The 56023-nt window shown below is 67.4% G+C and carries 56 protein-coding genes and 4 tRNA genes (1 of these 60 cut by a window edge); 18 read left to right on the top strand and 42 right to left on the bottom strand.

What is annotated here, in order from left to right; translation table 11 throughout:
* Window positions 1–134, bottom strand: the 5' portion of a protein-coding gene (locus NYP18_RS11640; RefSeq protein ID WP_259428366.1) for an MsnO8 family LLM class oxidoreductase. It extends 826 nt beyond the left edge of the window; 134 of the gene's 960 nt are visible here — the first part of the coding sequence; the start codon lies at window positions 132–134; its stop codon lies off the left edge, out of view.
* A gap of 22 nt (window positions 135–156) precedes the next feature.
* Window positions 157–1431 (bottom strand): L,D-transpeptidase, encoded by a 1275-nt coding sequence (locus tag NYP18_RS11635; protein ID WP_439648092.1) that lies wholly within the window; start codon window positions 1429–1431, stop codon window positions 157–159.
* 128 nt (window positions 1432–1559) lie between these two features.
* On the opposite strand from NYP18_RS11635, the gene NYP18_RS11630 reads away from it, so the two are divergent.
* Window positions 1560–1632, top strand: a tRNA-Lys gene (locus NYP18_RS11630).
* A 95-nt stretch (window positions 1633–1727) separates the two neighbouring features.
* Here the strand turns inward: NYP18_RS11630 and NYP18_RS11625 are convergent.
* Window positions 1728–2363, bottom strand: a complete 636-nt coding sequence (locus NYP18_RS11625) for a hypothetical protein (protein WP_259428365.1) — start codon at window positions 2361–2363, stop codon at window positions 1728–1730.
* Window positions 2364–2416: 53 nt separating this feature from the next.
* Window positions 2417–3664: a glutaminase gene (locus NYP18_RS11620; RefSeq protein WP_259428364.1), complete on the bottom strand. Its 1248-nt coding sequence runs from the start codon at window positions 3662–3664 to the stop codon at window positions 2417–2419.
* Here NYP18_RS11620 and NYP18_RS11615 point away from each other — a divergent pair.
* Genes NYP18_RS11615 through NYP18_RS11605 form a run of 3 tightly spaced genes read left to right on the top strand, consistent with a single transcriptional unit; the run spans window position 3663 to window position 4938 of the window.
* Entirely contained in the window at window positions 3663–3791 is a 129-nt protein-coding gene (locus NYP18_RS11615; RefSeq protein ID WP_259428363.1) for a hypothetical protein, read from the top strand. The genes NYP18_RS11620 and NYP18_RS11615 overlap by 2 nt on opposite strands.
* Before the next feature lie 10 nt (window positions 3792–3801).
* The gene (locus NYP18_RS11610) at window positions 3802–4365 is read left to right on the top strand and encodes a nicotinamidase (protein WP_259428362.1); all 564 of its coding nucleotides are present in this window, start codon (window positions 3802–3804) and stop codon (window positions 4363–4365) included.
* 60 nt (window positions 4366–4425) lie between these two features.
* Window positions 4426–4938: a SixA phosphatase family protein gene (locus tag NYP18_RS11605; RefSeq protein ID WP_259428361.1), complete on the top strand. Its 513-nt coding sequence runs from the start codon at window positions 4426–4428 to the stop codon at window positions 4936–4938.
* Between the two features lie 33 nt (window positions 4939–4971).
* Here NYP18_RS11605 and NYP18_RS11600 read toward each other — a convergent pair whose 3' ends face one another.
* Window positions 4972–5250, bottom strand: coding sequence for a DUF3618 domain-containing protein (locus NYP18_RS11600; protein WP_259428360.1), 279 nt, complete (start codon window positions 5248–5250; stop codon window positions 4972–4974).
* 89 nt (window positions 5251–5339) lie between these two features.
* Here NYP18_RS11600 and bcp point away from each other — a divergent pair, with 89 nt between their 5' ends.
* The 3 genes from bcp to NYP18_RS11585 are packed head-to-tail and all read left to right on the top strand — an operon-like array spanning window position 5340 to window position 6669.
* Window positions 5340–5816 (top strand): thioredoxin-dependent thiol peroxidase, encoded by a 477-nt coding sequence (gene bcp / locus NYP18_RS11595; protein ID WP_259428359.1) that lies wholly within the window; start codon window positions 5340–5342, stop codon window positions 5814–5816.
* Window positions 5816–6472, top strand: a complete 657-nt coding sequence (locus NYP18_RS11590) for a TetR/AcrR family transcriptional regulator (protein WP_259428358.1) — start codon at window positions 5816–5818, stop codon at window positions 6470–6472. The genes bcp and NYP18_RS11590 overlap by 1 nt, the downstream gene beginning before the upstream one ends.
* Before the next feature lie 23 nt (window positions 6473–6495).
* A complete protein-coding gene (locus NYP18_RS11585) occupies window positions 6496–6669 on the top strand; it encodes a hypothetical protein (protein WP_259428357.1) in 174 nt (57 codons plus the stop codon).
* A 1-nt stretch (window position 6670) separates the two neighbouring features.
* Here the strand turns inward: NYP18_RS11585 and NYP18_RS11580 are convergent, their stop codons facing one another.
* The 9 genes from NYP18_RS11580 to NYP18_RS11540 form a co-directional block, all read right to left on the bottom strand.
* Window positions 6671–7987 (bottom strand): AI-2E family transporter, encoded by a 1317-nt coding sequence (locus NYP18_RS11580; protein WP_259428356.1) that lies wholly within the window; start codon window positions 7985–7987, stop codon window positions 6671–6673.
* Complete coding sequence (locus NYP18_RS11575; RefSeq protein WP_259428355.1) at window positions 7984–8208, bottom strand: ferredoxin; 225 nt, start codon at window positions 8206–8208, stop codon at window positions 7984–7986. The genes NYP18_RS11580 and NYP18_RS11575 overlap by 4 nt, the downstream gene beginning before the upstream one ends.
* Window positions 8209–8231: 23 nt before the next feature.
* Complete coding sequence (locus tag NYP18_RS11570) at window positions 8232–9305, bottom strand: fatty acid desaturase family protein (protein ID WP_259428354.1); 1074 nt, start codon at window positions 9303–9305, stop codon at window positions 8232–8234.
* Between the two features lie 59 nt (window positions 9306–9364).
* Complete coding sequence (acpS, locus tag NYP18_RS11565; protein ID WP_259428353.1) at window positions 9365–9775, bottom strand: holo-ACP synthase AcpS; 411 nt, start codon at window positions 9773–9775, stop codon at window positions 9365–9367.
* An 88-nt stretch (window positions 9776–9863) separates the two neighbouring features.
* Complete coding sequence (locus tag NYP18_RS11560; RefSeq protein WP_259428352.1) at window positions 9864–18971, bottom strand: type I polyketide synthase; 9108 nt, start codon at window positions 18969–18971, stop codon at window positions 9864–9866.
* A gap of 361 nt (window positions 18972–19332) precedes the next feature.
* Window positions 19333–19935: a DUF3618 domain-containing protein gene (locus NYP18_RS11555; RefSeq protein WP_259428351.1), complete on the bottom strand. Its 603-nt coding sequence runs from the start codon at window positions 19933–19935 to the stop codon at window positions 19333–19335.
* The gene (locus NYP18_RS11550; RefSeq protein WP_259428349.1) at window positions 19932–20381 is read right to left on the bottom strand and encodes a phage holin family protein; all 450 of its coding nucleotides are present in this window, start codon (window positions 20379–20381) and stop codon (window positions 19932–19934) included. The genes NYP18_RS11555 and NYP18_RS11550 overlap by 4 nt, the downstream gene beginning before the upstream one ends.
* Window positions 20378–21124, bottom strand: coding sequence for a hypothetical protein (locus NYP18_RS11545; RefSeq protein ID WP_259428348.1), 747 nt, complete (start codon window positions 21122–21124; stop codon window positions 20378–20380). The genes NYP18_RS11550 and NYP18_RS11545 overlap by 4 nt, the downstream gene beginning before the upstream one ends.
* Before the next feature lie 308 nt (window positions 21125–21432).
* Window positions 21433–21514 (bottom strand) — tRNA-Leu (locus tag NYP18_RS11540).
* Between the two features lie 87 nt (window positions 21515–21601).
* Here NYP18_RS11540 and NYP18_RS11535 point away from each other — a divergent pair.
* Window positions 21602–22036 (top strand): hypothetical protein, encoded by a 435-nt coding sequence (locus tag NYP18_RS11535; protein WP_241228370.1) that lies wholly within the window; start codon window positions 21602–21604, stop codon window positions 22034–22036.
* Window positions 22033–22395 carry a DUF3817 domain-containing protein gene (locus tag NYP18_RS11530; protein WP_259428347.1) on the top strand — a complete coding sequence of 121 codons (363 nt, stop codon included), beginning with the start codon at window positions 22033–22035 and terminating at the stop codon, window positions 22393–22395. Before NYP18_RS11535 ends, NYP18_RS11530 begins: the two co-directional genes overlap by 4 nt.
* Window positions 22396–22455: 60 nt before the next feature.
* Here NYP18_RS11530 and purU read toward each other — a convergent pair whose 3' ends face one another.
* Window positions 22456–23373 carry a formyltetrahydrofolate deformylase gene (gene purU, locus NYP18_RS11525; RefSeq protein ID WP_259428346.1) on the bottom strand — a complete coding sequence of 306 codons (918 nt, stop codon included), beginning with the start codon at window positions 23371–23373 and terminating at the stop codon, window positions 22456–22458.
* 176 nt (window positions 23374–23549) lie between these two features.
* On the opposite strand from purU, the gene NYP18_RS15555 reads away from it, so the two are divergent.
* The gene (locus tag NYP18_RS15555) at window positions 23550–25010 is read left to right on the top strand and encodes an HNH endonuclease signature motif containing protein (protein WP_259428344.1); all 1461 of its coding nucleotides are present in this window, start codon (window positions 23550–23552) and stop codon (window positions 25008–25010) included.
* Here NYP18_RS15555 and rdgB read toward each other — a convergent pair.
* The 9 genes from rdgB to clpS all read right to left on the bottom strand — a co-directional run bounded on the left by rdgB (window position 24985) and on the right by clpS (window position 31129).
* Window positions 24985–25599: an RdgB/HAM1 family non-canonical purine NTP pyrophosphatase gene (gene rdgB / locus NYP18_RS11515; RefSeq protein WP_259428343.1), complete on the bottom strand. Its 615-nt coding sequence runs from the start codon at window positions 25597–25599 to the stop codon at window positions 24985–24987. The two genes, NYP18_RS15555 and rdgB, sit on opposite strands and share 26 nt — an antisense overlap.
* Window positions 25599–26330: a ribonuclease PH gene (gene rph, locus NYP18_RS11510; RefSeq protein ID WP_259428342.1), complete on the bottom strand. Its 732-nt coding sequence runs from the start codon at window positions 26328–26330 to the stop codon at window positions 25599–25601. Before rph ends, rdgB begins: the two co-directional genes overlap by 1 nt.
* A gap of 24 nt (window positions 26331–26354) precedes the next feature.
* A complete protein-coding gene (locus NYP18_RS11505; protein WP_259428341.1) occupies window positions 26355–27119 on the bottom strand; it encodes an MBL fold metallo-hydrolase in 765 nt (254 codons plus the stop codon).
* Window positions 27120–27199: 80 nt separating this feature from the next.
* Window positions 27200–28021, bottom strand: coding sequence for a glutamate racemase (gene murI, locus NYP18_RS11500; protein ID WP_439648091.1), 822 nt, complete (start codon window positions 28019–28021; stop codon window positions 27200–27202).
* Window position 28022: 1 nt separating this feature from the next.
* Complete coding sequence (locus NYP18_RS11495; protein ID WP_259428339.1) at window positions 28023–28508, bottom strand: MarR family winged helix-turn-helix transcriptional regulator; 486 nt, start codon at window positions 28506–28508, stop codon at window positions 28023–28025.
* Between the two features lie 89 nt (window positions 28509–28597).
* The gene (locus NYP18_RS11490; RefSeq protein ID WP_259428338.1) at window positions 28598–29296 is read right to left on the bottom strand and encodes a rhomboid family intramembrane serine protease; all 699 of its coding nucleotides are present in this window, start codon (window positions 29294–29296) and stop codon (window positions 28598–28600) included.
* A gap of 24 nt (window positions 29297–29320) precedes the next feature.
* The gene (locus NYP18_RS11485) at window positions 29321–30277 is read right to left on the bottom strand and encodes a P1 family peptidase (protein ID WP_259428337.1); all 957 of its coding nucleotides are present in this window, start codon (window positions 30275–30277) and stop codon (window positions 29321–29323) included.
* A gap of 1 nt (window position 30278) precedes the next feature.
* On the bottom strand, window positions 30279–30815 hold the full coding sequence (locus tag NYP18_RS11480) for a DUF2017 domain-containing protein (RefSeq protein ID WP_259428336.1): 537 nt from the start codon (window positions 30813–30815) through the stop codon (window positions 30279–30281).
* A 14-nt stretch (window positions 30816–30829) separates the two neighbouring features.
* Entirely contained in the window at window positions 30830–31129 is a 300-nt protein-coding gene (gene clpS / locus NYP18_RS11475; protein WP_439648094.1) for an ATP-dependent Clp protease adapter ClpS, read from the bottom strand.
* A gap of 227 nt (window positions 31130–31356) precedes the next feature.
* On the opposite strand from clpS, the gene NYP18_RS11470 reads away from it, so the two are divergent.
* The 3 genes from NYP18_RS11470 to NYP18_RS11460 are packed head-to-tail and all read left to right on the top strand — an operon-like array spanning window position 31357 to window position 35240.
* Window positions 31357–31896: a CAP domain-containing protein gene (locus NYP18_RS11470; protein WP_259428334.1), complete on the top strand. Its 540-nt coding sequence runs from the start codon at window positions 31357–31359 to the stop codon at window positions 31894–31896.
* 30 nt (window positions 31897–31926) lie between these two features.
* Window positions 31927–33264: a nicotinate phosphoribosyltransferase gene (locus NYP18_RS11465; RefSeq protein ID WP_439648090.1), complete on the top strand. Its 1338-nt coding sequence runs from the start codon at window positions 31927–31929 to the stop codon at window positions 33262–33264.
* Window positions 33264–35240, top strand: a complete 1977-nt coding sequence (locus NYP18_RS11460; RefSeq protein WP_259428333.1) for an ATP-dependent DNA helicase — start codon at window positions 33264–33266, stop codon at window positions 35238–35240. Before NYP18_RS11465 ends, NYP18_RS11460 begins: the two co-directional genes overlap by 1 nt.
* 1 nt (window position 35241) lies before the next feature.
* Here NYP18_RS11460 and NYP18_RS11455 read toward each other — a convergent pair whose 3' ends face one another.
* From NYP18_RS11455 to ctaD, 3 genes are all read right to left on the bottom strand, one after another.
* A complete protein-coding gene (locus NYP18_RS11455; protein ID WP_259428332.1) occupies window positions 35242–35991 on the bottom strand; it encodes a peptidyl-tRNA hydrolase in 750 nt (249 codons plus the stop codon).
* Window positions 35988–37313: a phosphoserine phosphatase SerB gene (serB, locus tag NYP18_RS11450; RefSeq protein ID WP_259428331.1), complete on the bottom strand. Its 1326-nt coding sequence runs from the start codon at window positions 37311–37313 to the stop codon at window positions 35988–35990. Before serB ends, NYP18_RS11455 begins: the two co-directional genes overlap by 4 nt.
* Window positions 37314–37409: 96 nt before the next feature.
* Window positions 37410–39152 carry an aa3-type cytochrome oxidase subunit I gene (gene ctaD, locus NYP18_RS11445; protein ID WP_259428330.1) on the bottom strand — a complete coding sequence of 581 codons (1743 nt, stop codon included), beginning with the start codon at window positions 39150–39152 and terminating at the stop codon, window positions 37410–37412.
* Between the two features lie 505 nt (window positions 39153–39657).
* On the opposite strand from ctaD, the gene NYP18_RS11440 reads away from it, so the two are divergent.
* Window positions 39658–40377, top strand: a complete 720-nt coding sequence (locus NYP18_RS11440) for a FadR/GntR family transcriptional regulator (RefSeq protein WP_259428329.1) — start codon at window positions 39658–39660, stop codon at window positions 40375–40377.
* Between the two features lie 94 nt (window positions 40378–40471).
* Here NYP18_RS11440 and nrdE read toward each other — a convergent pair whose 3' ends face one another.
* From nrdE to ykgO, 4 genes are all read right to left on the bottom strand, one after another.
* Complete coding sequence (gene nrdE / locus NYP18_RS11435; RefSeq protein WP_439648089.1) at window positions 40472–42655, bottom strand: class 1b ribonucleoside-diphosphate reductase subunit alpha; 2184 nt, start codon at window positions 42653–42655, stop codon at window positions 40472–40474.
* Between the two features lie 44 nt (window positions 42656–42699).
* Window positions 42700–43146 carry a class Ib ribonucleoside-diphosphate reductase assembly flavoprotein NrdI gene (nrdI, locus tag NYP18_RS11430; protein ID WP_259428433.1) on the bottom strand — a complete coding sequence of 149 codons (447 nt, stop codon included), beginning with the start codon at window positions 43144–43146 and terminating at the stop codon, window positions 42700–42702.
* Window positions 43147–43286: 140 nt separating this feature from the next.
* The gene (nrdH, locus tag NYP18_RS11425; RefSeq protein ID WP_126120914.1) at window positions 43287–43520 is read right to left on the bottom strand and encodes a glutaredoxin-like protein NrdH; all 234 of its coding nucleotides are present in this window, start codon (window positions 43518–43520) and stop codon (window positions 43287–43289) included.
* A gap of 423 nt (window positions 43521–43943) precedes the next feature.
* Window positions 43944–44066 carry a type B 50S ribosomal protein L36 gene (gene ykgO / locus NYP18_RS11420; RefSeq protein WP_018341343.1) on the bottom strand — a complete coding sequence of 41 codons (123 nt, stop codon included), beginning with the start codon at window positions 44064–44066 and terminating at the stop codon, window positions 43944–43946.
* A gap of 138 nt (window positions 44067–44204) precedes the next feature.
* Here ykgO and nadE point away from each other — a divergent pair, with 138 nt between their 5' ends.
* Complete coding sequence (nadE, locus tag NYP18_RS11415) at window positions 44205–45020, top strand: NAD(+) synthase (protein WP_259428328.1); 816 nt, start codon at window positions 44205–44207, stop codon at window positions 45018–45020.
* Window positions 45021–45024: 4 nt separating this feature from the next.
* Here nadE and NYP18_RS11410 read toward each other — a convergent pair whose 3' ends face one another.
* The 7 genes from NYP18_RS11410 to pgm all read right to left on the bottom strand — a co-directional run bounded on the left by NYP18_RS11410 (window position 45025) and on the right by pgm (window position 49666).
* Window positions 45025–45789, bottom strand: a complete 765-nt coding sequence (locus tag NYP18_RS11410; RefSeq protein WP_259428327.1) for a fructosamine kinase family protein — start codon at window positions 45787–45789, stop codon at window positions 45025–45027.
* Window position 45790: 1 nt separating this feature from the next.
* Complete coding sequence (locus NYP18_RS11405) at window positions 45791–46210, bottom strand: pyridoxamine 5'-phosphate oxidase family protein (protein ID WP_259428326.1); 420 nt, start codon at window positions 46208–46210, stop codon at window positions 45791–45793.
* 135 nt (window positions 46211–46345) lie between these two features.
* A tRNA-Ala gene (locus NYP18_RS11400) sits at window positions 46346–46418 on the bottom strand.
* A gap of 23 nt (window positions 46419–46441) precedes the next feature.
* Window positions 46442–46514, bottom strand: a tRNA-Ala gene (locus tag NYP18_RS11395).
* Between the two features lie 111 nt (window positions 46515–46625).
* A complete protein-coding gene (locus NYP18_RS11390; protein ID WP_259428325.1) occupies window positions 46626–47360 on the bottom strand; it encodes a DsbA family protein in 735 nt (244 codons plus the stop codon).
* Between the two features lie 39 nt (window positions 47361–47399).
* Window positions 47400–47927, bottom strand: coding sequence for a MauE/DoxX family redox-associated membrane protein (locus NYP18_RS11385; RefSeq protein WP_259428324.1), 528 nt, complete (start codon window positions 47925–47927; stop codon window positions 47400–47402).
* Window positions 47928–48001: 74 nt separating this feature from the next.
* A complete protein-coding gene (pgm, locus tag NYP18_RS11380) occupies window positions 48002–49666 on the bottom strand; it encodes a phosphoglucomutase (alpha-D-glucose-1,6-bisphosphate-dependent) (RefSeq protein ID WP_259428323.1) in 1665 nt (554 codons plus the stop codon).
* Between the two features lie 130 nt (window positions 49667–49796).
* Between pgm and NYP18_RS11375 the strand changes: the two genes are divergently transcribed.
* Both NYP18_RS11375 and NYP18_RS11370 read left to right on the top strand, forming a co-directional pair.
* Complete coding sequence (locus tag NYP18_RS11375; RefSeq protein ID WP_259428322.1) at window positions 49797–50093, top strand: fluoride efflux transporter family protein; 297 nt, start codon at window positions 49797–49799, stop codon at window positions 50091–50093.
* Entirely contained in the window at window positions 50063–50425 is a 363-nt protein-coding gene (locus NYP18_RS11370) for a fluoride efflux transporter FluC (RefSeq protein WP_439648088.1), read from the top strand. Before NYP18_RS11375 ends, NYP18_RS11370 begins: the two co-directional genes overlap by 31 nt.
* Here the strand turns inward: NYP18_RS11370 and NYP18_RS11365 are convergent.
* The 4 genes from NYP18_RS11365 to NYP18_RS11350 all read right to left on the bottom strand — a co-directional run bounded on the left by NYP18_RS11365 (window position 50422) and on the right by NYP18_RS11350 (window position 54618).
* On the bottom strand, window positions 50422–52986 hold the full coding sequence (locus NYP18_RS11365) for an ABC transporter permease (protein ID WP_259428321.1): 2565 nt from the start codon (window positions 52984–52986) through the stop codon (window positions 50422–50424). The genes NYP18_RS11370 and NYP18_RS11365 overlap by 4 nt on opposite strands.
* Before the next feature lie 12 nt (window positions 52987–52998).
* Window positions 52999–53793 carry an ABC transporter ATP-binding protein gene (locus tag NYP18_RS11360; protein WP_259428320.1) on the bottom strand — a complete coding sequence of 265 codons (795 nt, stop codon included), beginning with the start codon at window positions 53791–53793 and terminating at the stop codon, window positions 52999–53001.
* A 101-nt stretch (window positions 53794–53894) separates the two neighbouring features.
* Window positions 53895–54317, bottom strand: coding sequence for a glycerophosphodiester phosphodiesterase (locus NYP18_RS11355; RefSeq protein ID WP_259428319.1), 423 nt, complete (start codon window positions 54315–54317; stop codon window positions 53895–53897).
* Complete coding sequence (locus tag NYP18_RS11350) at window positions 54199–54618, bottom strand: glycerophosphodiester phosphodiesterase (protein WP_259428318.1); 420 nt, start codon at window positions 54616–54618, stop codon at window positions 54199–54201. Before NYP18_RS11350 ends, NYP18_RS11355 begins: the two co-directional genes overlap by 119 nt.
* A gap of 178 nt (window positions 54619–54796) precedes the next feature.
* Between NYP18_RS11350 and NYP18_RS11345 the strand changes: the two genes are divergently transcribed.
* Window positions 54797–56023: ISL3 family transposase (locus NYP18_RS11345; protein WP_259428317.1), on the top strand; the 1227-nt coding region annotated here is incomplete at its 3' end.

Raw genomic sequence — 56023 nt, 5'->3', positions numbered from 1 at the left:
TGGTGCTCAGCAACGAAAAAACGCCGGAAACCGAGCGCTTCCGCCTGCCGGGCGTGGTCGATCACACCCAGCAGGACCTCAGATTCACTCAGGCCGGCAATCCGGTTGGCACGGTCAAGTACGGAGAAGTGCATACCCCCACCATGCCAGGACCGACTACCAGGCGGAGGTCTCGTTGACGTTGCCCTTACCCCAGGTCTCCCACGGGATGTTCCAGTCACCCAGGCCGTCATAACCGGACAGCGTCGTGCCGACGGTATTCTGCACGACCACCGGATCACCCCGCTTGACCGTGTTCTGGAACCACTGGGCCGCCTCGGTGGTGACATTGATGCAGCCGTGCGAGACATTGCGGTAGCCCTGATCCCCCACCGACCACGGGGCCGCGTGGACGTAGATCCCGGAATAGGACATCTGCGTCGCGTAATCCACCTCAGTGCGGTATCCACCCTGGTCATAACCCAGACCGAAGGTGGCGGAATCCATCAGCAGGGAAGCGTGCTCATCACCGATGATGTAGGTGCCGTTCGGGGTGGCCCACTCCGCCGTGTCCCGGCCCAGGGATACCGGGATGGAACGCAGCACCTCACCGTTGCGGTAGACGGTCATGGTCTTGGAGGCGTCGTCGACGACAGTGCGCACGTCATCACCGATGGTGAAGCTCGCCGCGTTGTCCTTCGAGCCGTAGACTCCCCCGCCCAGATCAACACCGTAGAGGTCCACGTCGACGGAGACCTCCGTGCCGGGCGTCCAGTACTCCGCCGGACGCCAGCGCAGCTCCGAGTTGTTCAGCCAGTAGAAACCACCCTCGACCTCCGGGGAGGTGGTGATGGTGATGGCGTCCTGCGCCGCATGACGGTCCTCCACCGCGGTGCCGAAACGGAAGGCGATGGTCTGCGCGACCCCCACCGTTGAACCATCCAGCGGAGACAGGGCCACACCGGTCGTCGAGGCCGGGTTCACAGTGCTGAAGCTCAGGGTCTTCGCCTGGCCTGCCCGGTCCTCGGCCTGCACCGTGTAGGTGCGGCCGTAACCCAGCACCTCAGCCGTCGACCACTGCCTGCCGTCCGAGGACAGCTCCGATTCGACGATATTGCCGTCCTCGTTGGTCATGGTGACCTGCTTCAGGCCCTCCGCGGAGGTCACGGTCACCGGCTCGGCGGGGTTGATGTCGTCGGCGGCCTGGGTCACCGAGAACTCCAGCGGGGCAGGTGCGGCGCTCTCGACGGCCTGGGCCTGGGTCTCACTCACCGACGTCCTGTCGATCGTGCAGCCGGCCAGCGTTCCCGCTGCCAGGGCCGCCACAACCACCACTGCACTGCCCCGCCTGAATAACGGGATGCTGACCTTCACGAAAAACCTCTTGATCCGACCTGCGTCGTCATATGAAAACCGCCATGAACAGCCCTCAGAGTAGTGCCCATGCAACATAGGGTCCAACGGATAGCGAAAAAACATGTCCTGACCAGCCGATTTTACTACCTGCAACTAAACCTGTTATATTTTTGTTCGTCGCCGAGACAGACCGGGGAGCACCGGGAGGAACGGTAAAGACATCAGCGCCATTAGCTCAATTGGTAGAGCATCTGACTCTTAATCAGAGGGTTCGGGGTTCGATTCCCTGATGGCGCACAATAACCCCAGGTGGGAAGAGGTTCCAGACCTCCTCCCCCTGGGGATTTTTCGTTGAATGGCACAAGGCACAATAAAATAGCTGCATCCCACAGCTACCGGTGGAGCCCGTCCTCCAGCTTGGCCACCTGGGCCGCGACGATCTGCTCCACCGCCTCCCCTGACATGCGTTGGGCGCCGGCGAGCACCCAGTGGTTGCCCACCTCCGCCTGGATGACGACTGATTCGTGGATGCGGCCCTCACCGTCGTGGATGAGCACGCGCATGCCGGGGTACTCCGCGTCGAGGGGACGGACGGAGTAGGTGACACCGTAGGTCGGGTCGTGGACCGGCCCGGCGCATCCGGTGAGGATGTCTGTGTAGATGGCCCGCACGTCGATGTCCTCCGACATGGAGAACAGTCCGAGTTCGAGATGGACCTCATCAGCGGTGTAGCCCGCGCTGGAGGAGGCGTGGGGCAGGAAGCGGGATTGCAGGCCGGTGCGCACGGCGTCTTCGCAGGGTTGCCCGAGGCCGGCGGAGGGGGGCACGGCCAGCGGGAGCTGGGTGGGCATGTCCTCGCCCTCGATCAGGGTGCGGGTGACAGGGCCGGGGATGCCGGTCTCCTCCGCCGTGAGAAGCAAGGGGGTGAGGGCGGCGGCGTCGAGAAGCCGCGGGTCCTCGGCGCAGGAGGAGAGGCCGCCGAAGGCGAGGCCCGCGATGAGGACTGCCGTTGCACGGTGTGAGAGCATTCTGTGCGCCTCCCTGAGAAACTGTCTTATTCTCTCACCATAGTGCCAGGAACCTATAACTCATTGACGGTATCGGCATAAGTGCCGTCGGCGAATTCCAGATCGCCCACCACATCCTCCGGGTCGTAGATGGCGCAGGTGAAGCCGCTCTCCCGGAGCCTGCGCAACCCCTCCTTGACCATGCGGCGGCCCATGCGGTTGAAGGAGGTGACGCGGGAGACGTCGAGAACCAGTTCCTCCCCACCCAGGGTGTGGCTGGCCAGTTCGTGGAGGATGCTCTCGGCGGCGGTGAAGTTGATGGTGCCCTGCAGGCGGATGACGGTGGAGTCACCGTCGCGGGTGATGGAACGGACACCGGGGACGGCGTGGTGGTCGGCAGCCATGAGGTGCAGCCCCATGTCCCGGGAGAGTTTCTCGAAGATGCGGACGCCACGGTAGGAGTTGCCCTGGGCGTCGAGACGCGGGGAGAAGGTGGCGATGCCCAGCTGGCCGGGCAGCGCCCCGAGCAACCCACCGGAGACCCCGGATTTGGCGGGGATTCCCACATCTGCCATCCATCGGCCCGCGCCGTCGTACATGCCCGCCGAGCTCATCACCGCCATGGTCAGCCGGCAGACCTCGGGGTGGAGGATCTTTTCACCGGTCAAGGGTTGCACCCCGCCGCTGGCGAGCGTGGCGGACATGACCGCCAGGTCGCGGGTGGTCACCAGGATGGAGCACTGCCGCGTGTAACTGAGGACGGCCGAGTGGGCATCGTCGCGGATGATGCCGTGGCTGCGCAGCAGGTGCGCGATGGCGAGGTTACGGTCAGCTCCCGCCAGCTCGGACTGGCACAGCTGCTCATCAATGTGCAGCTCGCGGCCGGCAAGGCGGGAGAAGAGGTCCCGGATCTTCTCCACACGCTCGTCCACATCGGAGTCCTCACCGTTGATGAGCTGGTTCACGACGATGGCCCCGGCGTTGATCATGGGGTTGACCGGGCGGTTGTTGTTCTCGTCGAGGGAGAGTTCGTTGAAGGCCTCACCGGAGGGTTCCACCCCCACGACGTCGGCGACGGCGTCCGGCCCAAGTTCCTGGAGGGCCAGGGCGTAGACAAAGGGTTTGGAGATGGACTGGATGGTGTACTCCTCGCCTGCGTCGCCGGCACCATAGATGTGACCGTCGGCGGTGCACAGGGCGAGGGCGAGGCGTTCCGGCGGGGCGTCGCGGAGTTCGTCGACGTTGTCGGCCATCCGGCCCCCGTCCTGATCGCGCACCTGGTCGAGGATGGTGGCGAGGTAGTCGGGGATGGGGCTTTTCATGTCGTCGAGCCTACCGAGGCCCGCCCCCCGCGGCCGTCGAGGCTCCGACGACATCGCCCACTCCCCCGGTGAGCTCGTCGGGCAGGTCTCCGACCGGCTCTACCGCGGGTCCACCGGTCCCCGCTAGGCTGGCGGGCATGAGCACCCCGAAGACCGCACTCGTCATCGTCGACGTCCAGAACGACTTCTGCCCCGGAGGCTCCCTGGCCACCGAACGCGGCCACGAGGTCGCGAAGTTGATCGGTGAGTACCAGGACAGCCACGGCGGGCGCTACGCGCACATCATCGCCACCCAGGACTGGCATGTCGACCCGGGCGGGCACTTCTCGGACACACCTGATTTCGTCGACTCCTGGCCCGTCCACTGCGTCGCCGGCACCGAGGGCGCGGACATGCACCCGCAGGTGCGCACCGGTCTCATCGACGCCTACTTCCGCAAGGGGGAGCACACCGCCGCCTACTCCGGTTTCGAGGGGGCGGCGGATGGCGTCGGTATGGCGGAGTGGCTGAAGGAACGCGATGTGGAGAAGCTCGACGTCGTCGGGATCGCCACCGACCACTGCGTGCGGGCCACCGCCCTCGACGCACTGGGGGAGGGTTTCGAGGTGCGCGTGCTCACCGACATGTGCTCCCCCGTGGACGAGGAACGCGGCGAGGCTGCGCTGCAGGAACTGGTGGGATCGGGTGCGCAGCTGAGCTGATCCCCCGGCAGTCAGCCGCATTCACCAGCAGAGGACCGGGGTGCTGGATAGGGTGGGGCCATGCCTACCCACCATCGGCTTCTTGTCATGCGGCACTCCAAATCCTCCTGGTCCACCCCCTCCCCCGACCACCGGCGTCCCCTGAACAAACGGGGCCAGCGCGACGGCCTGGCCGCCGGCGCATGGCTGGCGAAGAACATCGGAACCGTCGACCATGTCCTCTGCTCCACCGCCACCCGCACCCGACTGAGCTGGGAACGGGCCAAGGCCGGCGGGGCAACCGCCCGCGGCATCAGCTTCCACGACGAGATGTATGAATCAGAGGTGGCCGCCTTCTGGCCGCTGCTGACCCAGCTGCCGGAGTCCATCGGGACCGCACTCTTCCTCGGCCACTGGCCCGGAGTCGAGGACCTCAGCCGCCGATTGGCCGAACGTGACACCCACCCCGGCTGGGAGAGCATGGACGTGAAGTTCCCGACCAGCGCCATCGCCGTGCTGGAGATCCCCGCGGCCTGGAAAGAACTGGCACCGGGCACAGCGCTGCTGAGCGACTACGTCATCCCGCGGGGCTGAGGGGCCGGGGGCGTCGAGAAGCGCGGTGATGATCTAGGCGCGACCGGCCAGCAGCTGCTTGATCTCCTTCAGCTCGTTGCTGCGCTTGCGGTTGCGCAGGACGGCGAAGGCGATGATGCCGACCACGGCGACACCGACCCCGGCGAGCACCTTCTGCACCTGCGGGTCACGGGCCTTGGCGGTGGCCTCGCGCTTCGCGTCGTCCACCAGGTTCTTCGGCTTGGTGCGGGTGGCCAGCTCATCGAGGGTGCTGGCCAGCTGGCGACGGGTGCGCTCGATGTCTCGCTGGATATCGTTGATGTCTCGTGCCACGTGGGTCTCCCAGTTCAAGAAGTGAAGGTCTTTTCCTACTCAGAGTAGTGTAACGCGACCTGAGGGGGCAGGGCGGTATGGTGGAGGACATGACTGTTCCCTCACGTCTTGCCGAAGGCGATACCGCACCTGATTTCACCCTGTCCGACGACACCGGGCAGCCCGTGTCCCTCAAGGACTTCGCCGGCGAACGTGTACTCATCTACTTCTACCCGCGCGCGAACACCCCCGGCTGCACGAGGCAGGCCTGTGACTTCCGGGACTCCCTCGCCGAGCTCAATGACCTGGACGTGAAGGTCATCGGTATCTCCCCGGACACCCCGGAGAAGCTGGCCAAGTTCCGGGTGGACCATGACCTCAACTTCACCCTCCTGTCCGACCCGGACAAGGAGGTCATGACACAGTGGGGTGCCTTCGGGGAGAAGAAGAACTACGGGAAGATCGTCCAGGGCGTCATCCGTTCCACCCTGCTCGTCGAACCGGACGGCACGGTCGGTCTCGCCCGCTACAACGTCCGGGCGACCGGCCATGTGGCCCGTATCCTGCGTGAGCTGACCGACGCCTGATGACCACGGAAACCCCCGCGTCGGAGGTCGACGACGGTATCCTCCTCCCCCGTCGCCGGCCCGCACAGGCGCGCAGCCGCGAGCGCTTCGACCGCATCCTCGCGGCCGCCCGCAGCGTGCTTGTCGACGTCGGCTTCGAGTCCTTCACCTTCGACGAGGTCGCCCGCCGCGCGGGGGTGCCCATCGGCACGCTCTACCAGTTCTTCGCCAACAAATACGTCCTCATCTGCGAACTTGACCGCGTGGACACCGCCGAGACCGTCGCCGAGCTGCAGAAGTTCTCCGGCCGGGTGCCGACCCCGCAGTGGCCCGACATCCTCGACGAATTCATCGACCACCTGGCACGCCTGTGGCGCGAAGACCCCTCCCGGCGCGCCGTGTGGCACGCCGTCCAGTCCACTCCCGCCACCCGCGCGACCGCCGCGGCGACGGAGAAGCAGATGCTCGACATCATCTCCGCGGTCGTCGCGCCCCTGTCCCCGGATTCGGGTCCCGGGGAGCGCCTGCAGTTGGCGGGTCTGCTCATCCATACGGTCTCCTCGCTGCTCAACTACGCGATCCGTGATCTTGAGCGGGATGACGAGACCTTCGAGTCCATCGTCACCGAGATCAAGCGCATGCTCGTCGCATATCTCTTCGCGGTGGCGACCTCGTGACTCAAGTCACTAGACTCGGGGGCATGAACACTGACCCGAGAAACCCAGACCAGCAGCCCGACCCCATCGCCGATTCCGACGGCCGGCCGGCACAACAGCCGACCGACGAACCTCAGCCGGAGGATCAGCGCGACCGGGACACCTTCGACCACAAACGGCCGGTGAACCCGCCGCGGGACGGGGAGAACCCCGCCTGATTCACTCCCCCGGCCGGTTCCGGTTCTTCTTCCCGGCCTCACCGCCGCGGGCGATGTGCAGGGTCCGGTTGAGACGCTCCTGGTAGCGCATCTGCTGGTATTTCCAGCGCTGCGCCATGGTGGATTTCGCCGCCACCCAGTCCTGGGGGGCGACCGGATCCTCGCCGAGCACCGGATCCTGCCCCACCTGGTAGGTGTCCGTCCACACCTGGATGACCGACCAGGCCACCGCCGTCAGCGGCACCGCGAGGATGGCCCCGAAGATGCCGCCGACGATGGTGCCCACCGACAGGGCGAGCAGTACGACGATGGCATGCAGGCTCAGCGTCCGCCCCATGACCACCGGCTGCAGCAGGTCCCCCTCCATCTGGTTGACCACCACAACCACGGCGACGACGATAAGAGCCACCACCAGGCCGTTGGTCACCAATGCCACCAGTGCGGCCAGGATGCCCGCGATGGTGGCACCGATGATCGGCAGGAAGGCGCCGACGAAGACGATGACCGCCAGCGGCAGCGCCAGAGGTACCCCGAGCAGGGCGAGAGCCAGGCCGATGAACACCGCGTCAACCGCGGCGATGATGGCTGTGCCGCGGACGTAACCGCCGAGGATCTGGATGGTGCGGTCCCCGGACTCCGCGAGCCGTGCCCGGTTCTCACCGTGGAACCACCTCAGGGTGAAATTCCACATCTTCGGCCCGTCCTTGAGGAAGAAGAACAGGATCACCACCATGAGGAACGCCCCCGCGACGAATTCGGTGGCGGCGGTGATGCCGGTGACGGCCCTGCCGACGAAGGTGCCGCTGGTGGCCAGCTGCGTCACCCGCTGGAGCAGGTCGTTGGCCACATCCGGGTCGAAGGGCAGCGGCCCGGCCAGGAAGAAGCTCTCCAGTTCCTGCCAGCCCTCCACCGCGGAGGCCGAGAGGGAGTCCCACTCGTTGCGCACCGCGAAGACGATGCCGGTGATGATCCCGCCCAGCAGGGCGAGGATGCCGATGAAGGCCGCGCCCGTGGCCAGCAGACTGGTCCAGCCCTTGCCTTTGAGCCACCGGACGACGGGGTAGACGGCGGCCGCGAGGATGAGGGCCACCAATGTTGCAATGACTACGACGGAGACCTCCACCAGGAGCCAGACGGTACCCGCGAAGACCGCGGCCACGAGCAGGATCTGGGCGGAGCGGGTGGCGGCCCGGCCCACGGTGTCGGACCAGAGGGCGGCGGGTTTCGTTGTCTCAGCCCCGGCGTCCCGCCTCCCGCCGATGATGATGTCGTCATCGGAGAGATGCGGGTCGGGCAACGGGCCGGTGTGGTCGGTCATCGCGGTGTCCCCTCCTCCCGGGAGGTCTCGTCGAGGAAGATCGTGCCGGACGGGCACAGCTGCTGCGCCTGCCGGACCGCCGGCCACTCCGCTGCCGGGGGATGGTCGGTGACCAGGCTGACGAATCCGTCGTGTTCCGTCAGGTTCCGGAAGACAGCCGGGGCGAGGCGGCCGCAGTTTCCGGAGGCGACGCAGGTGTCGTAGTTGGCGAAAACCCTCATGTTCCCCTCATCTCCTCCTGAATTCAGCCCCGGTACTGGAGCACCAGCGGGCAGGCGAACGGGTCACGGTTGCGCAGGCCGACCTGGTTGAGATAGGAGATGATCACCTTGTAGGCCTCCCCCAGGGTCGTCTCCGTGTAAGGGATCCCCAGGGTTGAGCAGTGTTCGCGGACCAGTTTCTGCAGGGCCGGGAGATTCGGGCGTGGGACCCTGGGGAACAGGTGGTGCTCGATCTGGTACTGCAGCCCGCCCATGAGGTAGCGCACCAGCAGGTTCCCGCGGATGTTGCGGGACATGTACACCTGGCGACGCAGGAAGTCGAGCTTCGCGTCACGGGGCACCACCGGCATGCCGATATGGCTGGCGGCGAAGGCCCCACCGAGGAGCAGGCCGAACACGAGGGTCTGCACCACGATGAAGGCCAGCGCCAGCCAGAAGGGCAGGGCGAGGAAGAGCAGGACCGGAATACCCAGCAGCCGGAGGCTGACGAAGAGGATCTCCACCCACCGGAGTTTCACGTGGCCGGGGCCGAGAATGTTCTTCACGGAGGTGACGTGCAGGGCGAATCCTTCGAAGGGCAGCAGGGGCAGGAAATACCACCCCTGATAGCGGGCCAGCCTCGCGGACAGTCCGGTGCGGACGGCAGCACGTTCCGGGGTCAGGGACAGCACCCGAAGATCCAGGTCCGGGTCCGAGTCCTCCTTGTTGGGGTGGGCGTGATGCCGACTGTGCTTGTTCATCCACCACCCGTAGCTCAGGCCGATGAACAGGCCGGCCAGGACCCGGGCGGTCCATTCGTTCCACCGGCGGTCCTCGAAGATCTCCTGGTGGGCCGCCTCGTGGCTGAGGAAGCCGAGACGGGACATCGCCACTCCCAGCAGGGCGGCGAAGATGAGCTGATACCAGCCGTCACCGGCCAGGACCACCGCGACGAGGAGGAGTACGGTGCCGGTCGTCCAGAACAGGATGCGCGGCCAGTAGAGACCGGGCCGGCGCCGCAGCAGACCCGCATCATGCACCTTGGCGGACAAGTCCAGGAATGATTCGACGTAGGGATTGGCGATCACCGGGACTCCCATCTTCGTGACCTGCGACACACTCTTTCCTTTGATTCAACCACGTGTCACGGACGTGCGGCAACAGGTGTCAGCCCCGTTTAAGCCCCCGCGATCAGGCAGGTCGCCACCGCGGTGTCACCGTCATGGCTGATCGACAGACTGGTGGCCACCTCCCCCAGGCTGGCCCGCAGGGCCTTTTCGATCTCCCCGCGGACGACCACCGCGACCCGCCCCCACCGGTCCGGCTGGACCTCGATCTCCCGGAAGTCCACCAGGTCCGGGGAGATGAGCGGGGGCCGGCCGTAGATTGCCTGCGACCAGGCCTTGATGAAGGCCTCCTTCGCTGCCCAACGGCCCGCCAGATGCAGGGCCCGGTCGGGCCGCTGTCCCGCCACCCGCAGTTCCAGGACGGTGAAGACCTCCTCGAAGCGCGAGCCGGGCCGTTCCAGCTGCTCCCGGAAACCCGGTACGTGGACGATGTCGACGCCGATGTGATGCATGCCTGTCATTGTGCCCCAGCCGGTGGCAGCCCCCGGAAACGACGAGGGCCCGCACTCCCCCGGTCAGGGCAGTGCGGGCCTTCAGGCGTCCAGCGGGTTAGGCGCGGATCTCCGCACCCGTACGCAGGACACCGTCGACGAGACGGGCATCGTGGTCGAGCAGGACCGCTGCCTCGCGGGCCTTGACCACGTCGCCGGTGCCGCCGAGGTTGCGGTCGGCGGGGCGCTCGTAGAGCGGGGCACCGCCGTACATACCGTCGACGATGCGGCGCAGGCCGGCCTCCTCACGGGCGGTGGCGGCCTTGGCCCACGCTGCTGCGGCGTCCTGGCCGCGCTCCTGGCGCAGGGCCTCGAGGAACGCGCCCGGGTGGACGACGGCGACCAGGGCGGACACGTGGCCGAAGCCGAGCGAGGTGACCAGTCCGGCCTTGGGTGCCTTCGCGGACAGGTCGAGCGGCTTGCGTAGCCACACCAGGTGCTGGTGCTGGGCCAGGACCGGGTCCACGCAGTCGAGCGCGCGGTTGGCCGGCAGGAGGCCGGAGCGCAGGACCTGGGTCAGACCGATCATCTGGAAGGCTGCGGCACCGCCCTTGGCATGGCCGGTCAGCGACTTCTGGGAGATGACGTACAGCGGGTTGCCGTCGGTACGTCCCAGGGAGGCGGCGATGCGCTCGTGCAGGTCGGACTCGTTCGGGTCGTTGGCGTTGGTGGAGGTGTCGTGCTTGGAGATGATCGAGATCTCGTCGGCGGACACACCCACCTCGGCCAGCTGGTGCGCCAGACGGGAGTCAGCGCCACCGCGGGCCGCGCCCAGGGCACCCAGGCCCGGGGCCGGGATGGAGGTGTGCGCACCGTCGGCGAAGGACTCGGCGAAGGCGACGACACCCAGGACCGGCAGGCCGAGGTCGGCGGCGACGGAGCCGCGGGCCAGCAGCACGGTGCCGCCACCCTCGGACTCGATGAAGCCGCCGCGGCGACGGTCGTTGGCGCGGGAGAAGAAGCGGTGCTCGATGCCCTTGTTCTCCATCTCGGTGGAGTCAGCGGTGGCGGCCATGTCGCCGAAGCCGGTGATGCCCTCGATGGAGAGGTCGTCCAGGCCGCCGGCGACGACGAAGTCGGCCTTGCCCAGGGCGATCTTGTCGTAACCCTCCTCGACGGAGACGGCGGCGGTGGCGCAGGCGGCGACCGGGTGGATCATCTGGCCGTAGCCACCGACGTAGGACTGCATGACGTGTGCGGCGACGACGTTGGGCAGGGCCTCCTGCAGGATGTCGTTCGCGCGCGGCTCGGCGAGCAGGCCGTCGAGGTAGAGGGAGCGCATGGATTCGACGCCGCCCATGCCGGTGCCCTGGGTGGAGGACACGCGTGCCGGGTGGACGTCGCGCAGCAGTTCCGCCGGGGTGAAGCCGGAGGAGAGGAACGCGTCGACGGTGCAGACGAGGTTCCACAGTGCCAGGCGGTCGAGGTTGTCGATCATGTCGGCGGGGATGCCGTACACGGCCGGGTCGAAGCCCTCCGGGATCTGGCCGCCGACGAAGCGCGACATGGTGGTGCGGCGCGGGACGCGGACGGCGGAGCCGGTGTGGCGGACGACGGTCCACTCACCGGATTCCTCGTCGAAGAAGGCGGAGGTGTGGTCCGGCTCGGAGTCGACGAAGGTCTTGGCCTCCTCGCGGGAGGCGACGGAGAAGGAGAGGTCCTTGTCCAGGTAGACGGTGGTCAGTTCCGGCGCCAGGTTGTCGACCATGAAGAAGTCGTCGTGGTAGCGGCGGACGCCGACCTTGGCCAGGACCTCGTCGTGGAAGCGTCCGTAGATGTCCTCCTCGGCGATCTCCTGGTCCTCGGCGTCGTACCAGGCGTCACCGTCACGGTGGATCAGACCCATGGTCCAGGCCAGCTCGATGACACCGGCGGCGGTGAGGTCACCGGTGAGCTCGGCGTCGAAACGCGTGCGGGCGGAGCCGTAGGGGCTCAGCTCGCCGGCGCCGACGATGACGATCATGTCGTCGAGCCTGCGGGTCACGCCGGTGAACTCCGGTGCGGTCCACTCGAAGCGGCGGTACGGGGTGGGCAGCGCGGTCAGGGTGCGCGGCTCCTCGATGTCCTGCTGCTCCGCGCCGGCCTGCTCCGCCTCTGCTGCCGCCTCGGCGGCCAGCTGGGAGATGTTGACGTCGGACTCGCCCAGCCCACCGGTGAAGTCCACAGTGACCGGGGCCTTGGCGGCCTCGGCGCGGACATCTGCGGTGATCTGGGAGACGAGCAGCTCAGCCATCTCCTCGTTGGAGAAGGTCTGCACGCCCTTGGACTCGATGGTCTCGACGAGCGGATCGTTGCCGCCCATGAGGCCGGTGCCGCGGACCCAGCCGATGAAGGCGTGGACGAGGCTGGTGCGCTCGCCCCAGACCTGCTCGGCGTTCCAGCGGGTGACCAGGGCGTCGAGGGAGGCCTTGGCCTCGCCGTAGGCGCCGTCGCCGCCGAAGCGGCCACGGTTCGGGGAGCCCGGCAGGACGACGTGGAGTCGCTTGCCCACCTGGGTGTCCACGCCGATGGCGGACAGACCGGCGATGAGACGCTCGACGGCCCACAGCAGCAGGCGCATCTGGGACTCGGCGGCCGGGCCGGCGTCGAGAAGCGAGCCCATGACGCGCGGTGCCGCGAACGGGAACAGCAGCGTCGGGACGAGGGCCTTCTTCAGGACCTTCTTCTGGCCGTTGACGGTGGCGGTCTGCTCGTTGCCGATCCAGTCGATGACGGCGTCGAGGTCGGCGTAGGAGCTCAGGTTCGCCGGGACGATCCACATGGCGGCGGTGCCGCGCGCGGAACGTGCGTAGAGCTCCTTGTAGTAGCCGAGGCGGGAGTGCGAGAGGCTGGAGGTGGTGACCACGACGGTGGCACCGCCCTCAAGCAGCTCGGCGACGACGCCGGCGGCGATCGAGTTCGGGGAGGCGCCGGTGACCACGGCGACGTCCGCGGCGAAGCGCAGGGTCTCCTCGTTGCGGGCCTGGGCGGCCAGCTCCATCAGGCCCAGGTACTCGGCCTGCTTGGCGACGTTCTCGCCGGCACCCGTGAGGTCCAGCTCGGCGGCGTCGAGCTCGCCGAGGGCGACGCGGGTGAGGTCCTCGCGGGCGGAGGCCCAGCGGTCGTCGAGAAGCACGGCCTCGTCGGCGGAGAAACGCGGCGCGACCTGGCGGGGCCAGTCGGAGCCGAGCTCACGGGAGACGAGGTCGAACAGGGCGGCGTTCTCGTCGACCTGCTCATCGACGCTCTGGGCCTCGACCTCGTTGATGCCCAGCTGGGCGAGGATGGTGCGGGCGGTCTCCGCCAGGACACCTTCCCGGCCGGTGACCTGCTCGGCGAACTCACCGAGGGCGGCGGAGTCGACGACCCCGCCGTCGGCACCACCGGCCGAGGGCAGGCCGACGGCCACGCCACGGCGGGCGGCGACGGCCTGGACGGCGGCGTCGATGAGCTGGTCGAGCTCACCGGCGTTGGACGGGGCGGCCGGGGAGAGGGTGGCCAGATCGCCACCGCGCAGGGAGGCACCCTCACGGGCACCGATGACCACCTCGGCGACGACGTGGTCGGCCCAGCCCTGGCCCAGCTGCCAGGTGCCGGTGACCCGCTCGGAGATGTGGTTCGGCTTCTTGCCGGTCGGGCCGGTGATGCGGCGCAGGGCGTCGGCGACGGAATCACCGAGCACCGGGCCGAATGCCTTGTAGCCCTTGGCCATCTTGGTCACGGTGGCCTTGAGGGCGTCGAGCTCGGCGTCGGCGGCGCCGTCGATGGCACCCAGGCCGAACTCCACACCCAGGTCCAGCAGCAGCTGGTTGCGACGGGAGGAGACACCCTCGACGAGAGTCTCGATGGAGTCTGCCGAGCCCATCTGGTCCGGGCGGACCTTGGTCCACACGGCGACGAGCATCGCGGTGGCGTCGGCCGGGGTGAACTCGATGTCGTCCGGGGTGCCGGCGCCGGCAACGGCGACCGGTGCCGGGGCGGCGGCCGGGACGGTGTCACCGGTCGGGGCGTTGGCGGTGACCGGGGCGGGGCCCGCGGTGGCGGACTTCGCCGCCGGTGCGGTCTCCTCGGCCGGGGCCTCGGTGACGTCTTCGGTGACCTCGCGGACGATCTCGTCGGAGGAGAACACGACCGGACGGTCGCGCTCGACGTTGAGGACCTCGATCGGGGTGCCGGCGTACTGCGGCAGGCGCAGGGTCTGGCCCATCATGTTGGCCAGGGTCGGTGCGGAACCGACGCCGACCTCGACGAAACGCTCGATGCCCAGGCCACCGTTGTCCTGGGAGCGCAGGATGAGGTCCTGCGTCTCAATCCAGCGGACCGGGGAGGCGAACTGCCAGGCCAGCAGCTCGATGAGCAGGGTGCGGCCGAGCTTCTGCGGATCAGCGGCGGCGTTGTCGAAGTCGCCGAGGATCTCGTCGATGTACGGGGAGGAGACGACCTCGGTGATGGACTCGACGAACTCGCGGGTCAGCTCGAAGGGGCGGGCCACGAGGTTCGGGATGTAGCGGTCAACCAGGATGTCCAGGTTGATGGTCTCCGGGATCAGCGAGCTGAGGTGCTCACGGAAGTCACCCACACCGTCGCGCAGGTGGCTGGAGTGGAAGGGCACGTCGATGCCCGGGATCATGATGAACGCGCGCTGGCCCGGTGCCTTCTCCTCGGCGTCGGCCTTCAGGGCGACCAGTCCGGCACGGGTGCCCGCGACGGCGTACTGGACGCCTGCGATGTTGTAGTTCACGATCTCGAGGAACTCGCCGGTGCGCTCCGCCAGGTCCTGGACGTAGTCGAAGACGTTGGCGGCGGACAGGCCCATCTTGTTGGGGCGCAGGGCTGCGAGGCCGTAGTTGGAGTTGCCCTCCTCGTCGCGCTCGACCAGGCGGTGCATGGTCAGGCCACGGCGGTAGACGATCTCCACGACGGACTCGAGGGAGAGGACGCCGGAGTAGGCGGCCAGGGCGTTGTATTCACCGACGGAGTGGCCGGCGAACCAGGCGCGCTTGTTCAGGGCGCCCGCCTCACGCATCTCGGCGATCTGCGCGCAGCCGAGGGTGGCCATGGCCACCTGGGTGAACTGGGTGAGGAAGAGCACGCCGTCCGGGTGGTGGAAACGCTCACCGGAGACGACGACCTCGGTCGGGTTGTTCTGGACGATCTCCAGGACGGAGAAACCCAGCCTGGTGCGGGTGTGGCGGTCGGCGCGGTCCCAGACCTCACGCGCGGCGGCGGAGGAGGTGCGCGAATCCATGCCCATGCCCTGGGACTGGATGCCCTGGCCCGGGAAACCGTAGAAGGTGCTCGGTGCGGACGTGACGGCGGTGGCGGTGAGCACCATGTTGCCGTTGACGGTCGCGGTGACGGAGCGGACCTCCCCGTGGCCGGGGCGGTTGTCCACGCCGGAGCGTTCGACGGTGTACTCGATGGTCTGGCCCGGGAGGACCGGGGCCAGCATGGTGGCGGTGTACTCGACGACACGTGCCGGGGCGGTGATGACACCGTCCTCGGTGAAGCCGGCGCCGGCGACGAGCTCACCGATGGCGGAGGTCCACATGCCGTGGACGATCACGCCCGGCAGGCCGGCGAGACCGGCGGCGGTGTCGGAGACGTGGATCGGGTTGCGGTCGCCGGAGACGACGGCGAAGGGGTGCATGGACTCCGGTGCGACGACGCGTGCGAAGGCACGGAAAGAACGCGGGGTGTCCACCACGGACGGCAGGGCCGAGGTGTTGGTGCGGGCGGTGGTCTTGCCGTTGCGGCCGCGGATGGCGAAACGCTCGGAGAGCTTGGCCAGCGGGGTACCGTCGACGCTCAGCTCGGCGCGCACGACCACGAGGCGGCCGAGGTCGGTGTCGGCGACCTCGTCGGCGGTGGCGGTGACCCTGAGGTTGGCCGGGCCTGCGGAGACGTCCGGCAGCTCGGCGAGCATGGTCAGGTGGTGCTCGAGGTGGACCAGGGAGAGCATGCCCTCGACCACGGAGGCGGAGTCGGTGCCCGGGACGACCGCCGAACGCACGGCGGCGAACACGGCCGGCCAGGCGCGGCCGACGAGGACGTCGGGCGCGGTGTTCTCGACGGTCAGGTTGTTCGGCAGGTAGCCGGCGGTGACGTTGTCGTAGTCGGCCAGGTGGCCGGCGTCGAGGGTGGTGGTCCACTCGGCGACACCTGCGGCGGAGACCGGGGCGAGCTCGCCGCCGGCTGCCACGCGGGTCAGCTCGGCCATGGCGGCCTCGGCGTCGGCCTCGGTGACCTGCGGGACGGCGGACAGCGGGGCGTCGGCCGGCAGGGTGAAACGGATGTTCAGGTCCGTGGTGGTGCCGGCGGCGGTGGAGCCGGCCAGCGGGACGGTGAGCACGGCGTGCTCGGTGTCCTCGGCAGCCAGGCGGGCGCCGGTGGCGGCGTGTGCTGCGGAGGCGCCGTCCTCGGCGATGGTCCACTGGTCGGTGTCACCGAGACGCTCGATGTAGGAGGCCTGGTGGCGGCCGGCCCAGTAGGTCCCGGAGGCGGTCAGGACGCGCTCGACGACGGACTTCTCGACCTCGACCGGCTGCTCGCCGGCGGCGGTCAGGGCGTCGATGGAGACCTGGTTGAAGCGGTTGAGGAGCTCCGCGACCGGCTCATTGGCGCGGGTGATGCCGGCTACGGCGGCGGTACCCGGGATGATGCAGACCTGGTCGGCGTCGTAACGCTCGTCGTGGGCCTGCCACAGGGAGTCGGAACGCCACCAGCGGCGCACGTCACCGTCGATGACGGGGACGAAGTTGGCCGGCTTGCCCGGGTTGAGCAGCAGCTTGGAGAACCAGGCCTGGTCGGCCGGGTGGATCAGGTCGCGGTCCGCGTAGGGGTAGAGCTCAGCGAGCTTCTCGACGGCCCGCTCCGGGTTGTCCACGTCCACGTCGACGCGGGCCTCGAACTGGCCGTGGTCGACGTCGGTGAGGCGGGCCTCGGCACGCCCGACCATCTCGACGAAGCGGTTGAACCAGGAGACGTCGACCCACTCACCCTTGTAGGGGCCGGAGATCTCGAGGTAGCGGTTCAGCCACTCGATGTAGGTCATGGTCCCGACGTCGCCGAAGTAGGGCTTGGCGGTCTTGTTGATGGCCGCGATGATCTCCTCGCGGCGGGCGACCGCTGCGTCATCGTCACCGGCGACCTCGTCGAGGAGGCGGCCCGCCTTGGCGAAGGAGTTCTCGATCTCGTAGAGGTCAGCGCCGAGCTGGGAGCGGCCGGAGGCCACACCACCCTGGGCGCGGCCGGCGCCGGCCCATTCGTCGGAGCCGGGGGCGTCGACAAGCGCCTGCTTGACGGCCTCGGAGGCGGTGGACTCGAGGGTTGCCATGGTGGCGGTGCCCAGGAGGATGCCGTCGGTGGGCATGGCCGGCAGGTCGTACTTCTGCGACCAGGAACCGGTGATGTACTCAGCGGCCCGCTCCGGGGTGCCGATGCCGCCGCCGACCAGGAGGATGACGTTGTCGTGCTCGCGGAGCTCACCGTAGGTGGCGATCAGCAGCTCGTCGAGATCCTCCCAGGAGTGGTGGCCACCGGCCTTGCCGCCCTCGACCTGGACGATGACCGGGATCTCCGGCACATCAGCGGCGATCTTGAGCACCTGGCGGATGTGTTTGACGGCACCCGGCTTGAACACGACCCACGGGAAGTTGGCGTCGCGCAGCTCACGCACGAGGGCGACGGCCTCATCGTGCGGGGGCAGGCCGGCGGTGATGATGATGCCGTCGATCGGGGCGCCGTTGGCGCGGGCACGCGGCACGAGACGCTTGCCCTCCACCTGCATGCGCCACAGGTAGGGGTTGAGGAACATGGAGTTGAACTGGGTGTTCACCCCCGGCTTCAGCAGGGAGTGCAGGCGCGCGATGTTCTCCTCGAGCATGGTCTCGGTGACCTGGCCGCCGCCGGCGAGCTCGGCCCAGTGGCCGGCGTTCGCGGCCGCCGCCACGATGGCGGGGTCGACGGTGGTGGGGGTCATGCCCGGCAGGGTCATCGGGGTGTAGCCGGTGACCTCGGTGAACTTGGTGACCAGGCGGACCCGGCCGTTGATCTTCTCCAGACGCGGGGCGAACTCGGACCAGTCACGCGGCAGCTCCGGGGCCAGGCCGGCGTCGAAGAGCTCGGCCTGACCGTCGGTGCCGGAGACGTCGAGGGTGCCGACGCCGCGGCCGGCGAGGATGCGGCGGGTCAGCGGCAGCATGCCACCGTCCGGGCCGACCTCGAGAATCCAGCGGGCACCGGCCCCGACGGCGGCGTCCAGCTCGGCCGGGAAGTCGACCGGGGTGGTCAGGACCAGCTCGGCGGCCTCACGGGCGATGTCGGTGTCCAGGCCGGCCTTGGTGGCCCAGGTGACGGTCTGCTCGACGGCGGAGGCCATGGCCGGGTGGTGGAAGGCGGACTGGATGGGCAGGGCGTCGAAACGCGGGTCGAAGGGGGCGCCGCCGCGCTCCTTGTTCTCGATGGCCTTGGCGTCCTTGGCCGCGAACTTGCCCAGCAGCTCCTGCACGATCGAGAGGTCCTGCGGACGACCGACGAGGACGTAGGTGTCGCGGGTGTTGCGCAGGCCGATGGCCGGGCGCAGCTCCTCCGGAACGTCAGCGCAGGCCTTGTCGACGGCCAGCTGCAGCTGCTCACGGGTGATGCCGCGGACGGAGAGCATCGGGGACAGCTCGCCCTGGCGGATGAGGCCGGTGATGCGGGCTGTGCGGGTCATGGCGGCACCGATCAGCTGCGCGATGGCGAGCAGATCATCGGACTCGGCGCGGCCTGCCAGGAGCAGGGAGGCGAGCTTGCCCTGGGAATGGCCGACGGCGGCGACGGCCTTGTCGAGCTCGAGGCCCTGACGGTCCAGGGACTCCAGGACGGCGAGCTGGGAGGTGAAGATACCCGGGACGCTGATGGCGGCCGTGGCGACGTCGAAGGCCGGGCCTTCCTCGTCACGGGCCCAGGCGACGGGGTCGAAACCGTGCGGGCGGGTGCCCGCCAGCTCGTCCGCGACCGGCGCGAGCTTTGCGGCTGCGCCGTCGACCAGGGAGGTGACGGCGGTGCCGACACCGGCGGCGACGGCCGCGCGCAGGGTCTTCAACCAGTCGAATCCCTGGCCGGAGAAGGCCAGGGCGTACGGCTCGCGGTCGAAGCGGTTGATCAGTCGATCCGTCCCGAAGGAGGTGCTGTATTCGGTCACGTGAGAACTCGCTCCTGTGTTTCCTACTTTGTGCATGGCGAAACTGGGGACACAGCTGTGCCCACAAGTTTTGAAAGCCAAATATGCCATAGAAACCTGAGGAAAGCGTCATCTTTGGGGCGGGTGTCGGAACGGGACGCCTGCCTGCGGGGCGAAAATAGGCTACGCTCGGGTAGGTTGCAGAACCTTGTCTCCCCCGCAAAACCATGTCTGGTCTGCGAAGGGGCAGTTTCGCGCCCCATCCCCCATCGTCATAAAAGTGGGCGCTTATGTGATTCTCGCTACAGGACGCGTTTGCCGAGATGATGGACACAGCCCCAGGGCCGACAGTGCGGCACTGGGGCTGTGTGACTGGGGCAGGTCAGCTGTCGCGGGCGGTGTCCCGGACATTCTCGGCCGCGTGCCGGGCATCCTCCCGGACATCGTCGACGTGCTGCTGCCCCTCACCCCTGACCCGGTCCACGCCCTCCCGGGCACTCTGCCGGACGTCCTCTGCGGCCTGTTCCGCCTGCGGCTGCAGGGCCTCACCCATCTCCTGGGCCACCGACTTCGCATCCTCGACCAACGGCTGCGCCTTATCCTTCACCGCGGAGGCCGCCTGCTGCTCCGGCCTGCTGGCCGGCAGCAGGGAACCCACCAGCCAGCCGGCAGCCAGGGCGATCGCACCGGCGGCCAGCGGGTTCCCCCGCGTCCGGCGGCGGATGGTGTCCGGTGCCTCACGGACCGCCTCCCCGGCATCCTCCGCCAACTGGGCGGCCCGCCCCTGCTCACCGGAGTGGTAGTCATCGTCATCGGAGCCGAAGACCGACTCACGCATGTCCCGCCACCGGGATTTCAGTCGATCGGTCTGACGGTCGACCACCCGGCCGGGGTCCACCTTCTCGGCCAGAGCATCCACATCACGGCCGAGGTTGCCGCGGGTGCGCTCAATGTCTGCACGGATCTCGTCTGGATTATTACTCATGGGGTCTCCTTGTTCGGGTTGAGGGTCGGCGGGATCTCACCGAGTGTTTCCTGGGTCCGGGGCAGACCCTTCATGTCGTCGAGCTGCTTCCGGCCCATTGAGACGAGGACGGCGGTGACAACCGCCCACACCACTGCGACGATGACCGCGGCCCAACCAAGATGCATCCAGCTCCCCAGCGCCCACATGAGTGCCATCGACAGGAAGATCAGGGCAAGGAGTGCGCCGACGGCGGCGCCGGCGAACATCCCCGCCCCCCGGCCACCCTGCCGGGCGGACTCGGTGGCCTCAGCCTTGGCCAGCTGGATCTCCTGACGCAGCAGGGTCGAGAGGTTCGACGAGAAACTGGCGAACATCTCCCCCAGCGATTCGTTCCGGGCCCGGGCCTCCACCTCGGAGTCCGGCCGACGGGAAGGGATGTCATCTGCGGGAGTCGATCCACTCATGGCCGCTCCCCCGGACGTTCAAAACCGGTGAGGGGGTCGATGGTCGGATCGGTGGCCGCGAAACCCTCACCCGGGAGAGTTCCGGTGTGGTCGGCGGGCCCGGGGGTGACGGTGGTGTCGGGATATGCACCGAATTCCGGGTTCGGCCCTCCCGTAGGCTCCGGACCGGTGTCCTCCCGTGCCCCGGGAGTCGGCGGCGGCCCGTAAGCCCCGGCCGCAGAAGGGATCCGGTACCGGCCGTCAAACTCATGCTCGTCGTCGCTGTCGCTGAGCCCGCGGGTGAGCCTGCCGGCCAGAAGGCCGATGCCCGCGGCAGCGGCAAGGAAGGCCCCCGGCCGCCGGGCCGCGAATCTCCGCACATCCCGGAGCAGATCGGCCGGCTCCCTGGTTTCCAACGCCGTGGTGAAGCCCTCCACCCGGGTGGTGACGGTGGACAGGAGCTGGCTCACCAGGTCCGACTGGGGCGCCTCCCCACGGGAGATGCGCTGCAGGTCATCCGAGACGACCCGCGAATGCCCCGCCAACTTCTGCTGCTGCGTGGAGGCATGTCCGAACGCTTCGTCGCGGGCGGAAGTGAGAAGAGACCGGATCTGGTCGGTGGCCTCCCCGGTGACCCGGCGCGCCTCCTCCCGCGCTGTGCCCGCGACATCCTGGGCCGCATCCTTCGCATGACCGGCCACCCTGGCCGTCTCATCTTTTGCCGCGTCCTGGGGACGCGAACCGTACTCGGGACTGTTTGTCATAGAAGTTCCCTTCCGCTCAGCGGGCCCGGCCGCCGCACAACAAGCTCTCCGACGGCCCTGAGGACCCTTCACGTGGTTGTTGGAATCCTGCAGTACCAGTGTTACACATCACATAAGCTCCCGCTGATGACTGGCGGAGGAATCTGCCGAGTCCAGCGAATCGCCTGGCTGGCGCCGGTTTATCCCTCACGCCCAGCAGCGGGCCCGGACCGTCAGGCGAGGCGGAACGCTCCCGCCGGTCGCTATTCCTGCCCGGAGAACGCAAACAGGGCCTCCCACCGGCAGCGGCGGAAAGCCCTGAAAAAGTGTGCGCCCGGGGGGAATCGAACCCCCACGTCCTAGGACACTGGAACCTAAATCCAGCGCGTCTGCCAGTTCCGCCACGGGCGCCTGCCGGACAATGATACCCACACGTGCAGCCGGGGCCGAAATGGCCGAACTCCACCTTTTGGTGGATGGCGGGTAATCTAGATGGCTGTGAGCGACAACAATGGACAACGACGACAGCAGAAGAAGGTGCGCGCGTCGCACATCATCTTCCTCGCGATCGCCGTGGCCGGGACCCTGGCGCTGGCCTGGTGGCAGTGGACCCGCTTCCAGGCCGGGTCGGGCACATTCCAGAACCTCGGCTACGCCCTGCAGTGGCCCCTGTTCGGCCTCTTCTTCATCTTCGCCTACCGCAAGTACATGCAGTACGAGAACGAGATGATCGAGGCCGCCAACAACGCCGAGGACCCCGACTTCCTGTACGAGGCCGACGCGAAACTGTTCGAGGACCAGGTCACCGAGATCAACGAGGACTTCCTGCCCGAACGCCCGACCATCGACGTCGACACCTTCAACGAGCTGAACACGCCCCGGCGGGGGCGTCGACAAGCAGACACCGACCTGACTGGAGACAGCGACACATGACCACCACCTCGACCGCCCCGAAGATCCACCCCGAACGCCAGAAGCGGGTGCAGTCCGCGCTGAGTATCTTCTCGGTCTCAGCGTGGATCACCGGCGTGTTCCTCATCCTGCTGGTCATCCGCATGGTGATGGAGTACGTGCTCAACATGGCGATGCCCACCTGGGCCACCTGGGTGGCGATCCTCCACGGCTGGGCCTACATGATCTACCTGCTGGCCACCCTCAACCTCGGCCTGAAGGCCCGCTGGAAGCCCGCCGTGTGGTTCACCACCGCCATCTCCGGCGTCGTGCCCTTCCTCTCCTTCATCGTCGAGGCGAACCGACGCCGCGAGGTGAAGGAGAAGTTCCGCCTGGCCTGACGGGTTGACGCAGAAGGGGCGCAGTTCAATGCATGAACTGCGCCCCTTTTCCTGTGGAGATCAGTCGAAGACCACGGTGCGGTTGCCGTAGACCAGCACCCGGTCCTCCAGATGCCAGCGCAGGCCGCGGGCGAGGACGTTCTTCTCCGCGTCCCGGCCCAGGCGCTGCATCTCCTCCGGAGTATCCTTGTGGGTCACCCGGATGACGTCCTGCTCGATGATGGGACCGTCATCCAGATCCGAGGTGGCGAAATGGCACGTCGCGCCGATGAGCTTCACGCCGCGCTGGTGCGCCTGGTGGTACGGACGCGCCCCCATGAATGAGGGCAGGAAGCTGTGGTGGATGTTGAGCACCTTTCCGGACCACATCTCGCAGAAATCCGGCGGCAGAATCTGCATGAACCGGGCCATGACGATGGCGTCGGGAGTGTAGGAGTTCACGATCTCCCCGACCTCCTCGAAGGCCCTCCGCTTGCCGACGGCGTCCTTCGGGAACGGCACATGATAGAACGGCACCCCGTGGTTGTCCGCAATATAGGAGAGGTTGTCGTGGTTGCCCACCACGGCCACGACCTCCATCGGATAGTCATTCTCCGCCACCCGCCCGAGCAGGTCATGCAGGCAGTGCCCCTCCCGGGAGACCAGGATGACGACCTTCTTCAGCTCCGCGGTGTCCCACAGGCGCCACTGCGCCTTCGGGCCGAACTCCTCCGCCACGGGAGCGAATGCCTCCCGCAGTTCCTCGATGTCCATGTCCACCGAATCCGCACGGATAGCCTGCCGGGTGAAAAACCAGTTGTTCTCCGGATCCGTGAAATAGGCGGCCTCCGTGATCCAACCACCCTTCTCCGCGAGGAAGGTGGACAGGCGGGCCACGATGCCGGTGCCGTCAGGGCAGCCGAGGGTGAGAACGTACTGGCGCTCCGTGGTCAGCCCACTCGGGCGATTCCGGGGATCGTCAATGTTGTGCGGGGTCATTTCTGGAAGCCTAGCCGACGCCGACGAGGGGTTCAGAGCCGAGGTCGGCACCTGTCCGACGACAGGTGCTCCTACTGTTCGGGGGTGGTCGAACGGGTGTTTGCCACTGAGGCCTTGACGTGGGCGGCGATGGCGCTATGGTCGAACATGAAAGCGAACATATCAGGGGGATTAACGTGGACGCTGACCACCTCAGCACACTCATCCGACGAATCAACAGCAGCTACCTGGAACTCTCCGCCCTCATGACCGACCCTGCCGGGATGGATTTCGACCGGATCCGGCCCGAATTCGAGCGGCTTGAGGAGGCGGCCGCCCACAAGGGCTACATCGATGCCGCCTTCGCCTACGCCGCCGACCGCGCCGGCGCGGGGAAGTATGTCGGTGCGGTACACCCGGTGGAGTATCTGACCCGCGCGCTGGGGCTGTCGCGGGCGGAGGCACGCTCCCGCCTCCAACGCGGGGAAGCCTTGTTCGCCCCGCCGAAACCACCACCGCAACCGGAAGGACCCGCCGAGGATGAGGCCGAGGAACAGCGTCGGCGTGCGGCCGAGACCGAGCGTCTGCACCGCGAACATCAGGCCCAGCGCCAGGCCCGCGACGCCGCCCGGAAGGCAGCCTCCGCGGAGAAACAGACGATGATCACCCGCGAACTGGCACACCTCAACGCCCACTGCGAGCCCAGCTACCAGCAGCTGCTCGCCCTGGCCCTGGCCGAGGCTCAGCACCGCGGACTCGAGGACCTGCGCACCTGGCTGCGCGGGCGTATCCGGGAGGCCAACCGGCGCGGCCGGACCCCGGAGGGCAGGAAGGACCCCTTCGCCGCGGCCCGCAAACGCCGGCTGAGCATCGGAGCCCAGGACGCCGACGGCGGTGCCCACGTGTCGATGTACCTCGACGCCGCCGGTCTGGCCACTCTCCAGGCCGCTCTCGCACCGGGCAGGCGCCCCGGGGTCAATGCCTCGGTACCCGCGGAGGAGGATCAGCGCCCCATGCCCGCACGCCTGGTGGATCAACTCATGGTGGTCGTGGCGGCCTACCTGTCCTCCGACTCCGCCCAGACCCGCCAGGGTGTGGGCTCGGTGGCGGTGTCGATGACCGCGGCCGAACTGAAGGGATTGGAGGCTGCGGACCGGTTCCCCGCCACCACCGGCCATCTGCTCGGCCCGGGCGATATCCTGCGGCTGGGTGCGGCACGTTATGACCTGGGCGTGCTCCACGATGATCACGGCCGGGTGCTGCATCTGGGGCGCACGCGGCGTTCGGCCAGTCTGGCTCAGCGGCTGGCCCTGTTCGCCCAGGAGCTGTGCTGCACCCGCCCCGGGTGCACGGTGGGGGCCGGGGAGGCGGACATCCACCACATCCGTTCCTGGTTGGCCGGGGGTGGCACCGACATCGAGAACCTGACCATCCTGTGCCGCAGCCACCACAGCGCCAACCGTGACAGGCGCGACGGGGCCGGCGGGCTGGGCCACATGGACAAGGACCCGGAGACCGGACGGACGGGGTGGTGCCCACCCGGAGGCGGGCAGCTGGAGTTCAACGACACCGAATTCCAGCAGCACTCCGCCGGCGCGAAGATCCGGCGCCACCGCGGAAAGGAGGATCCGGTCAGCGGGCGGCCAAGTGCCGGATGACCTCCACCAGCTGCGCCAGCGCCTTGCCGCGGTGCGACAGGGAGTTCTTCTCCTCCGGTGTCAGCTGCGCGGAGGAACGCCCCGCCGCGATCTCATCGGCGGGCAGGAAGAGGGGGTCATAACCGAAGCCGTTCTCCCCCACCGGCTCCCGCAGCAGGGTGCCCTCCCACCGGCCCTCCGCGACATGCTCCTCCCCCTCCGGGGTGACCAGTGCGCACACCGAGACGAAAGCGCAGGCACGCCGCCCGTCGGGGACGTGTGCCATCTGACCGAGCAGAAGAGCGTTGTTGGCCTCGTCATCACCGTGGCGGCCCGACCACCGGGCGGAGAGGACACCTGGCATGCCGTTGAGCTCCTCCACCGCCAGACCCGAGTCATCGGCGATGCACACCAGGCCGGTGGCCCGGGCACCTGCGCGCGCCTTGATCAGGGCGTTGTCGGCGAAGGTACGGCCGTCCTCGACAGGTTCCCCGTAGGCCGGGGCCTGACTGAGGGGGAGCAGCTCGACACCGGCGACATCGGCCCCGGCCAGGATGCGCTCCAGCTCGCTGAGTTTCCTGGTGTTGTTCGAGGCGACGAGGATCTGCATCAGATCCCCAGGGCGGCGCGCTGGGCGGCGATGAGCTCATGGCAGCCCTTCTCCGCGGAGTCCAGCATGAGGCCGAGCTGTTCCCGGCTGAAGTCGCCGTTCTCACCGGTGCCCTGGATCTCTACGAAGTTGCCCCTCTCCGTCATGACGACGTTGAGGTCGACCTCTGCGCGTGAGTCCTCCTCGTAGGGCAGGTCGAGGCAGACGTTGCCGTCGACCAGACCGACGGAGACGGCGACGACCGGCGGGAGGAGCGGCTCACCGGGTACCACGCCCTCCGCCTTGAGGACGGCGATGGCGTCGGCCAGGGCGACGTAGGCGCCGGTGATGGAGGCGGTACGGGTACCGCCGTCGGCCTGCAGGACGTCGCAGTCGATGTTGATGGTGTTCTCTCCGAGCTGGCTGAGGTCGACGGCGGCACGCAGGGAGCGGCCGATGAGGCGGGAGATCTCGTGGGTGCGGCCCTTGACCTTGCCGCGCATGGATTCGCGCGGCATGCGGTCGTGGGTGGCTGCGGGCAGCATGGCGTATTCGGCGGTGAGCCAGCCTTCGCCGGAGTCGCGCTTGAAGCGGGGGACGCCGTGTTCGACGCTGGCGGTGCACATGACCCGGGTGTTGCCGAACTCGACGAGGACGGAGCCGGCGGGGTTGGAGGTGAAACCGCGGGTGATGCGGACGGTACGCAGCTGGTCGAGGGCGCGGCCGTCGGCACGCTGGAAGTCAGAAGTCATGTCCTACAGGCTACCTGCGGACCCTCAGACCTCCAGGACGAGTCCCTGGCTGCCTATCTCGATGGGGCCGTCGAACTCGGAGCGGGCGGCCTCGAGGGTGGCGTCGATGTCACCCCACGGCGGGATGTGCACGAGGACGAGCTTCTTCACCCCGGCCAGGCGGGCCGCCCGGCCGGCCTGGTGGCCGGTGAGGTGCATGCTGGGCGGGAAGTCCTCGCCGCCGCACCAGGTGGCCTCGCAGAGGAAGAGATCGGCACCGCGGGCACATTCGATGAGCTCGTCGGTCCAGCCGGTGTCGCCGGAGTAGGCGAGGGTCCTGCCGGAGGTGTGTTCGGTGAGCCGGAGGCTGTAGGACTCGACGGGGTGGACCGCTGCAAAGGGCTCGATGGAGATCCGGCCGAGGATGTGTTCCTCACCGATCTGCCAGGGGGCGAAGGCGAAGGTGTCGGACATGTCGTCGATCTCGCCGGGGCCGTCGGCGGAGAGCCGGCCCAGGTGGGTGAGCGTCTTGGAGGGACCGAAGCACAGATTCCGGCCCTTGGCGGGGGCGGTGGGGTGGAAGCGGCGCCACACCAGGAGTGAGGGGAAGTCGAGGCAGTGGTCAGCGTGCAGGTGAGAGAGGACGACGTGGGCGTCGCAGGGATCCTGGATCTCCTGGAGTTTGCCCAGCGCCCCGGGCCCGATGTCCATGAGGACCGCCGGGGAGTTGTCGGTGGTCACGAGGTAGCCGGAGGCCGGGTTCGTGGGTCCGCCGAGACTGCCGGAACTGCCGAGGATGGTCACCTTCATGACGCTACTGTGCCACGGGATTCCAGTTTTCTCGAACGCAACGCACAGAATACCGCCGGATTGTGAAGGCCCCGTCGCCGCTACAGTCCTGTGGCCTGGTGCACCTGGCCGAGACGGGGACCGAGGAAACGTTCGGAGAGCAGGGCGAATTTCTCCGGGTCGCCGGTCGACTCGAATTCCCGGACCGGCAGGGGACCGGTCTCCGGGTCGGCGAGGAGGTCCTCGCGGGTGAGCACCCGCAGCACATCCTTCGCGGTTTCCTCGGCGGAGGAGACGAGGGTGACGTGGTCTCCGATGGCCAGCTGGATCACGCCGGAGATCAGGGGGTAATGGGTGCAGCCGAGCACGAGCGTGTCGACGCCCGCCGCCTGCAGCGGCTCCACGTAGGCTTCAGCGACCCCGAGGATCTGGCGACCGGAGGTGATGCCCCGTTCCACGAAGTCGACGAAGCTGGGGCAGGCCTGGGCATGGGCCTGGACATCCGGGGTGATGGCGAAGAGATCCTGGTACACACCGGAGTTGATGGTGCCCACCGTGCCGATCACCCCGACGTGTCCGTTGCGGGTGGTGGCCATGGCGCGGCGGACGGCGGGCTGGATGACCTCGACGACGGGGACGTCGTAACGCTCGCGCGCGTCGTGGAGGAAGGCCGCCGATGCGGTGTTGCAGGCGATGACGAGCATCTTGCAGCCCCGCTCCACAAGTTCATCGGCGATGCGGGTCGCGTGTTCGCGGACCTGGGCGATGGGCAGCGGGCCGTAGGGGCCGTGGGCGGTGTCGCCGATGTAGATGAGGGATTCGTGGGGCAGCTGATCCATGATGGTGCGGGCGACCGTCAGGCCGCCGACGCCGGAGTCGAAGATGCCGATGGGGGCTGTCCGGGGAGTGGTCACGGCGACCATGCTAGCTGGCGGCGTCCCGCTTCCCCGCGGTACCCAGGACGCGGACGATCTTGCTCAGGGCCTCGCTGAACTGCTCCCGTTCCTCCGGTTCGAGGTTGTCGAAGATGAGTCGGCGTACCTCGGACACGTGCCCGGGGGTCGTCTCGCGGAGCAGTCCCAGGCCCTCTTCGGTGAGCTGGGCCAGGGTGGAGCGGCCGTCCTCCGGGTCGGGCAGCCGGCGGACGGTGCCCTGTTTCTCCAGGCGGGTGATCACCCGGGAGAGGTGGGACAGTGTCATGTCCGCGGCGGCGGCCAGTTCGCTCATCCGCAGCGTGTTGCCCTCCGCCGCCCACAGGCGGGAAAGTGCAAAATAGTCATAGTGGCTGATGCCGGCGTCGCGCTTGAGCTGCGCCTCAAGCCGGGCCGGCAGCCATACCTGGAATGACCAGATGTTCCGCCAGGTCTCCGATTCCTGATCAGACAGCCATCCCTCAGGCTGGTTATTCATTCTTCCTCATCCCAGAAGGCGTTCTCGTAATTCAGACTTAACATACCTGAGCACCTAAGAATCAATTAAGCCATAGTGCACCGCTTATGCTACCGCAGCCCGCGTGGTGTTCGCCCACCGCCCTGCTCAAGAGCTTTTCGACGCCGCGTCGCCTGCAGCGCCGGCGGATCGTCGGAGGTGATGAACATGCCTGCGGCGACGCCACCGACCGCACCGAACAGGTGCGCCTGCCAGGACACCCCCGGCACCCCCGGAAGCAGACCCCAGACCAGGCCTGAGTAGGCGATTCCCAGACCGATGCCGACGACCACCTGGAGCATGTCCCGGTTGAAGAAGCCGCGGACGAGGAGGTAGGCCAACCAGCCGTAGACGAGTCCCGAGGCACCGATGTGGTTGGTCCCCACCCCGCCCAGCAACCACACGCCGACGCCGTCAATGAGAACCACCAGGAGGGTGACCTCCCACCACACGCGAGCACGCGACATTCCTATGAGGAAGCTGAAAATTGCCCCCGGAATGGTGTTAGAGATGAGGTGTTCGAAGTTCGCGTGCAGCAGCGGAGCGGTGAAAATATGCCACACCGCGGAAAGATCGAGCGGGTGGACCCCGAAAAACACCAGGTTTCCCCGGAATACGAGAACGTTGACGAGGTGGACCGCCCAGATGACGACCACATATCCGGCGGCGAAGATCAGGCCGGAACGGATCGCCGACCGGCCTTTCCGGGCGGTGTTCCGCGCGAGCGCTGAAGGCCCCGGAACAGAGGGAGGGACAGGTGGCTGGCTCATGGCCCCCCACTTTAATGATTCAGCTCAGCCGGCGATGATCTCCGACCAGATCCCCAGGCCGTGGCCGGGCACAGCTGCTGTCACCGCATCGACGAGCGCCGCCTGCACCACTCCGGCGGCCGCCGCCGAGAGTTCGTGCAGCACCCCCACCGGAACCCCGCCCGTCTCAGCGGCCGTCGAGACCGCGAAGAGGGTGTCACCGTCGAGGGGCGAGTGCGCCGGCCGGACCGCCCGGGCGATGCCGTCATGGCCGGCGAGGGCCAGACGGGTGGCCTGGGCCACCGTCACCGGCGCGTCGGTGGCCACCACCCCGATGGTGGTGTTCAGCCTGGCGGCGGGATGTTCGAGCTGCCCGAAGCGCACCAGATCCACCGCCGGACGGGACGGGTCGCCCCACAGCAGCCCGGTGGCGGGGTCGATGACCTCCCCGACCGGGTTCGCCACCAGCAGGGCGGAGACCGTGTGCTCCCCCACCACCTGGGAGGCCTGCCCGATTCCGCCGCGCAGCACCCCGGCGGTCGCCCCGCAGCCGGCCCCCACGTTGCCCCGCGCCTGCGGATCCATTCCCCCGGCCAGCGCGGCCCGCACCGCCGCGGCCCCGTCCGCCGCGGTCGGCCGGTGGGTGGGGTCGCCGACGAAGAGGTCGAAGATGACGGCAGCCGGGACGATCGGGACGCGGGGGCCTGGCCGCCCCTCCCCCAGCACGGGGAAACCCCGCCCGGCGCGCTCGAGCTCCCCCATCGCCCCGTCCGCGGCGGCGAGACCGAAGGCCGAACCACCGGCCAGAATGATCGCGTGGACCCGTTCCACCGTGTTGTGCGGGGCCAGCAGGTCAGTTTCCCGGGTGCCGGGGCCCCCGCCACGGACGTCGACACCTGCGGTCATGCCTGCCGGGGAGGCGGCGACGACGGCGGTGACGCCTGTGTCGTCGAGGGAGGTGTGGCCGAGGAGGAGCCCGGGGACGTCGATGAGCGAGGACACGTCAGCCCGCGAGCACGGAGAGGAGGCTGTCCTGGTTGTAGCCGAGCCACTCGACCAGGTTGTCCCGCTCAGCGCGGGCCTCCTCGCCACCGGTATCGTCCGCGGCGAGGTAGAGGCGCAGGTCGTTGAGGCCGGCGAGGAAGGCGTGCGCCTCCTCCTCGCTGAGGCTGATCTCGACGCCGCCGTCGGGGCCGACCTTCTCCGCGACCACCTGCAGGTTGGACAGTTTCGCACGGCAGATGTCGTTCTCATGCAGGCTGCGCAGGAGGGAATTGTCGCCGTCGTACTCCTCGTCGCCGTCACGCTCGAAGTCCGGCAGCAGACGCGCCAGACCGGGGTTCTGGGGGGCATTCTTGTGGCCCGAGGGGATGCCGGTCAGCTCCGAGAGTTCATCCTTCGGGGCCGACTGTGCCCGGGCCATGATCGCCTCACTCACTGCGGCAGCGAGGTTGCCCAGCACCTCCCGCTCCAGCGGTTCCAGGACCGTGTGGTACCGCGGGGCCCGCATGAGCCCCTTCTTCCGACGCCATTCCTGCAAATTCGTTCCCTCTCCTAACCGGCCTGCTGCATCGTGGCCCACAGGCCCGCGGTATGCAGCTTCTTCACGTCGCCCTCAACCTTGTCCTTCTCACCGGTGGAGACGACGGCCTTACCCTCTGTGTGGACCTGCATCATCAGTTCCGTCGCCCGCTTGCGGCCGTAGCCGAGGACCGTCTGGAAGACATAGGTCACGTAACTCATGAGGTTGACCGGGTCATCCCACACGATGCACATCCACGGCAGGTTCTCCGCCGTGGCGACATCCACCTCGATCGCCTCATCGAGCTCCGGGGTCGCCATCGGGGACCCCATTCCGGGTGAGCTCATCACATGTGGACCTTTCATGCACCTCAGCCTAGTCAAGTGTCCGCCGGGAGCGCAGGGCGGCAGGCCCACAGGTGCGGTGCGGGCCCGGTGGAGGATCAGGTGACCGGAAGGTATGTTCTTTGACTGTCCCATCAACCGTGGTTGCATGATCCTGTCCGCATGCCGGCACCGCGCAGCCACGCCGCACCCGAACACTGAGAAAGGGGTCTTCCGTGATCCGCAGGCAGTCCGCACTCTGGAACTCCCCCCTCGAACTCCGGGGTCTGCTCTCACAGCTGGGCATGTTCCTGTCCGTGGCCGGGCTGGTCATGACCCTGGTCACCGGGCTCGGCGGTGGTTCCTCCACCCCGGGCAGCCCCTCCGGCGACAGCGGCTACGAGGCACCGGGCCTGGAGAGGCAGGCTGAGCTGGATCAGATCCGCAACGACATCAACCTGGCGATCAAGCACCTGCGCCACAACGAACAGGTGCCGCCGGTGCTCATGGATCCCTTCGAGCTGCAGCCTGCGGCCCAGGAACACGCCGAGAAGGTGGCGGTGTCCGGGGAGCTGCAGAACTCGGGGCAGAACGTCACCATGCTCCAGCACAGCCTGCCGGAGTCGGGGGCCTCCGGCCACGCTTTCCTGGAGGCCTGGTTGCACTCGGAGGCCCACACCGAGGTCGTGCTGGATCCCCGTTACGTCTTCTACGGCATCGGTGTCGCCGTCGGTCACGGCAAGGTGTGGGTGGCGGTGCAGTTCTCGGACTCCTGATCCGCACCGGGCTCCGTTAGAGTGGTCGGTGTGAATCTGAATCAGCCGTCCTCCATTCCGCCGAATCGCTCGACGTCCCTGCTGACGGACATGTATGAGCTGACGATGCTGCAGGCCGCCCTGCGTGACGGGACGGCGCACCGGCAGTGCGCCTTCGAGGTCTTCTCGCGCCGGCTGCCCAATGAGCGCCGTTACGGGGTTGTCGCCGGCACCGCCCGGGTGCTGCGCGCGGTGCAGGACTTCATCTTCACCGAGGAGCAGCTCAGGCACCTGTCCTTCCTCGACGAGCGGACCCTGGACTACCTGCGTGACTACCGCTTCACAGGCCAGATCGACGGCTACCGGGAGGGCGACCTCTACTTCCCCTACTCCCCCATTCTCACGGTGCGGGGCACTTTCGCGGAGTGCGTCATCCTGGAGACGGTGATTCTGTCGATCATGAACGCTGATTCGGCCATCGCCTCGGCTGCGGCCCGCATGGTCACGGCCGCGGACGGGCGGCCGATCATCGAGATGGGTTCGCGCCGCACCCATGAGTACGCTGCGGTGACCGCCTCCCGCGCGGCCTATCTGGCAGGCTTCACGGCCACCTCGAATCTGGAGGCCTCGCACCGCTACGGCATCCCGGCCTCGGGTACGGCGGCGCACGCGTGGACGCTGCTGCACGTCAACGATGACGGCACCCCGAATGAGGCGGCGGCCTTCCAGTCCCAGATCGAGTCGCTGGGTGTGGACACGACGCTGCTGGTGGACACCTATGACATCACGAAGGGCGTGGAGACGGCCATCGAGGTCGCCGGCACCGGCCTAGGTGGGGTCCGGATCGACTCGGGGGATCTGGGTGCCCTGACGCGCCGGGTGCGCAAACAGCTTGACGGGCTCGGCGCGCACAACACGAAGATCGTCGTTTCCTCGGATCTGGATGAGTTCGCCATCGCGGGTCTGCGCGGCGACCCGGTGGACGTGTACGGGGTGGGTACCTCGGTGGTCACCGGTTCCGGTGCGCCCACCGCGGCGATGGTGTACAAGCTCGTCGAGGTGGACGGGCATTCGGTGGCGAAGCGTTCCCGCGGCAAGGCCATGACGGGTTGCGCGAAGCAGGCCGTCCGTACCCACCGTTCCACCGGTGTGGCGGTCGAGGAGATCGTGCACCCCTTCGGTTCCCCCACCCCGGATGTGGGACGCCTGTCGGCCGTGTCTCTGACCGTCCCCCTGGTGCGTGACGGCGTCACCGTGGAGGGTCTGCCCACCCTGAAGGAGTCCCGCGCCTACCTCGCCCAACAGCTGCTGACCCTGCCGTGGGAGGGGCTGGCCCTCTCCCGGGACGAGCCTGCGATCAGTACCCGTTTCGTCGGATTCCCCGCGTAGTGTCCGCAGAACCTCTGAACAATTCCACCGGGGAGCTTCTCGACGCCGCCGTCACCGCCCTCGGCGGTTCCCGCCGCGACGGGCAGGTCGCCATGGCGGAGTCCGTCACCCGCGCCCTGGAGACGGAGCGGCATCTGGCGGTGCAGGCCGGCACGGGTACCGGCAAGTCCCTGGCCTACCTCGTCCCGGCGATCCGGCACGCCCAGGCGACGGATTCGACGGTGATCGTCTCCACCGCGACGATCGCACTGCAGCGCCAGCTCGTCGACCGCGATCTGCCGCGCCTGGTGGAGGCACTGGAACCGGTGATGGAACGCCGCCCCACCTTCGCCATCATGAAGGGCCGTTCCAACTACGTCTGCCTCAACCGGATCGGGGCGGCGGAGGAGCCGGAGGACGCGCTTCTCGACGAGGCCGAGGTCTCCTGGCTCGGACGTCATGTCGCCCGTGTCCACGAGTGGGCCCAGGAGACGGAGACCGGTGACCGGGACGACCTGGAACCCGGCGTGCCGGATCTGGCATGGCGGCAGGTCTCCGTCACGGCCCGGGAGTGCCTGGGGGCCTCCCGCTGCCCGCACGGGGCGGAGTGTTTCGCGGAACTGGCCAAGCGCAAGGCCCAGGATGTGGACGTCGTGGTGACCAACCATGCGCTGCTGGCCATCGACGCCCTCGCGGACATCAACATCCTGCCCGAGCACGATGTGGTGATCATCGACGAGGCCCACGAGCTCGACGGGCGGATCACCTCGGTGGCCACCAACGAACTCTCCCGTACCGCCCTGACCCTGGCCGCCAAACGCGCCGGGAAGCTCGGCGCGGAGGGGGCCGATGACCGGCTGGTGGAGCTGACGGATGACTGGCAGGCGGCCGCCGCCCTGCTGCCCGACGGCCGCTGGACCGACCTGGACGAGGCCGCACGCGGTTCCCTCGTCGGCCTGCGCGACGGCCTGTGGTCCCTGCGGGAGACCATCGGGCGTGCCCCGGAGGGCGAGTCCGCCAACGATCCGGAGAAGGCCGCCGAGCGGCAGAACCTGGCCAACCACCTGCAGGAGCTGCATGACGCGATCGTGCGGATCCTCACCGTATTCGATGAATCCGACCCGGCCGCCCAGCGTGATGTGGTGTGGTTGGAACGCGATGACCGCCGCGGGGATGTCCTCACCGTCGCCCCCCTGTCAGTGGCGGGTCTGCTGCACGAGAAGCTCTTCGGGGAGCAGACCGTGGTGCTCGCCTCCGCGACCCTGACCATCGGCGGGCGTTTCGATACCATGGCCGCATCCTGGGGTCTGCCGAAGGGCAGCTGGGACAGTCTCGACGCCGGCACGCCCTTCGACCCGCGGAAATCGGGCATCCTCTACACCGCCCGCCACCTGCCGGACCCGGGCCGTGACGGCCTGCCGCAGGAGACCCTCGATGAGATCCACGACCTGATCATGGCCGCCGGGGGCCGCACCCTGGGGTTGTTCTCCTCCCGTCGGGCCGCGGAGCAGGCGGCTGCGGCAATGAAGGAACGGTTGCCCTTCGATGTCTACTGCCAGGGTGAGGACACCACCGGTGCGCTGGTGGACAAATTCGCGAAGAACGAGAACGCCTGTCTCTTCGGCACGCTGACCCTGTGGCAGGGTGTGGACGTCCCCGGTTCCGCCTGTTCCCTCGTGCTCATCGACCGGATCCCCTTCCCCCGCCCGGATGATCCGCTGCTGCAGGCCCGCAAGGAGGCCGCCACCGCAGAAGGCCGCAACGGTTTCATGGAGGTCGCTGCCTCGCATGCCGCCCTGCTCATGGCGCAGGGGGCGGGACGGCTGCTGCGTTCCGTCACGGACCGGGGCGTGGTGGCGGTGCTGGACAACCGGCTGGCCACCAAACGCTACGGTTCCTTCCTCCGGGCTTCGATGCCCGCCTTCTGGGAGACAACCGACCCGACTGTGGTGCGCGGGGCGCTGGAACGGCTGGTTATGGCCGGGCAGAAGGGCTGACTCAGCCCACGCCGGGGAAGGCCAGCACCGTCAGTGCATCGGGGGCGACCTCAGTGAAACCGGCGTCCCGGACGGTGACCACACCCGGTCTGCGCACGTGGTCGGCGAAGATCCGGCTGTCCACCTCCCGCACATTGAGCCCGAAGCCACTGGCCGCCCAGCCCCGGACCCACTCCAGGTCCTGCCGGGCGGCCAGCAGCATGCTGGCGTGGCCCACCTGGGCGGCAGCCTTGCCGGTGGTCATCGCCAGACCGTGGTCGAGGAGGATCGTCGGCACCCCCGGGTCGATCTCGCCCGGCGCATCCTGGGGCAGTTCCGTGCCCCGGATCTGGAGCTTGCGTACCAGGGCCGGGGTGTCCCCCACGGCGGAGGGCACGAAGGCGCGGGCCTGAGCGCCGGCGGCGTCGACAGTCACGCCGGGGACCGCCTGCACATCCTCCCAGGCCTTGTTGCGGGCCCGCCGGGCGACCTTCCGGATGAGGTGGCTGTACCAGCCCTCCAACCCCGCCCGCCACGCCGGATCGGTGGCCACCTGGTCATCCAGGCAGACGGCGACGACCGCCCGGGCCGCGGCCGCCAGCAGATCGGTGCGGCGCGGCGGATCAGCCTTCGGGACATGGAGGGCGATCTGCATGGCCTGCACCGTCTCCGGACGATCGGGGTCCTCGGAGCGGTCGTGTCGGTTGCCGCTCACCCGCGCGCACAGGAGGGCGTGCGCCAGGGCCAGCGGATCGGTGGTACCGGAGGTCACTCGGCGGCGAAGTCCGCGCCGACGAACTCCAGGGGGACGCGGCGGTAGGTGCCGTCCTCGAGGTCGGACTCGTCGATCTCCTCACGCGGGATGCCCAGGATGTGCAGCACCTCGTCGAGGAAGGGGTGGTTGACGGAGGTGTCGGCGATCTCCTTCAGCGCCGGCTTGGCGTTGAAGGCGATGCCCAGGCCCGCGGCGGAGAGCATGTCGATGTCGTTGGCACCGTCGCCGACGGCCACGGTCTGGTACATCTGCAGGCCGGAGTCCTCGGCGAACTCGCGCAGCAGCTCGGCCTTCTTGGCGCGGTCGACGACCTCGCCGGTGACGCGGCCGGTGAGCTTGCCGTCGACGATCTCCAGGGTGTTCGCGCGGACGTAATCCAGCTCGAGTTCCTCGGCGAGGTCCTCGAGCACCTGGATGAAGCCGCCGGAGACCACGGCGGTGCGGTAACCCATCTTCTTCAGGGTGCGGATGGTGGTCCGGGCTCCCGGGGTCAGGACGAGATCCTCCGCCACGGCGTCGATGACGGAGGCGTCGAGACCTGCGAGGGTGGCCACGCGCTCGCGCAGGGACTCCTCGAAGTCGAGCTCACCGCGCATGGCGCGTTCGGTGACCTCGGCGACCTCTGCCTCCTTGCCGGCGTGGGCGGCGAGCATCTCGATGACCTCACCGGTGATGAGGGTGGAGTCGCAGTCGAACATGACCAGGCGCTTGGAGCGGCGCAACAGGCCGGCGCGCTCGATGGCGATGTCCACACCCAGTTCGTGGGTGAGTTCGGCGAGTGCCTTGCGCAGTCCCTTACCTCCGCCCGGCTTCGGGTTGGCCACGGTGATCATGAGTTCCAGACCCGTGATCGGGTAGTCGGCGATACCCCGGATGCGGTCGATGTTCGCGCCGTAGTTGGCCAGGGTCTGGCCGATGGCGGAGACGTCGGCGGCGGTGACCGGGTTGCCCAGCACCACGGCGACGTGGGTGGAACGCGGGCTGGAATGCTGCTCCGCGGAGTGCATCTCCACCGTCACGCGCTGGCCGTGGACCTTGAGGGTCTCACTGAGCCCTTCCCGGAGGCGTTCCTCGCGGGCCGGGTCAAGGCCGACGAAGGCGGCGAGGGAGAGGCGGCCACGGAACTGGGACTGCTCGACGTCGAGAAGCTGGACGTTGTATGAGGACAGCACGCGGAAGAAGGCGGCGGTCACACCGGGCCGATCGTGGCCGGAGAGGGTGATGACGGCGGATTCCAGACCCGGCTGCAGGCTGACCTGCAGTCCTTCGGAGCTGTCGGGGACGGCGGGGGATGCATCAATGTCTACCACGGAGATCATTCTTTCATGAGGGGTCGTTTTAAACACGCCGGAACCCCCGGCAGAGAATTCTGCCGGGGGTTGGGGAGTCAGTCGGAGGAGACTACGTCCAGACCTTTAACGGACTTCGGCCGGGGACGGGGACTGGGTGATCTCCGCGCGCTCATCGCTGGAGGTGACATGGGCCTCATGGCGCATGCGCTCAACCATGTGCGGGTAGTGCAGCTCGAACGCGGGGCGCTCGGAGCGGATACGCGGCAGGGAGACGAAGTTGTGGCGCGGCGGCGGGCAGGAGGTGGCCCACTCGAGGGAGTTGCCGTAACCCCACGGGTCATCCACGGTGACGATCTCACCGTAGCGCCAGGACTTGAACACGTTCCAGACGAACGGAATGACGGAGGCACCGAGCAGGAAGGAGAAGATCGTGGAGATCTGGTTGAACAGCGTGAAGCCGTCGGAGTCCAGGTAGTCGGCGTAGCGGCGCGGCATGCCCATGTTGCCCAGCCAGTGCTGGATGAGGAAGGTGCCGTGGAAGCCGATGTAGGTCAGCCAGAAGTGGATCTTGCCCAGACGCTCGTCCAGCATGCGGCCGGTCATCTTGGGGAACCAGAAGTACACGCCGGCGAAGGAGGCGAACACCACGGTGCCGAACAGGGTGTAGTGGAAGTGGGCGATCAGGAAGTAGCCGTCAGCCAGGTGGAAGTCCAGCGGCGGGGAGGCCAGCATGATGCCGGTCAGACCACCGAAGAGGAAGGTCGACATGAAGCCGACCGCGAAGATCATCGGGGTTTCCCAGGTGATGTGACCCTTCCACATGGTGCCGACCCAGTTGAAGAACTTGACGCCGGTCGGGACCGAGATCAGGAAGGTCATGAAGGAGAAGAAGGGCAGCAGGACGGCACCGGTGACGAACATGTGGTGTGCCCACACGGCCATGGACAGGGCGCCGATGGCCAGGGTCGCGAAGACCAGGCCGATGTAGCCGAACATCGGCTTACGGGAGAATACCGGGATGACCTCGGAGATGACACCGAAGAACGGCAGGGCGAGGACGTAGACCTCGGGGTGGCCGAAGAACCAGAACAGGTGCTGCCAGAGGATGGCGCCACCGTTGGCGGTGTCGTAGATGTGTGCGCCGAGCTTGCGGTCGTACAGGACGCCGAGGGCTGCGGCGAGCAGCAGCGGGAAGATCATCAGGGCGATGACGGAGGTGACGAAGATGTTCCAGGTGAAGATCGGCATGCGGAACATGGTCATACCCGGGGCACGCATCGTCAGGATGGTGGTGAGCATGTTGATGGCGGAGACGACGGTACCGATACCGGCAGCACCGACACCGACGATCCACAGGTCAGCGCCGACACCCGGGGTGTGGGTGGCGTCGGACAGCGGGGAGTACATGGTCCAGCCGAAGTCGGCGGCCCCGCCCGGGGTGAGGAAGCCCGCCAGTATGGTCAGGCCGCCGACGGTGGTGATCCAGAAGCCGAAGGCGTTCAGACGGGGGAAGGCGACATCCGGGGCGCCGATCTGCAGCGGCAGAGCGTAGTTGGCGAAGCCCCAGACGATCGGCGTGCCGAACAGCAGCAGCATCACGGTGCCGTGCATGGTGAACAGCTGGTTGAACTGCTCGTTCGACAGGAACTGCAGACCCGGGGTGAACAGCTCGGCACGGATCAGCAGGGCCATCAGGCCGCCGAGGAAGAAGAAGCCGAAGGACATGATGATGTACATGATGCCCAGCTGCTTGTGGTCGGTGGTGATCAGCATGTCCCAGGCACGGGAACCCTTACGGTCCGTACCTGTCGGCTGAGGACGGGTCGGCTCGACGTAGTCGTCAAGCCTTGGCGCCACTGCGGTCATAGTTCCTCCTGACTACGAAACAGCCCGTAGAAGAACGGACTGCCAAGCTTTTACTGCGCCTCATCTTAAAGGACGCGTAAGAGTATTATCCAGCCCAACGGGACCGGAGACGTACATCAGTCTAGCCCCACCTTCACCGCAAAACACAAGGCTAACGGCAATTCCGGAGCTTTCCCGGACGATTCACCGGACACCCCCCTGGGTTTGTGACCGCCAACACATCCGCGAGCAGGCAGATTCCCACCATTCGCCCGGGACGGGAACTCCCCTTCACCCCCGGTCGTTATCAAACTTTCGATTGAGGGGCGGGTCGGGGCCATGTCACCCACCGCCGCGCGTGCCGCAGGCGACGGAAAACAGCGCGGATGATTCCTTATATATAAGGCCCCTTTCGGGTGCCACGGCATCAAAAGTCCCTGTCACTTGCCACGTTCAGTTTAGAATGACTATTGGACAGTAGTTTTGCGCCCGAAGGGCCCGAAGGACATTAAGGACACTGAGAGCGATGAGCGAGTCACCCCGCACCCCGGCTGCACCCCTGCTGGACAACGTCCTCGACGAACTCGGGAGGGATATCATCGCGGGGGTCCTGCCCGAGGGAAAGACCTTCACCCTCCAGGACCTGTCGAACCGTTTCGACATCTCCCGGACCGTCGCCCGCGAGGCGATGCGCGCCCTGGAGCAGCTGGGCCTGGTCTCCTCCTCCCGCCGCGTCGGCATCACGGTCCGTCCCCGCTCCTCCTGGGCGGCCTTCAATCAGGCGGTCATCGACTGGCGCCTGGCGAGCCCGTCCGAACGGCGTTCCCAGCTGCGTTCCCTCAGCCAGCTGCGTAGCGGTGTGGAACCGCAGGCCGCCCGGCTCGCAGCCGCCCACGGCACCGACGAACAGCGTGAGGAGCTGGTTACGCTGGCCAGGCGGATGCGGGAGCTGGGTGAGTCCGGGGAGGGTTCCTCCCTGGAGTTCCTGGAGGCCGACGTCCGCTTCCATGCGCTGCTGCTCGAGGCCTCGGGCAACGAGATGTTCGCCGCGCTGGCCCCCTCCATGCTCAGCATGCTCCACGGCCGGACCCGGTACGGCCTGCAGCCGGACGAGCCGGCGGCCGTGGCGCTGTCCGCCCATGAACAGCTCGCCCACGCCATCGCGGAGGGCGATGAGGAGGGTGCGGAGCAGCAGTCGCGGGCACTGCTGACCGAGGCCTCGCAGATCTTCATCAGCGACTTCTGAGCCCGCTCACCGACGCTGCGCAGGCACCGGGAACGGCGAAGGCGTGGACCCCACCCCCCCCGCGGGTCCACGCCTTCGCCGTTCGTCCTGGAGCCTAGAGCATGCAGGAGACGCAGCCCTCGATCTCGGTCCCCTCCAGGGCAACCTGACGGAGACGGATGTAGTACAGCGTCTTGATGCCCTTGCGCCAGGCGTAGATCTGGGCCCGGTTGATGTCACGGGTTGTGGCGGTGTCCTTGAAGAACAGCGTCAGCGACAGGCCCTGGTCGACGTATTTCGTCGCCACCGCGTAGGTGTCGATGATCTTCTCGAAGCCGATCTCGTAGGAGTCCTGGAAGTAGTCCAGGTTGTCGTTGTCCATGTGCGGCGCCGGGTAGTAGACGCGGCCGATCTTGCCTTCCTTGCGGATCTCGATCTTCGAGGCGATCGGGTGGATCGAGGAGGTCGAGTTGTTGATGTAGGAGATCGAGCCGGTCGGCGGGACAGCCTGCAGGTTGCGGTTGTACAGGCCGTGGGCCATGACGTCGGACTTGAGCTGTGCCCAGTCCCCGGCGGAGGGGATGTGCGCCGTGGACTTCTCGAAGAGGCCCTTCACCTTGTCGGTTTTGGGGGCGAAATCCGCCGGGTTGAAGCCGTCGAAGTAGGTGCCGTCGGCGTACTTGGACTTCTCGAAGCCGGAGAACTTCTCGCCGCGCTCCTGCGCCAGCTGGTTGGAGGCCCGCAGCGCCTGGTAGAGGACGGCGGCGAAGTAGGCGTTGGTGAAGTCCAGCCCCTCCTCCGAACCGTAGTAGATGTGCTCGCGGCCGAGGTAGCCGTGCAGATTCATCTGGCCGAGGCCGATGGCATGGGAGGCGTTGTTGCCCTCCCGGATCGACGGGACGGAGTCGATGCTGGTGAACTCGGCAACGGAGGTCAGGCCACGGATGGCGGTCTCGACGGTCTTGCCGAAGTCCGGGGAGTCCATCGCCATGGCGATGTTCATGGAGCCGAGGTTGCAGGAGATGTCCTCGCCGATGGTCTCGTAGGAGAGGTCCTCGTGATAGGTCGAGGGGGTGTTGACCTGCAGGATCTCAGAGCACAGGTTGGACATGTTGATGCGACCGTCGATCGGGTTCGCGGCGTTGACCGTGTCCTCGAACATGATGTACGGGTAACCGGACTCGAACTGGATCTCCGCCAGGGTCTGGAAGAAGTGGCGGGCGTTGATCTTGGTCTTGCGGATCCGCGGATCCTCGACCATCTCCTGGTAGTGCTCGGTGACGGAGATGTCGCCGAAGGGCCTGCCGTAGATGCGCTCGACATCGTAGGGGGAGAACAGGTACATGTCCTCGTTGCGCTTGGCCAGGTCGAAGGTGATGTCCGGGATGACCACGCCGAGGGAGAGGGTCTTGATGCGGATCTTCTCGTCGGCGTTCTCCCGCTTGGTGTCCAGGAAGGACATGATGTCCGGGTGGTGGGCGTTGAGGTAGACCGCGCCTGCACCCTGGCGGGCACCGAGCTGGTTGGCGTAGGAGAAGGAGTCCTCGAGGAGCTTCATCACGGGGATGACACCGGAGGACTGGTTCTCGATGTGCTTGATGGGCGCGCCGGCCTCACGCAGGTTGCTCAGCAGCAGGGCGACGCCACCGCCGCGCTTGGACAGCTGCAGGGCGGAGTTGATGGCGCGGCCGATGGACTCCATGTTGTCCTCGATGCGCAGCAGGAAGCAGGAGACCAGCTCGCCGCGCTGGGCCTTGCCGGCGTTGAGGAAGGTCGGGGTGGCCGGCTGGAAGCGGCCGGACATGATCTCGTCGACGAGGTTCTCGGCGAGCTCCTCATTGCTGTTGGCCAGGAACAGCGCAGTCATGGTGACGCGGTCCTCGAAACGCTCGAGGTAGCGGCGACCGTCGAAGGTCTTGAGGGTGTAGGAGGTGTAGTACTTGTAGGCGCCCAGGAACGTGGGGAAACGGAACTTGAACCTGTAGGCCCGCTGGAACAGCGACTTGATGAACTCAAAATCGTAGGCCTCGAGGACCTCGGGCTCGTAGTACTTGTTCTCGATGAGGTAGTTGAGCTTCTCATCCAGGTCGTGGAAGTAGACGGTGTTCTGGTTGACGTGCTGGAGGAAGAACTGGTTCGCGGCCTCACGGTCCTTGTCGAACTGGATCTTCCCGTTTCCGTCGTAGAGGTTCAGCAGCGCGTTGAGCGCGTGGTAGTCCAGCTGTTCACCCGGGGCGGCGGCCTCAGCGACGGCGGTCCCCTTGTTCGGGGCGGTCTGCTGTGTGGTCTGCGTGGTCAACGTTTTTTCTGGCCTTTCAGTTCGGTGGGCGGGACGTTATTCAGTTATTCACCGTTGGTGGCGGGCACCGGCTCGAGCCCGAGCGCCCCGGCGTTGCCGAGGAGCCCCTCCCGAAGAATACGCACATCCTCCGAGTTGCCCATCAACTCGAAGCGGTAGACGTACGGTACGCGGCATTTCTTCGAGATCACCTCTCCGGCGAGACCGTAGTCGGAGCCGAAGTTGGTGTTTCCGCCGGCGACGACCGCACGGATGAGGCTGCGGTTGTGTTCGTCGTTGAGGAAACGGATCACCTGCACGGGCACCGGGCGGGAGTTCTGCCCGGTCATGCCCGCCCCGCCCCCGTATGTGGGGCAGACGAGCACGTAGGGCTCATTGACGATGAGTGGTTCCTCCGCCTTGTACAGGGGGATCCGCACGTTCGGCAGGTCCAGTTTCTGCACGAAGCGGTGGGTGTTGTCTGTGGCGGAGGAGAAGTACACCACGAGCATCTTTGCGTTCACCTCCTTTCGGGGCAGTCTTCCGTTGCCGCATTACATGGCAAACGCCGCCCAGCGACTCTGTTGGGCGGCGTGGGGCATGACCTGTGGCCTTCCCTGACTCCCGGCAGGGGCGGTCAGGGTGACGCCGGTCAGGCGACGACGGCGGTGAGGCTGCTGATGCGCTCCGGACGGAAACCGGACCAGTGCTCCCCGTTGGCCACGACGACCGGGGCCTGGAGGTAGCCGAGGGCCAGGACGTAGTCCCGGGCCTCGTCGTCGAGGCTGATGTCCACGATCTCGTAGTCCAGTCCGGCGCGGTCGAAGGCCTTCTGGGTGGCCTTGCACTGGACGCAGGCGGGCTTGGTGTAGAGGGTGATGGACATGGGAGTGAACCTCATTCTCTGCCGGAAATTTTTGGGGTTGTGGGCACCTGGGTGCCGCGGTCGGCTACTGTCACCGACTCTGAAAAATGGCCCTGGACGTGTTCTTGGCCTGTCCTGTGGCGTTACCAATAGACACTATACTTTGTGGTCAACGCTTGCAAGTGACACTACATGTAGTAGTTACATTGATGAAAGTCCAGCAAGACCGTGGTTCCCGGCCCACATGTTGACCCGCCGTCCGCACCGTCATCACAGGCGTGAAACAACACCGTTGTCATTTACCCAGTTCGCCCCCGCACCGCCACGGATTCGCCATCAACCCGCCACGGAACCGTTACCCCGGCCGGCCACCCCCACACAGCGAAACCGCCCGCCCCCACGGTCCGCGAGGACGTGGGAACGGGCGGTTCAAAGCTGCGAAGCCTAGCCCTGACGGGCCTTGAAACGCGGCTCCTTCTTGTTGATCACGAAGACCTTGCCGTGACGACGGACAACCTGGGCGCCCGGCTTGTTCTTCAGCGACCGAAGCGACTTGCGAACCTTCATCGGGCGCTCCTTTCTGTATGCGCACCCCAAATAATTGCGATGCGACTTGTTTCAACACAGCTGATTATCCAGCCATGACACGAGTGACCATGCTACCGCACCCACACTCAACCTCCAAAACCGCCTACGATGGCGGACATGCAGCAAGAGATCATCGACGCCGTCCACACCCGGCCGCACATCAACACCGCCGGGGAAATCACCACCCGGGTCGACTTCCTCGCCGACTACCTGCGCAGAGCCGGCATGAAGGGATTCGTCCTCGGCATCTCTGGTGGGCAGGACTCCACCCTGGCCGGCCGCCTCGCGCAGCTCGCCGTGGAGAAGGTCCGCACCGAGGGGGGCCAGGCGGAGTTCTGGGCCGTCCGCCTCCCCCACGGGGTGCAGGCTGACGAGGATGACGCCCAGATGGCCCTCGACTTCATCAACCCCGACCACCGCGTGACCGTCAACATCGCCGACGCCACCACCGCGATCACCGACGCTGTCGCCGATGCCCTCGGCCAGGCCGATCTCGGCGACTTCAACAAGGGCAACATCAAGGCCCGCCAGCGGATGATCGCCCAGTACGCGATCGCCGGGGAGAAATCCCTCCTCGTCCTGGGTACCGACCACGCCGCGGAACAGGTCACCGGATTCTTCACCAAACACGGCGACGGCGCGGCCGACCTCATGCCGCTGTCCGGCCTGAACAAGCGTCAGGGCGCCCAGCTTCTCCAGCACCTGGGCGCACCCGCCGCCGCCTGGGAGAAGGTGCCCACCGCCGACCTGGAGGAGGACCGCCCGGCGCTGCCGGACGAGGTCGCCCTCGGTGTCACCTACACCCATATCGACGACTACCTCGAGGGCCGGGAGGTACCGGAGGAGGCCGCCGCGCGCATCGGGTACCTGTGGCGCATGGGAGCCCACAAGCGGCACCTGGCACCGGGCCCCCACGACACGTGGTGGCGCTGACCGCTCACCCCTCCCGCAACAGCCGGACCGTGGCCTCCGCCGCCGCCACGAGGGGGCGGGCGTAGCCGGGGCCGTGGGTCCAGGCGTGCACGGCCAGGGGGTGGAGCTGGTGCAGCGGGACCCGGTCCCGCCAACCGGGCCGCAGGGCGGAGACCTCCACGTAGCCCAGGAAGATGTCCTCGAGGTAGGGGGCGCCGAACAACGCCAGCATGGCCAGATCCGTCTCCGGGTGCCCGCCGTGGGCCGCCGGATCGATGAAAACGGGGCCGTCGGGGCCGAAGAGCAGGTTGCCGGCCCACAGATCACCGTGGATGCGGGCGGGTTCCCCTTTCCACACCCGGGCGGCGATCAGGTCCGCAGCCTGCTCCACCAACCCCAGCCCTGCCGCATCCAGGTGGCCGACGTCGTGGGCCCGGCGGGCGAAGGGACGCACGCGCTGCTCCGCGTAGAAGCTCCCCCACCGCCCGGTCGGGATGCATTCCTGGGGCCGGGTGCCGATGTAGTTGGGTCCCTCCCAGCCCGGGGGCGGGGCCCCGAATGCCGGCGCCCCGGCGCGGTGGATCGCCCCCAATTCCCGGCCCGCCTGACGTGCTGCCCCACGGCTCGGCGCCACCTCCCGGACGCGGACGGTGCTCAGGGTGTTGGCCACCGGGTCCATGGCGACCACCTCGACGACGGCCGGGGAGGCCTCCCGCAGCCAGCACAGCCCCGCGGCCTCCGCCTCAGCGGAACGGGGCTCACGGGGCTGTTTGGTGAACACGGGGGCCATGTCAGTAGCGCTCCGGCTCCTCACCGATCTCGAATTCACGGCCGGTGATCTCCCTGGCGTTGACGCGCACCCAGTTGTATTTGAGGGTGGGTGCCCAGGGGTGGAGGTTCAGGGTCTCGGCGTGGGCGATGTCGTCGTGCTTCTCCAGCAGCTCGGCGGTGCCGCGGACGACCACGGACCAGGCGGTCTGCCCGTCACGACCGTCAGCCTCGAAGAGGACCTCGTTGCCCAGGTTGACGGTGAACAGCTTGGTACCCTCGGCGGTGCGGAAGTAGACGGCCTCGCCGTCCACGACGAAGTTCACGGGGAAGATCTCCAGGGCATCCTTGCGCTGCAGCACGATGCGGCCGGGCTGGACATCCGCCAGGCGGGCAAGGGACTGCTCGACGCTCAGCTTGCGGAAGATGTCTTCGTTGAACATGTGGAAATGCTCCTCACACGGTAGGGCGCGGCACGCGCGGGTTCTGTACCTCCCAGGATACGTGCCCCCTCCCCCGCTGGAGCCCGGATACGTGAGAGGCCGGTCACCACGGATGGTGACCGGCCTCTACTTCGGTGGAGCTAAGGGGATTCGAACCCCTGACCCCCACACTGCCAGTGTGGTGCGCTACCAGCTGCGCCATAGCCCCTTGCGGTGTATTCAATTTTCAAGTGGAGCTAAGGGGATTCGAACCCCTGACCCCCACACTGCCAGTGTGGTGCGCTACCAGCTGCGCCATAGCCCCTTGGAACTCCTGTCAATGTACACGTCCGCATGCTGCGGCACCAAATCGCCAGGTGAATGCTTGACGACGCCCGCGTGGGGCGGGCGTCGTCAAGCGGGGTTCAGGCGGGGTTTAAGCACCCAGAACAACATCCAGCCACTGGTTGATGTCCTCAACCTCGACGTCCTTGCCGTCCTGGACCACGCGCGGTGAGGAGACGGAACCGGTCTCGGCCTCGAGCCTGTCGGCGTTGGCGGCGGCCAGGGTGGCCGCATCGCTGACGAACTCACCATTGCGGATCGTCTCGACAACGCCGTCAGAGGCGCCGAGCGCCTGTGCGGCATCGGCGAAGTCGTCGTTGCTCCACTTGTTGTAGATGTCCTCCTGGTCCTCCATGAGGACGGTGCGGAAGTTCCAGAACACGTCGGTCTCGCCGGCCTCCGCGACCGCGAGGGCGGCGGCGGCTGCGCGGGTGGAGTGGCCGTCGATGTTGCCGCGGTCCAGGAAGTTGAGGGTGCGGATGTTGACGATCAGTTCACCGGCCTCCACGGCCTCCTGCATCTGCTCATCGGTGTTCTGCGCGAGGGTGCCGCAGTAGGGGCAGGAGTAGTCCTCGTAGAGGTCCACCTCGGGGGCGTCGGCGGCCGGGTTCGCGGCGGCGATGGTCACCGAGTTGTCGCTGAAATCGGATTCGAAGGCGACGTCGACGTTCGCACGGTCGGCGAGGTGCTCGGTCCTCTTGCCCTGTCCGGACATGACGATGTAGCCGATGACCACGGCCGCCACGACGACGACGGCGACGATGGCCCAGATGAATGCGCTACCGCCCTTGGCGTTCGGGTCACTGACCCGGGTGGACTTGCTCACTGTTTGTTCTCACCTTCGGAAATCTGATGGTCTTGCGGTTTAAGGGTAGAGGGCGAACCTCTTGAACGGACGATAAATGGTCCACACGGTCAATGCCAGGTAGAAGACGTCACGGAGGATGGTGATGAAATAGTCCATCGCCACGGCGTCGTAATTCGGCTCGATGCTGAAGCAGCCGCAGTCGATGGCCAGCCCCCGGGCCCAGGCCTGCGCGATGCCGACGATGAACAGCACCAGCACTCCCGTGGCCACCTTGCTGGACTGCCGGAGGAAGACCCCCAGCAGCAGGAAGAGCCCGCCGGCGATCTCCAGCGGCCCGATGAGCCGGGCCAGCAGATCCGACCACTGGGGGGTGAAGATCTCGTAGGCCATGATGGCCTGCGTCATGTTCATGTGGTCGTTGAGCTTGGCCCAGCCGGCGGTCAGCCAGGTGTAGGCCATGAAGAACCTGGCGAAGAGGCTGATGCCGTCGAGGATCCGCCGTCCGTTCGTGCTCGACCAGAACGAACCCGCAGCCACCGGCTCCGGGTTCGTTGAGGGGGTCATTGCCTGCTCTGTGGTGGACACGTATTCAGACCTTAGCCGACCACCGGGCCGGTCCGATACATGAATTCGCCCCGGCCGGCCCGAATCACAGGGGATTAACCGCCGAGCACCTGGCTCACCACAGCCTGAGCCTCCTCCTGCACCTGGCGGAGGTGATCTTCGCCACGGAAGGACTCGGCGTAGATCTTGTACTTGTCCTCGGTACCGGAGGGGCGGGCCGCGAACCAGGCGTTCCCGGTGGTGACCTTCAGCCCGCCGATGGCGGCACCGTTGCCCGGCGCCTCGGTCAGCTTGGCGGTGATGGGCTCACCGGCCAGCTCGGTGGCGGTGACCTGCTCGGGGGACAGTGCCTTGAGCGCGGCCTTCTGCTCGCGGTTGGCCTCGGCGTCGAGACGCGCATAGGCGGGGGCACCGAACTCGGCGGCCAGTTCCGCGTAGCGCTGCGAGGGGGTCTTGCCGGTCACGGCGATGATCTCGGCGGCGAGCAGGTTGAGGATGAGACCGTCCTTGTCGGTGGACCAGGTGGTGCCGTCCATGCGCAGGAAGGACGCGCCCGCGGACTCTTCGCCGCCGAAACCGATCGTCCCGGACATCAGGCCGTCCACGAACCACTTGAAGCCCACCGGCACCTCAACCAGGCGGCGGCCCAGGCGGTCGACCACCCGGTCGATCATGGAGGAGCTGACCAGGGTCTTGCCCACCGCGGTGCGCTCGTCCCAGCCGGGGCGGTTGGCGAAGAGGTACTCGATGGCCACCGCAAGATAGTGGTTGGGGTTCATCAGGCCGGCGTCCGGGGTGACGATGCCGTGCCGGTCAGCGTCAGCGTCGTTACCGGTGGCGACGTCATAGTTGTCGCGGTTCTCGATCAGCGAGGCCATGGCGTGCGGGGAGGAGCAGTCCATGCGGATCTTGCCGTCGGTGTCCAGGGTCATGAACCGGAAGGTCGCGTCCACCGCCGGGTTGACCACCGTGAGGTCGAGCCCATGGGTCTCCGCGATCGCCGCCCAGTAGTCGACGGAGGCACCACCCATCGGGTCCGCCCCGATGCGCACACCGGCCTCCCGGATGGCGTCGATGTTGACCACGCTGGGCAGGTCGGCGACATAGCGGCCCTTGAAGTCGTAGCGCTCGGCCCGCTCGTCGAGGACACCCGTGACCGGGACGCGCCTGACACCCTCCAGTCCGGCGCGCAGCAGCTCATTGGCCCGGTTGGCGATCCAGTCCGTGGCGTCCGTGTCCGCGGGGCCGCCGTTGGCGGGGTTGTACTTGAAACCGCCGTCACGCGGCGGGTTGTGCGAGGGGGTGATCACGATGCCGTCGGCCGGCCGGTACGAGGGGCCGGCGGTGCCCCAGCGGATGTCCCTGTTGTGGCTGAGGATCGCGTGCGAGACCGCCGGGGTCGGGGTGTAGCGGCCCTCGGCGTCGACAAGCACCTTGACCTCGTTGGCGATGAGCACCTCAAGCGCGGAGACCATCGCAGGCTCAGACAGGGCGTGGGTGTCGCGGCCGATGAAGATCGGACCGTTGTCCATGTTGGTGCCCTGGCTGCGGTAGTCAACGATGGCCTGGGTGGTGGCCCAGATGTGCTGCTCGTTGAAGGAGTTGTCGAGCGAGGAGCCGCGGTGACCGGAGGTACCGAAGACCACCTGCTGGTCCGGGTCCTCGACGTTGATCTCCCGGGTGTAATACGCGGTGACCACCTCAGCGATGTCGATGAGGTCCTCGGGACGTGCCGGCTGGCCTGCGCGTTCGTGTGCCATGTCTGTGGTTCTCCTTGTTCGTGCCTGGGCAGGGGTTACTCCATTGTTGTCGCGTGACCGCACACCCGCAGTGGTCCCGCCCCTGTCCACCCGCCGGTCACCCCCGCGAGGGGGCAGGTACCGTGAACTCATGCTGCTTGTCGACGCCGCCGTCGTCGGCGCCGGCGCCCTCCTCGGCGCCCTGGCCCGCTTCGCCGTCGGGGAATTCCTCGGCACCGGCCCCCTGCCCCTGCTCGGCATCAACATCCTGGGTTCCTTCCTCATGGGCCTCCTGCGCCCCGGCGCCTTCTGGGGCCGTGGGGTGCTCGGCGGCTTCACGAGCTTCTCCGCCTTCGCCCACCTGGCTTCCGCCGCACCGGCCTATCTCGTGGCCACCGTCGTGGGTTGTGTCGGGGCGTGGCTGCTCGGGGACCGGTGGGCACGGTGATCGGGGCCGTGTTGGCCGTCGGTCTCGGCGGCTTCCTCGGCGGCATGGTGCGCGGTCTCCTGGCCCGGTGGCCGGGTGGCCTGGGTGGCACCTTCACCGCCAACCTCACGGCCACCGTCGTTCTCGGTGCGGTGATCGGGGCCGGGGAGCTGGTCTACCTCGCCCTGGGGACCGGTTTCGCAGGTGCGTTGTCCACGTGGTCGACACTGGCCCGGGAGCTCGGTGAGCTGCTGAAGGAACGGCAGTGGCGGTTGTTGGCCGGATACACGTCAGCCACGCTCACCGCCGGGTGGGTGGTGGCGTGGCTGACGAGGTGGCTGGTGTCCGCTTAACCGGAGATGGCGTCCAGCGGCGGAGTCTTGGCGGCCCGGCGGGCCGGCCAGACCGCGGCGAGCACGCCCACCACCGCGGAGCCGAGGAGCATCCACAGCAGCATGGCCCAGGGCACCGAGATGGTGTCCAGTCCCTCGCCGCTGAGGACCTCGAGGAAGGCCCAGCCCAGCCCCAGACCGATGATGATGCCCATGACCGCGCCGAAGACGGCGATCTGGACGGCCTCGAGGGTGATCATGGTGCGGATCTGGCGGCGCTGGGAGCCGACGGCCCGCAGCATGCCGATCTCCTGCCTGCGCTCGATGACCCCGAGCGTGAGGGTGTTCACGATGCCGAGGATCGCGATGATCACCGCGAGCGCCAGTAGCGCGTAGAGGATGTTGAGCATCTGGTCGATGGCCTGCCCGGCCTGGCCGGCCATCTCGTCAGTGCTCATCACCTGGACGACGATGAAGCCCTTCACCGCCTCCTCGAGATCGGCGCGCAGCTGATCCGGGTCAACCGAACCGTCCGCGACGACCCCGACCATGCTCACCTCAAGTGCACCCGGCGGCAGCAGTCCGGCCACCGATTCCTGGGAGAGGACCATGTTGTTGAGGAGGTTGTTCGGCTCGAAGATGCCGAGGACCTCGACCTCACGGACCTCCTCGCTCAGTCCCGGGGCGGTCAGCGGCAGAACGTCACCGACCTCCCAGCCGTTGGTCTCCGCGAAGCCGGCTGCGGCCAGCACACCCGGTCCGGCGCCCAGGTCGGCGGTGCCTTCGCGCATCTCGATCGCGATCATGTCGGTGACATTGCCGTCGAGGAGCGTGGTCTGGGCGAAGTCGCCGAACTGGTTGGTGGCGCGGCCGTCGACAAGCACGGGGGCCGTGGACATGGTGAGCACCTGTTCCACGCCCTCGACGTCGCGGACGGCGTCGGGGGTGCCGGCGGGCGTCGGGAAGCTGCCTGATGTCGGACCGGAGAGGATGAAGTCGGCGGAGACGTTGTTCTCCACCACGTCGGAGATGGACGCCTTCATCGTGTCACCCAGCATGCCGATCGCCGTCACCAGCGCCACACCCAGGGTCAGGGCGAAGGCGGTGGTGGCGGTACGGCGCGGGTTACGGCGGGAGTTGGTCGCCGCCAGCCTGCCGATGGCCCCGAAGGGCGCACCGATGACCCGTCCCAGAGTGGGCACGATCGGCAGGGACATCGCGGGACCGGCGAAGAAGAAGCCGACAATCACACCGAAAGCACCGATGCCGACGAGGATCGCGCGTGTCGACGTCGCCGAATCCGCCAGGAGGGCACCTGCCAGCGCCGCCGCGACACCGACCACCATCAGCAGCACGCCGAGTATGGTGCGGACCCCCAACGGCTGGTCGGTGGAGGCCTCCGTGGAACGCATCGCCTCCACCGGACGGACCTCACCGGCCCGTCGGGCCGGCAGCCAGGCGGAGATGATGGTGACGAGGGTGCCCAGGATGACGGGTACGACGACTGCGGACGTCGAGAGGCCCAGGCCGGAATCCGGGAGGGACATGCCCCGGGCGGACATGATGCCCTTGATCGCGGCGACCAGTCCCACGCCGGCGAGGACGCCCAACGCGGAACCGAGCACGCCGACGAGGAATGCCTCGAAGACCACCGAACGGGTGATCTGCATCCGGGCCGCACCCAGGGCACGCAGGAGCGCGAACTCCTTGGTGCGCTGCGCGACGATCATGGAGAAGGTGTTGGCGATGAGGAAGGTGCCCACCAGCAGGGCCACCAGGCCGAATGCCACCAGGAAGTAGTTGACGAAGGACAGTGCCTGGGACAGCACCTCCGACATCTCCTCGGCCAGCTTCGCGCCGGTCTCCACCTGAAGGCCGTCCCGGGTGTCCTCCAGGTGCGCCACCAGGTCGGTGTCGGAGGTACCCTCCACCGCAGAGACGATGAACTGGGAAGTCGCCCCGTCGAGGGTGTAGCGCTCCAGGAACGCCTCCTCCGGCATGTAGGCGCTCAGGGACTGGCCCTGGTCGAACTCCATCTCGTACAGGCCCGTCACCGTCATGGTGCGGCGTTCCTCCGGGTCGACGACGAGCAGCTCATCGCCCACCGAGATACCGAAGTTCTCCGCGCCCTTCTGGTTGAGGACGATATCGTCCGCGGCGGTCGGCGCCTCACCCTCGACGAGCGGGTTCGGCACCCCGACCACGGTGTCCGGGGCATACCACGGCGCCAGGCTGGCGGTGCCGCCACCTGTCTGGATGGGTTCTTCGTCGCCGGTCGCCAGGACCACGGTCTCCGAGGCCGTCACATTGACGTTGGCGACCTTCTCATCCGCGGCGATCGCCTCCCGGATGTCCCGGGAGAGGACGGACGCGCCCTCGGCGGGGGTCACCACGGCGTCGACACCGTCGTAGGTGCTGCTCACCGCTGACTGGAGGGACTGGTTCAGCGAATTGGTGAACATGAACGCGCCGGAGATGAATGCGGTACCCAGCACCACCGCCAGCACCGTCAGTGCGAGACGCAGCTTGTGTGCCGCGATGTTCCGCAGGCTGATCCTGCGCATGGTCGTGTTCTTAGCCACTGCTCTCCCGGCCTAGCGCTCGACGCCGGTCATGACGGCCACAATCTCATCCATCGTCGGATCGACCAGCTCATTGACCAGTTGTCCATCCGCCAGGAACACCACACGGTCCGCGTAGGAGGCCGCGCGGGCATCGTGGGTGACGATGACCACGGTCTGGTGGTCCTTGTCCACCGCGGTACGCAGGATGCTGAGCACCTCGGCAGCCGAGTTCGAGTCCAGGTTGCCGGTCGGCTCATCACCGAAGATGATCTCCGGGCGCGACACCAGCGCACGCGCGCAGGCCACACGCTGCTGCTGGCCGCCCGACAACTCCGCAGGACGGTGGGTCAGACGCTCCGCCAGGCCCAGGCGGGTTGTGATCTCCTCGAACCACTCCTGGTCCACCTTGCGGCCCGCGATGTCGGAGGGCAGCGTGATGTTCTCCGCAGCCGTCAGAGTGGGCACCAGGTTGAAGGACTGGAAGATGAAACCGAGGCGGTCACGGCGCAGCGCCGTCATCTCCTTGTCCCGCAGGGTGGACAGATCGGTGTCACCGATCAGGGCCGAACCCGAGGTCGCAGAGTCCAGGCCGGCCATGCAGTGCATGAGCGTGGACTTGCCGGAGCCGGACGGACCCATGATCGCGGTGAACTGGTTCCGGGCGAAGGACACGTTGATGTGGTCCAGCGCCGTCACCGAGGTCTCACCCTCCCCGTACTGCTTGTACAGGTCGATGGCTCGGGCAGCGGCCTCCGGGGTTGCGGTGGTGGTGTCGGCCGGGGTGCCGTCGGGCTCGGCCGGCGGGGTGGACCCATGTTCTGTCATGATGAAAAGTCTTCTCCTGAATATGTCGGTTCCAGACAACCAGGTTAACCGGCGCAGCGCCGGGAAACATCAGGGAGCCCCCTGATCTTCCCGCCCGAGGCTCACCAGCGCAGGGGTTCAGCCGAACGCAGGCGCTTATCGACGATCCCCTGGTCGCCCACCGTGATGAAGTTCACTCCGGCCGCCACCGCCCGCCCCAGATCAGTGCTGTCGCGCACGGTCCAGCAACCGATCTGCGCTCCCCTGCCCCGCGCCCGGCTGATGACATCCGGATCCAGGGCGGTCACCTCCGGCAGAAAAGCCGCCAGATTAGCCGACGGGATACGATCCAGCACCTGCAGATCGGTGGGGTTCTCCTTTCCCCGCAGCACCCCGAGACGGCAGCCGGGGATACGGGCGGCGAGCTCAACGAGAACCAGATCGTGGAAGCAGATCAACAGCACCCGCTCCAGCACCTCCGGGTGCTGCTGGAAGAAGCCCTGGAGGGCCACCACCGCCCCCGCACTCTTCACCTCCACCTGCATGCATGGGAAGTTCCATCGCCGCCGTAACCTCAGCCAACGTCGGGATCCCCTCCCCGTTGCGCAGCCTGATCCTGCGGACCTGCTCCAGCCGGAGACCTGCAACCGGCACCTCAGCGAAGGGTGATCCCGCTGCGGCCACCCGCGCTGCGGTGGTGTCATGGAGGACCACAACCTCATGATCGAAGGTCGCGTGGACATCCATCTCCACGGCATCAGCACCCAGCTCCGCTGCTTTCCGGAAGGCGGCCAGGGTGTTCTCCAGCTCCTGGTTCTCAGCGCCCCGATGTGCGACCACCCACATGTCTTCCCCCTTCAGCCGGCGGGCCCTCTCGTACTTGAGCGCAGATTAACGGCTCTTCGCGTTTCGGAGTGCGTAGCTGACCACGAGGCGGGACTCGGGGTGGCACAACATATAGAGGTCCTGGCCGGTACAAGATGAGAGTTACGACGCTTTCATCTGACCGAACCAGGACCCTACTGTGCAGCCTACTGGCAATCTCGTCGCCGATACCATCTGCCGCACCGCAGAAATCGGCCTCACGATCACCGGCGCCGCCGACGCCGGCACCATCACCATCATCGACGCCACCCCGGTGGCCGTGAACCACACCTGCCCCGACTGCGGGCACCCCGGGAAGCTGAGGGATCACACCCTGCGCCGGCTCGTTGATCTTCCCGTCGTCGGGTTCCCCACCCGCCTGGACGTCCGCGTCCCCCGCTTTCTGTGCACAGACACGTCGTGTCCGAGGAAGATCTTCCAGGCATCCCTGGCCTGTGCGGATGACGGATCCAAGCTCACCCACCGAGTCACCCGCTGGATCCTCCAGCGCCTCGCCATTGACCGGATGAGTGTGTCTGCCACCGCCAAAGCACTCGGTATCGGTTGGGCGCTGGTCAACCAGGTCGCACTCGATGCCTGCCGCCAGCTCGTCTATGACGACCCGCACCACCTGGACGGCGTGCGCATCCTCGGAGTCGACGAGCACGTGTGGAAACACACCCGCCGCCCCACGGAACCATCAAACCTGGTGACCATCCTCGTCGACCTCACCCCGCTGGTGGACGGCCGTGGTCCGGCCCGCCTGCTGGACATCCGCCCAGGCCGTAGCGCGCAGGTCCTGCGCACGTGGCTGCAGGAACGCGACCCCAGATTCCGCAGCCAGGTGCAGGTCGTGACGATGGACGGCTTCACCGGCTACGCCTCCGCCGTCGACCAGGTCCTCCCGGACGCGACCAAGGTCATGGATCCGTTTCACGTCGTCCATCTAGCGGCGGACAAGCTCACCTCGTGCCGGCAGCGACTCCAACGCGAGACCACCGGACGCCGCGGACGCAAGGACGACCCGTTGTACAAACACCGGCGAACCTTGTTGACCAGGACGAACTACCTCACCCATCGGCAGAAACAACGCCTGGACATGTTGTGGGCCACCGATGATGACTACGTCGCCCTGGAGGTGACCTGGTTGTTCTACCAGGACATGATCGCGGCGTACGGGCATCCGCAGAAATCAGAAGGCAAAAAGCTCATGCTGCGGGTGATCAACAGCCTGCGCAAGGGACTGCCCGCCGGATTGGAGGAACTCGCCCAGCTGGGGCGCACCCTGTGGCGCCGGCGTGAGGATGTGCTCGCCTACTTCGATATCGGTGCGTCCAACGGCCCGGTCGAGGCCATCAACGGCAGGCTCGAGCACCTGCGGGGCATC

Origin of the sequence: Corynebacterium lemuris, assembly GCF_024919295.1 — a bacterium.
Lineage (GTDB): Bacteria > Actinomycetota > Actinomycetes > Mycobacteriales > Mycobacteriaceae > Corynebacterium > Corynebacterium lemuris.
The sequence above is the reverse complement of the archived record's forward strand: the minus strand, read 5'-3'. Positions and strand labels throughout refer to the sequence as shown.

Bases quoted from the DNA above. Each gene is read 5' to 3' on its own strand.
- nrdH (WP_126120914.1), bottom strand. From the start codon at position 43,520: ATGTCCATCACCCTCTACACCAAGCCCGCCTGCGTCCAGTGCAAGGCC.
- NYP18_RS11620 (WP_259428364.1), bottom strand. From the start codon at position 3,664: ATGAAAAGCCCCATCCCCGACTACCTCGCCACCATCCTCGACCAGGTG.
- clpS (WP_439648094.1), bottom strand. From the start codon at position 31,129: ATGGGGTCCCCGATGGCGACCCCGGAGCTCGATGAGGCGATCGAGGTG.
- NYP18_RS11495 (WP_259428339.1), bottom strand. From the start codon at position 28,508: ATGAATAACCAGCCTGAGGGATGGCTGTCTGATCAGGAATCGGAGACC.
- NYP18_RS11375 (WP_259428322.1), top strand. From the start codon at position 49,797: ATGCTGCTTGTCGACGCCGCCGTCGTCGGCGCCGGCGCCCTCCTCGGC.
- rph (WP_259428342.1), bottom strand. From the start codon at position 26,330: ATGACTTCTGACTTCCAGCGTGCCGACGGCCGCGCCCTCGACCAGCTG.
- purU (WP_259428346.1), bottom strand. From the start codon at position 23,373: ATGACCCCGCACAACATTGACGATCCCCGGAATCGCCCGAGTGGGCTG.
- NYP18_RS11580 (WP_259428356.1), bottom strand. From the start codon at position 7,987: ATGACCGACCACACCGGCCCGTTGCCCGACCCGCATCTCTCCGATGAC.
- NYP18_RS11355 (WP_259428319.1), bottom strand. From the start codon at position 54,317: ATGCAGGTGGAGGTGAAGAGTGCGGGGGCGGTGGTGGCCCTCCAGGGC.
- NYP18_RS11625 (WP_259428365.1), bottom strand. From the start codon at position 2,363: ATGCTCTCACACCGTGCAACGGCAGTCCTCATCGCGGGCCTCGCCTTC.
- NYP18_RS11545 (WP_259428348.1), bottom strand. From the start codon at position 21,124: ATGACAAACAGTCCCGAGTACGGTTCGCGTCCCCAGGACGCGGCAAAA.
- NYP18_RS11360 (WP_259428320.1), bottom strand. From the start codon at position 53,793: ATGACAGAACATGGGTCCACCCCGCCGGCCGAGCCCGACGGCACCCCG.
- acpS (WP_259428353.1), bottom strand. From the start codon at position 9,775: ATGACAGGCATGCATCACATCGGCGTCGACATCGTCCACGTACCGGGT.
- NYP18_RS11505 (WP_259428341.1), bottom strand. From the start codon at position 27,119: ATGAAGGTGACCATCCTCGGCAGTTCCGGCAGTCTCGGCGGACCCACG.
- NYP18_RS11440 (WP_259428329.1), top strand. From the start codon at position 39,658: ATGAGCGAGTCACCCCGCACCCCGGCTGCACCCCTGCTGGACAACGTC.
- bcp (WP_259428359.1), top strand. From the start codon at position 5,340: ATGACTGTTCCCTCACGTCTTGCCGAAGGCGATACCGCACCTGATTTC.
- NYP18_RS11585 (WP_259428357.1), top strand. From the start codon at position 6,496: ATGAACACTGACCCGAGAAACCCAGACCAGCAGCCCGACCCCATCGCC.
- pgm (WP_259428323.1), bottom strand. From the start codon at position 49,666: ATGGCACACGAACGCGCAGGCCAGCCGGCACGTCCCGAGGACCTCATC.
- NYP18_RS11550 (WP_259428349.1), bottom strand. From the start codon at position 20,381: ATGAGTGGATCGACTCCCGCAGATGACATCCCTTCCCGTCGGCCGGAC.
- NYP18_RS11615 (WP_259428363.1), top strand. From the start codon at position 3,663: ATGTCGTCGAGCCTACCGAGGCCCGCCCCCCGCGGCCGTCGAGGCTCC.
- NYP18_RS11405 (WP_259428326.1), bottom strand. From the start codon at position 46,210: ATGTTCAACGAAGACATCTTCCGCAAGCTGAGCGTCGAGCAGTCCCTT.
- NYP18_RS11590 (WP_259428358.1), top strand. From the start codon at position 5,816: ATGACCACGGAAACCCCCGCGTCGGAGGTCGACGACGGTATCCTCCTC.
- NYP18_RS11610 (WP_259428362.1), top strand. From the start codon at position 3,802: ATGAGCACCCCGAAGACCGCACTCGTCATCGTCGACGTCCAGAACGAC.
- NYP18_RS11605 (WP_259428361.1), top strand. From the start codon at position 4,426: ATGCCTACCCACCATCGGCTTCTTGTCATGCGGCACTCCAAATCCTCC.
- serB (WP_259428331.1), bottom strand. From the start codon at position 37,313: ATGATCTCCGTGGTAGACATTGATGCATCCCCCGCCGTCCCCGACAGC.
- NYP18_RS11350 (WP_259428318.1), bottom strand. From the start codon at position 54,618: ATGTGGGTGGTCGCACATCGGGGCGCTGAGAACCAGGAGCTGGAGAAC.
- NYP18_RS11490 (WP_259428338.1), bottom strand. From the start codon at position 29,296: ATGAGCCAGCCACCTGTCCCTCCCTCTGTTCCGGGGCCTTCAGCGCTC.
- rdgB (WP_259428343.1), bottom strand. From the start codon at position 25,599: ATGCAGATCCTCGTCGCCTCGAACAACACCAGGAAACTCAGCGAGCTG.
- NYP18_RS11575 (WP_259428355.1), bottom strand. From the start codon at position 8,208: ATGAGGGTTTTCGCCAACTACGACACCTGCGTCGCCTCCGGAAACTGC.
- ctaD (WP_259428330.1), bottom strand. From the start codon at position 39,152: ATGACCGCAGTGGCGCCAAGGCTTGACGACTACGTCGAGCCGACCCGT.
- NYP18_RS11635 (WP_439648092.1), bottom strand. From the start codon at position 1,431: ATGTTGCATGGGCACTACTCTGAGGGCTGTTCATGGCGGTTTTCATAT.
- NYP18_RS11410 (WP_259428327.1), bottom strand. From the start codon at position 45,789: ATGGCCCCCGTGTTCACCAAACAGCCCCGTGAGCCCCGTTCCGCTGAG.
- ykgO (WP_018341343.1), bottom strand. From the start codon at position 44,066: ATGAAGGTTCGCAAGTCGCTTCGGTCGCTGAAGAACAAGCCGGGCGCC.
- nadE (WP_259428328.1), top strand. From the start codon at position 44,205: ATGCAGCAAGAGATCATCGACGCCGTCCACACCCGGCCGCACATCAAC.
- murI (WP_439648091.1), bottom strand. From the start codon at position 28,021: ATGGTCGCCGTGACCACTCCCCGGACAGCCCCCATCGGCATCTTCGAC.
- NYP18_RS11555 (WP_259428351.1), bottom strand. From the start codon at position 19,935: ATGAGTAATAATCCAGACGAGATCCGTGCAGACATTGAGCGCACCCGC.
- NYP18_RS11530 (WP_259428347.1), top strand. From the start codon at position 22,033: ATGACCACCACCTCGACCGCCCCGAAGATCCACCCCGAACGCCAGAAG.
- nrdI (WP_259428433.1), bottom strand. From the start codon at position 43,146: ATGCTCGTGGTGTACTTCTCCTCCGCCACAGACAACACCCACCGCTTC.